We start from the raw sequence: 57,671 nt of genomic DNA on the forward strand, positions 1-57,671 counted from the left end.
AAACGGAGTCTGTCCAGTAGCCTGAACCCCTGGGTTGAGACTAAAAACACGACCGATATCAAAAACAGAACCGGTAATCTGTACGAATCCATTGCCATTATTGCCAAAAGGGCAAACCAGATCAATATTACCGTGAAGGAAGAGCTCCACTCCAAACTGGAAGAGTTCGCCTCCCACACGGATAACCTGGAAGAAGTGCACGAGAACAAAGAGCAGATCGAAATCTCCCGTTTCTACGAAAGAATGGCGAATTCCGCTATTCAGGCTACCCAGGAATTCCTGGACAATAAGATCTATTTCCGCAAAAACGACGACGATCTGTATTCCTGATCCTTTCGTTGTATTTGTGAAAAATACTAATTTCATAGCGGCAGAATATCGTTGTTCTGCCGCTTTTATTTTGCCAGATGTTACAAGGTAAGAAGATCCTACTGGGCGTTTCCGGCAGCATCGCCGCCTACAAGGCCGCCCTGCTCGTGCGCCTCCTCGTCAAGGAAGGCGCCCAGGTGAAGGTGCTCATGACCCCCTCCGCCTGCGATTTCATCACGCCCCTCACGCTCGCCACCCTGTCGAAACAGGAAGTCGGCGTCCACATCTCCGAACACGGCAGCTGGAGCAACCACGTGATGCTCGGCCGCTGGGCAGACGTCATGCTCATCGCCCCCGCATCCGCCAACACCATCGCCAAAATGGCAAACGGCATTTGCGATAACCTCCTCCTCGCCGTATACCTTTCCGCCACCTGCCCCGTCCTTTTCGCACCCGCCATGGACGAAGACATGTGGCTCCATCCCGCCACGAAGGCCAATGTCGGCAAACTGCTCGCCTACGGCCACCGCCAGCTCCCCGTTCACCGCGGCGAACTGGCCAGCGGCCTCTTCGGCGAAGGCCGCATGGCAGAGCCCGAAGCCATCGTTTCCTACCTCTACAACTTCTTTTCCGGCAGGTCGGACGGCCAGCCCCTCAAAGGCAAAACCGCCCTCGTATCCGCCGGGCCCACCCAGGAGCCCATAGACCCGGTACGCTTCATCAGCAACCATTCCAGCGGTAAAATGGGCATCGCCATCGCCGAAGCCCTCGCCGAAGCCGGCGCTTCCGTCCACCTCGTGCTCGGCCCCACCCCCCGCGAAACCCACCACGCCGGCGTCACCACCGAAAAAGTGACGACCGCCGCACAGATGTTCGACGCCTGCACCGCCTTCGCACCGAAGGCCGACATCCTCGTCATGGCCGCCGCCGTGGCAGATTATCGCCCGCGCGACGTCGCCGATAAAAAAATCAAAAAGAAAGACGACGAAATGAACCTCGGGCTCGAGAAAACCGCAGACATCGCCCGGGCACTCGGCGCTTCGAAAAAAGAGGGTCAAACCCTCGTCGGATTTTCCCTCGAAACCAATAACGAACGCGAATACGCGTTGAAGAAACTGAACGACAAGCGCCTGGACATGGTGGTCCTCAATTCCCTGAACGACCCCGGCGCCGGGTTCAACTTCGATACCAATAAAATCACCCTCCTCCGCGCCGACGGCCAGGAGCGCCAGCTTCCCCTGCAATCCAAGCAGGACGCTGCCAGGGAAATCGTTTCGGCTATAATCGACATGCAACATGGGTAAACAACTTCTCGCTTTCTGCCTTTGTTTGATGGCATCCCTTGCCGCCGGCGCCCAGGAATTCCGCGCCAACGTTTCCGTTCAGGCCGCCCAGTTGGGCACCAACGTGGAAAAACGCATCTTCACCACCCTCCAGACCGCCCTCAACGAATTCATCAACGGCCGGCGGTGGACAGACGACGCGTTCACCACTGCCGAGCGCATCGAATGCAATTTCCTCCTCAACGTTACGCAGGACCTCGGCAACAATACCTACCGCGCGAGCCTCACCGTGCAGGCGGGCCGGCCCGTCTTCAACACGAGCTACACCTCCAGCATTTTCAATACGCAGGATAACAACCTGGTATTCCGGTATGTAGAATTCCAGCCCATGGAATTCAATGAACAGCGCATTTCCGGGAACGACCCCCTGGCATCCAACCTCACCGCTGTTGTCGCCTATTATTGCTACATCATTTTAGGGCTGGATTACGACTCGTTTTCCCCCCGCGGCGGCGACAATTATTTTAAAAAAGCCCTTAATATTGTGAATAACGCTCCCGACGGGAAAGACGTTTCCGGATGGAAAGCCTTCGAAGGCAACCGCAACCGTTACTGGCTGCAGGACAACCTGCTGAACGTCAAGTTCGCGCGGTTCCACGACGTGATGTATACTTACCACCGCATGGGGCTCGACCAGATGTACGAAGACGTGAACAAGGGCCGCGCCGCCATCATGAATTGCCTGAACATGTTGATGAGCATCCAGGAAGACCAGCCCAACTCGATGGTGGTGCAAAGTTTTTTTGCCGCCAAGAACGAAGAGCTGATGAAACTCTTCTCCAAAGCGCCGCCGCAGGAAAAAATGCGGGCCATCCAGATGCTGTCTGTCCTCGACGTGCCGAATGCCAACAAGTACCAGCAAATGAAGTAATATAAGACTATGAAGAATTGGAGAAAGATAGCGGGTGCCCTCTTCATCGCCGCCCTCATGGCTGCCTGCGGCGAAGCGGACCGTACACCGAAAGGCGTATTGGGGAAAAACGAGATGCGCGATATTTTGCTGGACATGAACTATGCAGACGTGTTTGCGCGCGAGCAGATGATGGAAGGCCGCAGTTCGGTAGACATCACGGAAGCCATGCGCGATTCGGCGAGTAAAACCCTGTATGCACAGATATTGCTGCTTCACAAAACCGACCGCGAAACGTTCATGAAAAGCTGGCAATTTTACGAATCGCATCCGGACAGGCTGGAGGCGATCTATAAAGATATGGCCGACGTTGTGCGCAGCAAGCGCGAAGCCATCGATTCCACAGAGCGGGCGCGCAACGAAAGGGAACAGCGCAAATTGGGCCGCACCCGGATGGATTCCCTGTTCTGGCCCAGTCCGGACAGTTTGAAACTGAATATATTCTGACGTTATACACACCAAAACATGAAACGCCCATAGAGGCGTTCCATCTTTCGGTTACAAACAAAAACTGAGAAGATGAACAAGATCGTTGCAAACGCCGACGAGGCCATCGCCGATATCCCCAACGGCGCCACCCTCATGCTCGGAGGATTTGGCCTGTGCGGCATTCCGGAAAACTGTATCGCGGCCCTCGTGCGCAAGGGCGTCAACAACCTGACGTGTATTTCCAACAATGCGGGGGTAGATGATTTCGGGTTGGGATTGCTGCTGAAGACAAGACAGATCAAAAAGATGATGTCGAGCTACGTGGGCGAGAACGCCGAGTTCGAACGGCAACTGTTGTCGGGCGAGCTGGAGGTGGACCTCATTCCGCAGGGAACCCTGGCCACGCGCATCGCTATGGCGGGAATGGGCATTCCTGCCTTTTTCACGCCCGCAGGTTTCGGGACGGAAATTGCGGAAGGGAAGGAGACGCGGCGTTTCGGGGAAAAGGATTATCTCATGGAACTGGCGCTGCCGGCCGATTTCGCCATCGTAAAAGCCTGGAAGGGCGACCGGATGGGGAACCTCGTTTTCCGCAAAACCACCCGCAACTTCAGTACTTCCATGGCGCGGGCGGGCAATGTGACCATCGCGGAAGTGGAGGAACTGGTGGAGCCCGGTCAGCTCGACCCGGACGAAATCCACGTTCCCGGGATATACGTGCACCGCATCTTCCAGGGGAATGATTATGAAAAACGCATCGAAAGGAAAACCGTCAAAATCTGATTTTCGCTATGGCTCTTGATAAATACGGCATCGCCAAACGCATCGCGCAGGAATTGCGCGACGGGATGTATGTGAACCTGGGGATCGGGATCCCCACACTCGTGTCCAACTTCGTTCCGCAAGGCATTTCCATCATGCTGCAATCCGAAAACGGCATGCTGGGAATGGGGCCTTACCCGACCGAAGAGGGCATCGACCCCGATCTCATCAACGCCGGGAAGGAAACGGTGACCATCCTGCCGGGAGGCGCCTTCTTCGACTCCGCCGAAAGCTTCGGCATGATCCGCGCCGGCAAAGTTGACCTCACCGTGCTCGGCGCTATGGAAGTGTCCGACTCGGGCGATATCGCCAACTGGAAAATCCCCGGGAAAATGGTGAAAGGCATGGGCGGCGCGATGGACCTCGTGGCTTCGGCCAAAAACATCATCGTAGCCATGATGCACACCAATCCCAAAGGCGAAAGCAAATTACTGCACCAATGCACCCTGCCGCTCACCGGCGTGCGCTGCGTCCGGAAAATCGTCACCGAAATAGCCGTGCTCGACGTTACGCCCGAAGGCTTCCGGCTGCTGGAACGCGCACCGGGCGTGAGCGTAGACGAAATCAAAGCCAAAACGGCCGGCCGGCTGGTCGTTGACGGCGATGTTCCTGAAATGGTTTTATAATCGTAACTTACGGTATGCAATTGTGTTATAACGGAAGATTCATAGCGGCCGACAAACCGTTGCTCACCGTGGATAACCGCAGTTTCCGGTATGGCGACGGGTGCTTCGAAACCATGAAAGTGTACCAGGGGCAACTGTTATTGGCCGACCTGCATTTCGAACGGCTGGTCGCCAGTTTGCATATCCTGCATTTTCACATTCCGCCGCATTTTACGAAAGATTATTTCATCGACCTCATCCTTCAGCTTTGCCGTACCAACGGCGTGAGCGATCTCGCGCGTGTGCGCCTCACCGTATGGCGCGCGGGAACGGGGCTGTACGACCCGGTCGACCATACGCCGCATTTCCTCATCCAGTCCTGGGAACTGCCGGAACATATTTTCGAACTGAACAGTTCGGGGCTTTCGCTGGACGTGTTCCCCGATGCCGTGAAAACCGGGGACAAGCTGAGCAACGTCAAATCCAACAACTGCCTGCCTTACGTGCTGGCCGCCATGTACGCCCGCCAGCACCAGGTGGCCGAAGCCGTTTTGCTCAATCAATACGGCCGCGTGGCGGATACAACCGTTGCGAACGTGTTCATCGTGAAAGACGGCGATGTTTTCACGCCGCCGCTGACGGAAGGGTGCGTGTGCGGGGTGATGCGCAAGCACATCCTCACCACCGAATTCCCGTTCCGCATCCAGGAACGGGTGCTGACCGTGCGCGATCTGCAAACGGCCGACGAGATTTTTCTCACCAACGCCATCTACGGCATCCGCTGGGTAGGCGAATTCGGCGACACCAGTTACGGGAACGCCACGTCCGCCATCCTGCACGACCTGCTGTACGAATCCATGTTGTAAGTTCGCCGTATCTTCGATTTTCCATCTGACATTGAACTTTTCCGCCCGGGGAGCCGCATCGCCTGTTAAAACCTGCGCATGAAAATTGTTATCTGCTGGCTCCGCCGCGACCTTCGCCTGCACGACCAGGCTGCACTATACCACGCCCTTCGCAGCGGTTGCCCCGTTGTGCCCGTGTTCATTTTCGACACCGAAATCCTCGACGACCTGGAAGACCGGGCCGATCGCAGGCTGCAATTCATCCACGATGCGCTGGCCGGCCTGCAACAGCAACTGTTGAAGCTGGGGAGCACTTTGCATGTGTATCACGGCACTCCTGCCGCCGCGTTCCGTCATTTTACTGAGGTGTACGATGTAGCCGGGGTTTTCGCCAATCACGATTACGAGCCCTACGCCCGCGGGCGCGACGAAGCCATCGGCAAGCTTCTCCGGGAGAGGAACGTGCCGTTCAAAACCTTCAAAGACCAGGTGATTTTCGAAAAGGGGGAAGTGCTGAAGGATAACGGAGAACCCTATACGGTATTCACGCCTTACAGCCGTAAATGGCTGGCCGCGGTGGAACCGTTTTTCGTCAAATCCTATCCAACGGAAAAATATTTCAACAACTTCCATCTGCAGGACGAGCGCCCCATCCCTTCGTTGCGCGACATCGGCTTTGCGCCCACGCGCCGCGATTTCCCGGCGCCGGGCCCGGAAGACGCTATAATTAAACATTACGACCAAACCCGCGACTATCCCGCCATTCCGGGCACGAGCCGTCTGAGCGTGCACCTGCGCTTCGGGACGGTGAGCATCCGCGAACTGGTGCGCCGCGCCACGAAATTGAACGATATATTCCTGAAGGAGCTGATCTGGCGCGAGTTTTACCAGATGATTTTGTGGCATTTCCCGGATGTGGTGCATGCGGCTTTCAAAAAGGAATACGATAACATCGCCTGGCGGAACAATGAGCGGGAATTCCGCGCCTGGTGCGAGGGACAGACCGGTTACCCTATCGTGGACGCGGGGATGCGCGAGCTGAACGCAACTGGCTATATGCACAACCGCGTGCGGATGGTGACGGCGAGTTTTCTCACGAAGCACCTGCTGATCGACTGGCGCTGGGGCGAAGCGTATTTCGCGAAAAAGCTCCTGGATTACGACCTGGCGGCCAACAACGGCGGCTGGCAATGGGCGGCGGGCTCCGGCTGCGACGCGGCGCCGTATTTCCGGGTGTTCAATCCTACGCTGCAGGCGCAGAAATTCGATAAGGAAGGAAAATATATCCGGAAATGGGTGCCGGAGTTCGACGGGCTGCAATATGTTCAACCCATCGTGAACCATGAAATGGCGCGGAAACGGGCGCTGGAAGTGTACGGCAGGGCGTTGAAGCCAGGCGGTACGTTATAGCGCGCCGGCCCTTTCCTTCAGCACTTCGATCGCTTTATGCCCCTGTTCGCCCAAATCCAGGCTGAAATCGTTGACATACAATTCGATATGCTGCCGCATCACTTGTTCGTCCATCTCCTGCGCGTGTTCCTTGACGTAAGGCGCGAGGGTGGGGTAGTTGGCGAAGGAAAACTGCAGGCTTTTCGCGATGAGGGCATCTACCTGCCGGGCCGTGGCTTCGGGAACGTCTTTCCGGATGAAAATACCGCCCAGGGGAATGGGGTGCCCCGTTTTTTCTTCCCAGAAAGCGCCGAGATCGGTGATTTTCACGAGGCCTTTTTGCTGGTAGGTGAAACGGTTTTCGTGGATGATGACGCCGGCGTCTGCCCGGCCGGAAATCACTGCCTGTTCGATGTCGGAAAAGACCATGATCTCCTTGTTTTTCGCGTCGGGGTAAGCGATGGAAAAGAGGAGGTTGGCGGTGGTATTTTCTCCGGGGATGGCGATTTTCAGCGATGAGACCTGTTCGGGGGAGAGGGGCTCCCGGGCAATGAGGAGCGGGCCGCAACCCCGGCCCAGCGCGCTTCCGCTGTTGAGGAGGCGGTATTTGTCAGCCACGCGGAGACCGGCGGCGAAACTCAGTTTCGTGATGTCCAGTTTACCCTGGAGTGCCCATTTGTTGAGGGTTTCCACATCCTCCAGCCGGGTGTCGAACTGCAAACCCTCCGTATCTATCTTTCCATTCACCAGTGCGTCGAAAATGAAAGTATCGTTCGGGCAGGGCGAAAATCCTAAGCTCAGTTGCATATATCGTTCTTTTTATCGTTCGTTATTCCATTCGTTGATCGTATCGCGGAGCAGGCCGTTGAGGCGGATCACCGCCGATTTGATGTCCCACTTCGATTTATCGCGCTGTTCCACATAATTGGATACGGCGCGCAGCTGGAGAAAGGGGACGTTTTCCATGAGGCAGGCATAGTGCAGCGCCGCGCCTTCCATGCTTTCGAGCGTGGGGGCGTACAGTTGTTCCAGTTGCGCGATGGTGGCGGCTTCGCCGGATACTTTATTGACGGAAACCGCGGAGGCCCGGGGCAGCGGCGCCAGGGAAGGCGGCATCCTGTCAAACGGATTTAATAAATAATTATTCGTAAACGGGTGCTGATCATGTTTCCAGAGCCCTATGCCGAAGAGGTCCCGGAAAACGCCGTTGTCTTCCGCCCCCAGGTCGCCGAAATATTCCTTCTCCACCAGCAGCGCATCGCCCAGCTTTACGTTCCGGTCAAAAGTTCCTGCGATGCCGGCCTGGAGCACCAATGCGGGCTGATCCCCCGCCGCGAGGCGCTTTCCCAGCGCAAAAGCCGCGCTGAACAGGCCGATGCCCGTGATGACCGTTTCTACGTCCGTTCTTCCGGATTCCTTCAGCCAGGCGATCGTGGGTTGGATTTCCGCCTCCGTGGCGGCGGCAACGAGCAGTTTCATCCCATAAAGGTACGTTTTCGACGAATTGCTTTAACTTTGCAGAAATTTATCAAGGAACAAATGATCTATTTGACGCGCGTCGAGCATTTTAATGCCGCGCACAAGTTGTACAATCCGCAGTGGAGCAAGGAGCAAAACCACGAAGTTTTCGGCAAATGCGCCAACGACAACTGGCATGGGCACAACTATGAACTGCACGTGACCATCAAAGGCAATCCCGATCCTGAAACCGGTTTTGTATTCAACGCCAAAACGTTAGGCGTCCTGATCAACGATGTGGTGGTAGAAAAGCTCGACCATAAAAACCTGAACCTCGACGTGGATTTCATGAAAGACAAATTCACTTCCGCGGAAAACGTGGCCATCGCCATTTGGGAACAACTCGAAAAACACCTGCCGGGGACCGTTCAGCTCCATTGCATCAAGCTGCACGAAACTTCCAAGATCTACGTGGAATACTACGGCGGTAAATAACCAGTAAAAACACAGCAGCACATGGCTTACCATAAAGAAGAGCAGTACGACGAATCAGTGACGAACGGGTTGAAGGAGTTTTACCGCAATAGCATTGCCCTGCTGGGCGAAGACCCCGAGCGCGAAGGACTGGTAAAAACCCCGGAACGGATGGCCAAAGCCATGCAGTTCCTCACGCAGGGCTACCAGCAGGATGCGAAGGAAGTGCTGAACGGCGCCAAATTCACGGAAGCGTACAGTGAAATGGTGATTGTCAAAGACATCGAACTGTATTCCATGTGCGAGCACCATATGCTGCCCTTCTTCGGAAAGGCGCACGTGGCCTACATTCCCAATGGTTTTATCACCGGGCTCAGCAAGATCGCCCGGGTGGTGGACATTTTCAGCCGCCGCCTCCAGGTGCAGGAGCGCCTCACCCACCAGATCCTGGACGCCATCCAGGATACGCTGCAGCCCCAGGGCGTGGCCGTGGTGATCGAAGCGCAACACCTCTGCATGATGATGCGCGGCGTGCAGAAACAAAATTCCGTAACCACCACATCCGCCTTCAGCGGCCAGTTCGAAGACGGGACCACCCGCGCCGAATTCATGAAACTCATCAGTTCCGACCTCATGGGCCGACGCTAATCAGCCGTTATCATATTGGTCCAAAACACATATGGTTTGACCCGGACACTTTCCGTGCTGGATTAAACCATAATTTTTTATATATATTTGCCATCTGATAATTAATCATATCAATGAAGCACGCATTCGTTTTTCCCGGTCAGGGAGCACAATTTACCGGTATGGGCAAGGCTTTTTACGAACAAAGCCCCAAAGCCCGCGATCTCTTCGAGCAAGCCAACGAACTGCTCGGATTCCGGATCTCCGATGTGATGTTTGAAGGCTCGGAAGCGGACCTCAAGCAAACCAAAGTAACCCAGCCGGCGGTATTCCTCCATTCGGTGATCGGGTTCCTCTGCCTGGAAAACGCCCGTCCCGACATGACGGCCGGCCACTCCCTCGGCGAATTCTCCGCCCTGGTGGCCAACGGCGCCCTCGGCTTCGCCGACGCGCTCAAACTCGTCTCTATCCGCGCCAACGCCATGCAGAAAGCCTGCGAGATCACCCCGTCCACCATGGCGGTAGTGCTCGGGCTCGACGATGCCAAAGTGGAAGAAATCTGCGCCACCATCACAGACGACACCGTGGTGCCCGCCAACTATAACTGTCCCGGTCAGCTCGTGATCTCCGGCACCAAAACCGGTATCGCCAAAGCGATGGAACTGCTCAAGGCTGCCGGCGCCAAACGCGTGATGGAGCTCGCGGTAGGAGGGGCCTTCCACTCGCCGCTCATGGCGCCCGCCCAGGCAGAGCTGCAGGCCGCCATCGAGTCTATCGCGTTCAACACGCCGAACTGCCCCGTATACCAGAACGTGGTAGCCAAAGCCGTGACCAACCCGGCAGCAATCAAACAGAACCTCATCACCCAGCTCACCGGCGCCGTGAAATGGACACAGTGCGTACAGGCCATGGTAGCCGATGGCGCCACCCGCTTCACCGAAGTAGGGCCCGGTAAGGTGCTGCAGGGGCTCATCGCGAAAATCGATAAGAACGTAGCGGCCGACGGCGTGAGCGATACGCTCGTGCTGGCGTAACCCTTCGCCGAACGATATAAAAAAGCGTCCCGGTTCTTCAGAGCCGGGACGCTTCGTTTTTTATGCCGTCCAAATCACAGATCGATGCTGACGTTCAGCCATTCCGGATCGAATCTGGCGTTGTATTTTTTGTAGAAATGAATGGCCGGCGCGTTCCATTCCAGCACCTGCCACATCATGCCGCTGAAACCTTTTGCCCGCGCTTCTTCGAGCAGGCGGTCGAACAGCAGTTTGCCGAGCCCTTTGCCACGGTAGCTTTCAGACACTACAATGTCTTCCAGCCACATGCGCGTGCCTTTCCAGGTGGAATAGCGGATGTAATACAGGGCCATCCCGGCGATAACGCCGTCTTCCTCCGCTACGAACGCCCACCATACCGGGTTGGGGCCGAATCCGGATTCCTCGAAATGTTCCAGGGTCACCGTCACCTGTTCGGGTGCCTTTTCGTATAATGCCAGTTCCCGCACCAGTTCCATCATGCGGGCGCAATCTTTTCTTTCAGCGCTGCGGATCGTAATCATGCTGCAAATATAGTCGTTTAGGCGAGGGCCTGGTCGAGATCCGTGAGGATGTCCGTCACGGATTCGATGCCGGTGCTCATGCGGATGAGCCCGTCGGTGATATCGTATTTCTCGCGCAATTCTTTCGGTACGCTGTAATGGGTCATGGAAGCCGGGTGGCAGATGAGCGTATCTGTGGTGCCGAGGCTCACGGCGCGGAGGCACATTTTCAGCTTGTCGATAAACCGTTTGCCCGCGTCCAGCCCGCCTTTCAGCTCAAAGCTCAACATGGCGCCGGCGTGTTTCATCTGTCGGGATGCGATCATGAAATCGGGGTGATCGGCGAGGCCGAGATAATTCACGGTGGCGATGGCGGGGTGCCCGTCGAGGAAGCCCGCCACTTCCATCGCGTTGTGGCAATGCCGTTCCATGCGCACTTCCAGCGTTTTGATGCCCTGTGTGAGCATGTATGCGTCGAACGGGTTGGAGTTGGCGCCGAGGAGGCGGTGCACCTTTTCCACCGGGCCGTTCATGAGCTCCACGTCGCGCCCGATCAGCACGCCGCCGATCGCGGTGCCATGACCGTTGAGGAATTTGGTGGTAGAATGGAAAACGTAATCGACGCCGTAGGCGAACGGCTGCTGGAGGTACGGCGTGGCGAAGGTATTATCCACCGCCGTGATGACGTTTTTCGCTTTCGCCAGACCAGTCAAAGCTTCGAGGTCTACGCAGCGAAGTGTGGGATTGGCGGGCGTTTCGAGGTACATCATTTTGATGGAAGGGTCCTTTTTCAGGATGTCTTCCGCGGCGTTCAGGTCGCGGAGGTCCATGATGATGGCTTCGATGCCCAGCGGCGGGAGGATCTTGCGGAACAGCTCGTCGGTGCCGCCGTAGAGCGAATAATGCGACAATATTTTATCGCCCGATTTGAGATGGGCGAGGAAAAGCGTGGAAAGGGCGCCCATGCCGGAGGCGTGCAGTTTCGCCTTGAGGACCAGCGGGTTGCCGTCTGGCCCCGTGAGCCCGAAAGCTTCCAGCGCGGCGATCTTGGCTTCGGCTTCGCGGAAGTTGGGGGAATCCCAGCGGGAGTAGATGAATCCGTCTTCCTGTCCACTGAAGCGGCGCATGCCCTGTTCGGCGGAATCATACACGTAGGTGGAGGAGGCGTAGATGGGCGTGAGGTGGGCATATCTCGGGTCTTGTTCATGGCCGGCGTGGATGCAGACGGAACTGAAGCCCGTTAGTGGTGAAGGGTTCATATCGTTTGAATTATTTTTTGGTAATGATTATCTTGTTAAGGTAAACAACGGAACGTAAAAATAAGATATTAATGAAGGATCTCCTGGTACAACTGGCCGGGCATAACGCCTGGGCCAACGGCCGGCTGATGAAGGTGATGGCGGCATTGCCCGACGAGCAGCTGGACCGCGACATGGGCAGCAGTTTCCCGACTTTGCGGAAAACGGTGTTGCATGTCTGGAATGCGGAAAGCGTCTGGTACCAGCGGCTGCTGCTGGCGAGCCCGGTAGTGCCTCCGGCGGCGGGTTTCAGCGGCGGGATGGAAGAGCTGGCCGGGTTGTTCGTAAGGCAGAGCGAGGCGTTGAGCGCGTTCGTGGCGGGCGCATCCGACGCGAAGCTGGCGCATACGGTGGAGTTCAATAGTCCGGCGAAAGGCGTTTGCAAGACGCCGGTGACGCGGATATTGATGCAGGCGTTCACGCACAGCGCGTTCCATCGCGGGCAGCTGGTAACGATGTTGCGCCAGCAGGGGGTACCGCGGATACCGTCCACCGATTTCATCGAATATACAGGATGGAAAAAATAATTCCCTTTATTTTACAGCCATAATCGGAGCCAATGAGCCTTGCATCGTTTTACGCCAATGCGCCGCGCCACCTGGTGGCGGTGGATTGTATCATTTTCGGGTTTGAAGACGGGAAACTGAAACTGTTGATCATCCAGCGGAAGGTGGACCCGCTCGCCGGCGCGTTTTCGCTGGTGGGAGGATTCGTCCAGGAAAATGAAAGTACCGACCATGCGGCCATTCGCGTATTGCGGCAAACGACCGGTATCCGCGACATCTTCATGGACCAGCTCCGCGCCTACGGCGATGCCGGCCGCGATACCGGCGCCCGCGTGATCTCGCTCGCCTATTACGCCCTCATCCGCATCAGCGAGCACGATAAGCTCCTGGCGCAGCAGCATGGGGCGCATTGGCTCAGCCTCCATCAAATCCCCGAGCTCATTTTCGACCATAACGAAATGCTTCGCGACGCCCTGGAGCGCCTGCGCGACCGGGCCAAATTCCACCCCCTCGGCTTCGAGCTGCTTCCGGAGAAATTTTCCCTGCCCCAATTGAGAAATTTGTATGAAGAAATTTATCAACGGCCGTTAGATAAACGTAACTTTAGGAAGAAAATCCTGGCAATGGACATTCTTGAGAAACTGGACGAAAAAGACAAAAGCACTTCCAAGAAAGGGGCGCATCTGTACCGGTTCGACAGGAAAAAGTACGATGCGTTGACCCAGCATGGATTCGTGTTCGAGATTTAGCTTTTGTTCCGGCCCTGGCATTTACCGATTTAGTTACATCCTTATTCCAAAACCCAAGCAAATGTGTTTGTTTATCCGCATCTTCCCTTGCGCTATGGCGCCTGTTTTTGATGGACATGATGAAATGAAGCATGCCCCATAATCTGTCGCAATCTACCCTTCAAATCCATTTTTTACACCTGACTATGAAAACAGCGCCTATGTATCATCAATATTGTTGTGCCAGATTTGGCATTAGACATGAGGTATCGCGCGAGGACGGGATGAATTTGCGCGTGGTGAAGCGGCATCCCGACGAGCGGCCAGACGGCCGGCATGTTTACCGTTTTTACGTAACGCCCGGTTACAGTGTGGGGCAGGAGGTGAAGCGGTTGAACATCCGGTATTGTCCGTTTTGTGGTACTGATTTATATGCTTTTTACCGGTCTGACCGGTTCGTGAACGAGGAACCGGGAAATTTGTAACATAAAAAAGGCATCCGGATGGGATGCCTTTTTCAATATAATATGCTGGTTATTAAGCTTTTTTGCCATCGTACGCCCATTTCACGTAGCTGGCGCCCCAGGTGAACCCGCCGCCGAAAGCTGCGAGGATGAGGTTGTCGCCTTTTTTGAGTTGGGATTCCCATTCCCAGAGGCAGAGGGGGATGGTGCCGGCGGTGGTGTTGCCGAAGCGGTGGATGTTGATCATGGTTTTCTCCTTGGGGAGGCCCATATGGTCTGCCGTTGCGGAGATGATGCGCAGGTTGGCCTGGTGGGGAACGAGCCATGCCACATCATCTGCCGTGAGGTGGTTACGGTCCATGACGGTGCGGGCGGCGTCTGCCATGTTGGCCACGGCGTATTTGAAGACGGTTTTGCCTTCCTGGAATACGTAGTGCTGGCGGTTGGCCACGGTTTCGGCGGAGGCGGGGTAATTGGAGCCGCCGGCCTTCATATTGAGGAATTCGCGGCCATGCCCGTCTGATTTGAGGACGGAATCGACCAGCCCGAAACCTTCGGTGTTGGGCTCGAGGAGCACGCCACCGGCGCCGTCTCCGAAGATGATGCAGGTGGTGCGGTCGGTATAATCGATGATGGAGGACATTTTATCTGCCCCGATGACCATTACTTTCTTGTATTTACCGCTTTCGATGAATTTGGCGCCGGTGTCGAGCGCATAAAGGAAGCCCGAGCAGGCGGCGCTGATGTCGAAACCGAAAGCGTTTTTGGCGCCGATCTTATCCGTAACAACGTTGGCGGTGGCGGGGAACACCATGTCCGGCGTAACGGTGGCTACGATGAGCAGGTCGATGTCTTCCGGGGTGATGCCTCTTTTCTTGCAGATTTCGAGCGCAACAGGCACGCAGAGTTCCGAGGTGCCTTTCCCTTCCCCCTTCAGTATCCTCCGTTCCTTAATGCCGGTACGGGTCATGATCCATTCGTCTGTCGTTTCAACGAGTTTTTCCAACTCCTGGTTAGTCAGTACATAGTCGGGAACATACCCACCCACCGCCGTGATGGCGGCTGTTATTTTACTCATATTGTTAGGATAAGTTATAAAATGGGCGTAAAAATACGACTTAAACGAATAATCTTATTAATGAATTAAATTCGCCGGAAGATAAAATCCTATATGATAGCATACCTGAACGGCAAACTTGCCTTCAAATCCCCCGCCATGGTGCATTTGGACGTAAATGGAGTAGGTTACGAGGTCCAGATCAGCCTCCATACCTGGACCCAGATTACGGGAATGGAATCCTGTAAACTCCTTACTTACGTACATATTAAGGAGGATGCCCACACGATGTACGGATTTTTTTCCGACGTGGAAAGGACGGTTTTCCTCCAACTTATCAGTGTTTCCGGCGTGGGAGCCGGTACGGCGAGGATGATGTTGAGTTCGTTGACCCCGGAAGACGTGCAGCGGGCCATTGTAATGGAAAACGAGAAGATGCTGGAGGGCGTGAAAGGCATCGGGAACAAGACCGCTAAGCGCATTATCCTGGAACTCAAAGACAAAATGAAAAAACACAGGGAGGAAACCGTATATTTATCTGCCCAAACCCACAATACGATTGAGGATGACGCGTTAAATGCTCTGGTAACCCTGGGAATTGCCAGAAACATGGCCGAGCAGGCAGTGCGGAAAGTACTGAAAGCCGAGCCACAATTGCATGAATTGGAGGTACTTATAAAGAAATCCCTCAAAAATTTATAAATTTATAATCCTTGACCTCTATAAAACCTAAGATCGCTTGGCAAGAAAGAATTACCTTGGAGTACTTGCAGTAATCGGTGTTGTATCTTTAGTCATTGTTGAATCAGCCGCCAGAAACACGAACAGTTCGGGATATACTTTCAAAAAAAATATTGAGCACGCGGGGATTTGGAACTTAATAGATGTGACACGCCCTGATACGGTAGCGAAACCGGATACGCTGAAATATCCTATCCGGGACCGGAGGGGTACGGCCGTGACGGATCCCGTCCGCAATGCCATCGACCTGAAAGACCCCGCGAACATCCAGAAGAATGTAGAATACGACCCCGTTTCCAAGGAATACATCGTTACAGAAAAAGTAGGCAGCCGCAATTACCGGCAGCCCACCGTCATGACTTTTGGCGAATTCTACCGCATGCAGGCCGCTCAAAGCGAACAGGCATACTGGCAAAAGCGCGCCGGCACCATCGGCAACCTCAACCAGCGCAGTGGCGCCCCCCAGCTGTATTACGGCGATAAACTCTTCGACCGCGTGTTCGGCGGCACCAAGGTAGACATCAAGCCGCAGGGGAGCCTGGGGCTTACTTTCGGTTACCAGGGCCAGAACGTGAAAAATCCCGTGCTCGTGGAAAGGGCCCGCAAGAACGGGGGCTTCGATTTCGATATCGATATCAATATGAACGTAACCGGCAAGATCGGGGAGAAGCTCAAGCTCATCACCAACTATAACACCCAGAGCACCTTCGACTTCGAAAACCAGGTCAAACTCGAATATACCGGCTACCAGGACGAGATCATCAAAAAGATCGAAGCGGGCAACGTGAGCTTCCCGCTCAGCAGCTCCCTCATCCCTGGCGTGCAAAGCCTCTTCGGGGTTAAGACCCAACTCCAGTTCGGCCGCCTCACCGTCACCAGCGTACTCTCCAACCAGAAATCCCAGAAGCAGAACATGGTGCTTCGTGGGGGCAACAGCGTGAGCGACTTCGTGCGCCGGGCAGACGAATATGAAGATAACCGCCACTTCCTGCTGGCGCAATTCTTCCGCGACACCTTCAATTACGCCATGAGCAACCTGCCCGTAGTTCGGTCGCAGGTATATATCAACCGCATCGAGGTATGGGTCACCAACAAATCGGGCGCCACCACCGAAACGCGAGATATCGTGGCACTGGCCGACCTGGCGGAGCAAAAGCCCTCCAACCCAGCCATCCAGCCGCTGACGTCGAATAAACTGCCCGACCGGAATACGAACGATCTGTACCGCAGCCTCGTCAGCGACCCGGCCGCCCGGTTTACCGGGACGGTCGTTTCCCGTTTGCTGGGCCTGCAACTGGAGCCCGTGCAGGACTTCGAGAAAACCTTCGCCCGGAAGCTCGATTCCACCGAATTCACCCTCAACCGCCAGATCGGCTTCATCTCGCTGCAACAACAATTGCAGCCAGACGAAGTGCTGGCCGTAGCTTACCAATACACCTACAACGGCCGCGTATACCAGGTGGGTGAATTTTCGCAGGACGTGCCCCCCGATCCGAAAAACTCGGCCAACCAGCAGATCCTTTTCCTCAAGATGCTGAAAGCCACCTCGGCCAGGCCCGCCCTGCCGATCTGGGACCTCATGATGAAAAACATCTACTCCACCGATGCCTACCAGGTGAACCGCGCCGACTTCAAGCTCGACGTTTTGTACAAGGACCCCGGCACCGAAACCCGCGCTCCGAGCGAAAAACGCTACCTGCCCGACGCTTCGGGCCAATGGCAGGGAGCCCCCATCATCACCATCCTGAACCTCGACCGCCTCAATAACCAGAACGATCCCCAGCCCGACGGCGTGTTCGACTATGTGGAAGGGTACACGATCTTCCCCATGAACGGGAAAATCATGTTCCCCGTCCTGGAGCCCTTCGGCGAGGGAGTTAAAAAAGCCTTCAACGGAGACGCGACGCTCGAGAAACAATACATGTACACCATGCTGTACGATTCCATCAAGGTGATCGCGCAGCAGTTCCCCAACCTCAACCGCTATATCATGCGCGGGTCGTACAAATCGGCCAACGCTTCCGAGATATCCCTCAACGCCTACAACATTCCCCGGGGCTCCGTGACCGTTACCGCCGGCGGGCAAATGCTCCGCGAAGACATCGATTACCTCATCGATTACAACATGGGGCGGATCAAGATCATCAACGGCGGGGTACTGAGCGCCGGCGTGCCCATCAACGTGCAGTTCGAGAACAACGCGCTGTTCGGGCAGCAGGTCCGCAACTATATGGGCACACGGCTGGATTATTACGTGAACGACAAGCTGAACCTCGGTGGTACCGTGGTGCGGATGAGCGAGCGGCCCTATTACCAGAAAGTGAATTACGGCGACGATCCCATCAAGAACACCGTGGTGGGGCTCGACGGTAACTATATTTCAGAGTGGCGTGGCCTTACCCGCCTGCTCGACCGCCTGCCCAACTTCCAGACCTCGCGCCCGGCGGGCATCAACTTCACGGGCGAGGTGGCGCGGCTCTTCCCCGGCCACAGCAAGCTGGTGAACGCGCCGGGCTCCAAATCCGGGCAGGTGATGATCGACGATTTTGAAGGAACGCGCAGCGGGTACGACCTCAAGTTCCCGTCTACCGCCTGGAGCCTCGCTTCCACGCCGCGGGACGCCACCAATGCCGCAGGCGCCATCCTTTTCCCCGAAGCCGAACTGAACGACACGCTGGCTTATGGCAAGAACAGGGCGCTGCTGGCCTGGTACATCATCGAGCCGACGTTGCAGATACCCCGGTCCAGCAACCTGCCGCCGGGTGTGAACGAGGCTTCGCAGACCGATCCGCGCACGCGGCTCATTTATCAGAAAGACGTATTCCCGAACCGTTCCACCGACTTCGGCCAGAGCCAGCTGAGCACCCTCGACCTGGCGTATTACCCGGAAGAGAAAGGGCCTTATAATATGGAGTCATCGACCCTCGAGCTCCAGGCCAACGGGCGCCTCCGCAATCCGAAACAGCGTTGGGGCGGTATCATGCGCGCCATCGACAACTCCGATTTCGAAACTTCCAACATCGAGTTCATCGAATTCTGGATCCCCGATCCCTTCTTCGACAAACCCGCATCCGCCGGCGGCTCGCTGTACTTCAACCTCGGGAACGTGTCGGAAGACGTGCTGAAAGATTCCCGCAAATCTTTCGAAAACGGATTGCCGGACCCGAACCGCGACCGCAATAAACTCGATTCCACCCATTGGGGCCGCATCCCCAAATTCCAGCAGCAGATCACGCAGGCGTTCGACAACGACCCCGCCATCCGCCGCTACCAGGACGTGGGCTTCGACGGTCTCGAAAACGGCGATGAGAAAAACTTCCATGCGCCCTACCTCCAGCAACTGGCTGCCAACTTCGGCACCGGCTCCGACGCTTTCAGGAACGTAGCGAACGACCCCTCGAACGACGATTATAAATGGTATCGCGATAAAGCGTATGACGATGCGAAAACCGACATCCTCGGCCGTTATAAAAAAATCAACGGCCCGGACGGCAACTCGCCCGTTTCCAACGACAACTCGCAGTTCTCCAACGCGGCCACCAACTATCCCGAGTCGGAAGACCTCAACCGCGACAATACCATGAACGAAACGGAGGAATATTTCCAGTACCGTGTAGACCTGCGGCCCAACATGCAAGTGGGTAGCAACTACGTGGTAGACCGTTTCGAAACAAAAGTGCAGTTGCCCAACGGACAGATGGCCGACCAGGTTTGGTACCAGTTCAAGGTGCCGGTGAACCAGTACGACCGGAAGGTGGGCAATATCCCCGATTTTAAATCCATCCGGTTCATGCGTATGTTCATGACAGGGTTCGAGGATTCGGTAGTGCTGCGCTTCGCGAAGCTCGACCTCGTGCGCAACCAGTGGCGCAGGTATTTATATGAACTGAAGCCCGGGGACCCCATCCCGGTAGACCAGCAGACGACCTTCAACGTGTCTGCCGTGAACATCGAGGAAAACGCCAAGCGCCGTCCTGTTCCGTATGTTTTGCCTCCGGGCATTTTGCGCCAGAATACGCTGAGCACCAATAATACCAACATCCTGTTGAACGAACAGGCCATTTCCGCGCAGATCTGCAATTTGAAAGACGGGGAAACGCGGGCGATGTATAAAAATATCCAGCTCGACCTCAGGCAGTACAACCGCCTGCAGATGTTCATCCACGCGGAAGCCGTGAGCGATCCCAACTCGTTGAAAGACGACCAGTTGCAGGCAATTGTGCGGGTGGGCAGCGACTTCACCGAAAACTATTACGAATACCGCATTCCCATGAAGCTGACGCCCTGGGGCTCGGCGCGGGATACGGAAATCTGGCCGGATGCCAATAACCTCGACCTCGATCTCGACCGCTTCGCGAAGTTGAAGATGGCACGCAATAATAATGGAGCGTCGCCCCTGATCCCGTATGAAGAGCGCGACGGCAACGCCATCGTGGCGGTGGTGGGTAACCCCAGCCTGGGCGATGTGCGGAACGTGATGATCGGGGTGACCAACCCGAAAGACGACGGTTTGCCGAAATGTACCGAAGTATGGTTCAACGAAATGCGTTTGACGGGGTTGGACGAGAAAGGCGGTTATGCGGCGCTGGCGCGGATGGACATCGACCTGGCCGACCTGGGTACCGTGACGTTCAGCGGTAACATGCACACGGCGGGCTTCGGCGGGATCGACCAGCGCGTGAACGACCGTTTCCGCGATAACTTCCTCCAGTACGACATCGCTACCAACCTCGATTTCGGGAAACTGCTCCCGAAGCGCGCGGGCATCACCATTCCCGTGTACGCCGGATATTCCAAAACGACCAGCAACCCGGAATACGATCCCTACGACCTCGACATCAAGCTGAAAGATAAACTCGCCATGGCCCGGAACCGCGAGCACCGCGATTCCATCCGCCGCAACGCGCAGGATTTCACCTCCATCAAGAGCCTGAACCTCACCAACGTCCGCAAGCTGTCTGCTGGCCGTACCAAAAACCGCCTGTGGGATATCGAGAACTTCGACATCAGTTATTCCTTCAGCCAGATCACCCGCCACAACCCCGTGATCCAGAGCGATGTGCTCTCCCGTCACCGCGGCGGCCTCGGTTATACTTTCAACGGTACCCAGAAATTCCTGGAGCCGTTCAAGTTCATCAAGAACAAATCTCCCTGGCTGGCGCTCCTCCGCGACTTCAACGTCAATTACGTGCCCACGCTCATGAGCTTCCGGGCCGACATCACCCGCCAGTTCGGCGCTACCCGCATGCGCAACATCGGCGGCGGACAGTTCCAGCTGCCGGAAACTTACGACAAGTTCTTCCGCTTCGACCGGTATTATTCCCTGAAATGGGATTTCTCCCGCAACCTTTCGCTCGACTTCAACGCCGTGAACAACGCGCGCATCGACGAGCCGGACGGGCGCATCAATACCAGCATCAAGAAAGATTCCGTGAGAGGCAACTTCTTCAAGGGCGGCCGTACCACCAACTATTTCCACAACGCCAACCTGACCTATACTTTGCCCACCGCCAAATTCCCGGCCCTGAGCTGGACGAGCGTGGCGCTGAGCTATGGAACGGAATACCGGTGGATCGGCGCATCGCGGCTGGCGATGTACCTGGGCAACGCCATCGAGAACTCCAACCAGAAAACCGTGGCGGCGGAATTCAAGTTCAACGATCTGTACAACAAGAGCAAATGGCTGCGGAAGATGAACATCTCCAGCGCCGGCGGCTCCGATTACGTTCCGCCTTTAATGAACAACGCGCCGCAGAAAGACGGGCAGGAAACCAAGAAGGCCGACGACGGGCAACCTTCCGGCGTGGCGAAGACCCTCATGCGGATCGTGATGGCGCTCAAACGCGTGAACGTGAACTACAGCGAAAACTCCGGGACCCGCATGCCGGGGTACCTCGACAGCACCAAGCTGCTGGGGATGAACTGGCAGTCGATGTCGCCCGGGATCGGGTTCGTGCTCGGTAAACAGCCCGACAAGGCCTGGATGGACAATTTCGCGAAGAAAGGACTCCTCAGCCCGGATACCCTGTTCAACATCCAGTTCCAGCAGCAGTTTACCCAGCGGCTCGACATCCAGGCGCAACTGGAGCCCGTCCGCGACCTGCGTATCGACCTGAACCTTACCCGTTCCTTCTCCAAAACGCACACCGAGCTGTTCAAGGATACCATCGGCAACGGGGTGTTCAATCACCTGAACCCCTACGACGCGGGCGGCTTCGAGATCACCTTCATCGCCATCAAGACGATGTGGGGCAAGATCAATACCGAAGACGGCGTGTCTACCACCTTCCGCGATTTCGAAAATTACCGCGCGGCCATTTCAGAGCGCCTCGGCAAACTGAACCCGTACAACAACAGCGGTTCCGTTCCGAAATACGATCCGAAAGACCCGCAATACCGTTATGGTTACGGCCGGTATGCGCAAGACGTGCTGGTGCCGGCATTCCTCGCCGCGTACACCGGAACGAGCCCGGAAAACGCGCCGCTGCTGAAGCACACCAATGCCAATGTGCGGTCCAATCCGTTCAAAAACATCCTGCCGCGGCCGAACTGGCGGATCACTTATAACGGGCTGAGCCGCATCAAACCGTTTACCGACTTCCTGACCAATTTCACCCTCACGCACGCTTACACCGGCCTGCTGAGCATGAACTCCTATAATACGGCGCTCATGTATTACGACCCGCTGATCCTCGGTTACCCGGCCTTCCGCGACACCGTTTCGGGCAACTACGTGCCGTATTTCCTCGTGCCGAACCTCACCATCACCGAACAGTTCGTACCGCTGCTGGAGGCCGACCTCACGTTCACCAACTCACTGAACATCCGCGTGGGCTTCCGGAAAAGCCGGACCCTCAGCCTCAGCCTCATCGATTACCAGCTGAGCGAAATGCGCTCGAGCGAGATCACTATCGGCGGCGGGTATCGCGTGAGAGGATTGCCACTGCCCATCCGCATCGGGAAAGACGGCGGGAAACGGCTCGAGAACGATCTCAACTTCCGGATGGACCTCAGCTTCCGCGACGATAAAACGGTCAACAACCGGCTGGATGCCGATATCGTCATCCCCACCAGCGGTCAGAAAGTGGTGAGCATCGCGCCATCTATCGACTATGTGGTCAATAATAGATTGAATATCAAATTCTTCTACGATCGCAGGCAAACCATTCCCGTGATTTCGACGGCTTACCCGATCACGAACACACGTGGGGGCGTAACCTTGCGGTTCATGCTGGCGCAATAGCGGCCGGCAGGCGAAAAAGAAACCTGGCGACGGGGAGACCGGTGACAACGGTCTCCCCGTTTTTATTGCGGGATTGACATAAATCATTCCACCGTATCCGTTCTGCCCGTATTTTTGTGGCGTTCATGAAACAGATTTTCGTCATAGTCATTCTCGGTGGACTGTTGCTGCAGACGTTCAGCAAGGGTCTCGTGCTGGCGGAATTTTCGCTGAACAAGGAGTATATCTCCCGGGTGCTTTGCATCAACAGGTCGAAACCGAAATTGCATTGCGACGGTCATTGCGTGCTCATGAAAAAGATGCAGGAGCAGCAGAAGAAAGACCATAGCGGTAATTCGGTCACCGAGAAGTTCGAAATCCTCATTGCCCAAACCGCCTCGCAACTGCTGTTGCGTCCCGAAAAGGTGGTGCGCATCCGCCCGGCATATTTGACGGATGTGCCAACCAGACCCCTCCACGCCGTGTTCCACCCCCCACGGGCGTAAACGCTTCCCATTTATCTTTTTTCTGACGAATTGCATTACCGTCCTCCTGAAGGACCGGTTTCCATTTACCCGTATACGATCTCCGTTGCCGGACATTCCGCGCGCATTTTTGCGTGCGCCTGGCAACAGGTGTGCGCCCGCATACGTATACGTCAATAGCTATCCAACATGCACCGCATTTTATACATATTGCTTTGCCTCGTGCTGGCCGGGATTTCGGCCAACGCGCAGGAAAAGGTAAAGGGTAGGGTGATAGACGCCCTTACCCGGCAAGCCCTTCCCAACGTTACGGTCCAGGCCGGCGGAACGGGCTGTCAGACAGACGCTTCGGGCCGTTTTACCCTGCATTGCCCGCCCGGGGCCGATTCCATGAAAGCTTCCTGCATCGGTTATGCCGCCTGCTGTGTGAAAGTTTCGGGGGGAGACGAGCACGTTTTCGTCATGGAGCCCCTCGCCGGCAAGCTCGGCGAAATCATCGTGTCTGCCGGCCGGCAGCGCCAGTACCGTTCCGATGCGCCCATCGCCATCAGCACGCTCAACGCCCAAACCCTCCGCGAAACAAAAGCTACATCGCTGGAACAGGTGCTGAACAAAGTGAGCGGCGTGTATATGGTAGACCTGGGGAACGAACAGCACACCATGGCCATCCGCCAGCCGATCGGGTATAAAAGCCTGTTTTTATATATGGAAGACGGATTGCCCATCCGCACCGTCGGCGATTTCAACCACAACGCCCTCATCGAGATCAACATGGCGGCGCTGCAAAGGATCGAAGTGATCAGGGGGCCGGCTTCGTCGCTGTACGGCAGCGAAGCCGTGGGCGGGGCCGTCAATTTTCTCACCGCGCAACCCACGCCCGTTACTACCGGAAAGATCCAGGCGGAAATGAGCGACGGCGGGTACAAGCGCACCGATTTCAATTTGTCGGGCACGAAAGGCAAACTGGGCGCGTGGGTTGGCGGATATTACGCCGATCAGCGCAATGGCCGCATCGAGCACAGCGATTTCCACAAGCTGGCGCTCACCCTCAAAACGCAGTACAAATTCGACGAGCGCACCACCTGGACGAACGCCGCTACTTTCGTGGATTACAAGACCGACCAGACCGGCGGTGTTGACAGCGCCAATTTCTACTCGCGTAATTATAAAAGTATGCACACGTTCTCGTACCGGCTGGTGAAGGCTTTCCGGTTCCGGAGCACGCTGGAGAAACAGTGGAGCGATGCCGATCAGACGAGTATTTCCGTTTTCTATCGCCATAACGAGATCGGCCAGAACCCTTTTTACGCCATCAAAACCACCAGTAATCCCCTCAAAGCCAGGGGCGAAATCAACAGCGACGCGTTCCAGAGCGGGGGCCTGCTCGTGCAGCACCGGAAACGTTTCGGTTGGAAGGGCGCTTCCCTGACCGGGGGCTTCAGCGCGGATTACAGCCCGGCTACGTATTACGCTCAGTTCATCGACGTGGACCGGGATGGCAGGGGTTACTTCACCGGCTATACGAAAACGGATTCCGTGCTCACCGATTACAAGGCAGACCTCGTGAATACGGCGCTGTATGTGCAGGGTGAAATGAACCCGTTCGCCAATATGAAACTGATCGCGGCGCTGCGGTACGACCGGATGGATTACCGGTTCGATAACCACCTGCCGCCGTCCGCCTTTACCGGTTCCCCCGACGAGCGGAACCATTACGAAGCCTGGACGCCCAAGCTGGGCCTTACGTACGACTTTGGCCACAACCGCGGCCTGTACGCCAATTACAGCGTGGGTTTTGCGCCGCCGAACATTTCGGAGCTCTATCGTGGCGTGAAAGTGCCCACGCTACGGCCCGCCAGTTACCGCAACTTCGAGATCGGCGGCTGGATGGGTTTTGCGAAAGGGAAGGGACATGCGGAAGTGAGCCTGTACCGGATGGATGGCGAGAACGAGATCATCAGCGTACGCCTGGCCGACAATTCCACCGAAAACCGCAACGCCGGCAAAACGAAGCACGCAGGTGTGGAATGGAGCGCACGCTATGCGTTGCTGGCTTCGCTGGAAATCCGTACCAGCGGCACTTTTGCGCGGCATGACTTTGTGACGTTCGAGGATAAGGGAAAAAAATACGACGGCAACCGGATGAACACCGCACCGGAATGGATCAACAATTCCGAAGTAACCTGGAAGCCCGTCCGGCGCCTCCGCCTGGGCGTGGAGTGGCAGCATGTGGGCAGCTACTTCATGGACCCCGCCAACACGGCGCGCTATAGCGGTTACGATCTCTTCAACGCCCGTGCCGGATACCAGTTTGGGCCGGTGGAGTGTTGGGTGAACTGCCGTAACCTGTTCGATGCAACTTACGCCACCACGGCCGAAAGGAGCGCATTCGGCGACAGCTATCGCCCGGGGCCGGTACGCACGTTCAACTTCGGTGTCGCTTATACATTTACCGCCAAACAGAAATCCTGATGCAACGATTCTTTATATGCTTATTCATCTCTGCTATAGTAGCTGGTTGCGGGCAGCAGCAGGGATTCCGGGCGGGAGGGGAGCGCATCCTTTCCGACACGAACAGACTCGCTTCCTGCACGCATATTTCGCACGACGCGGCCGGCCGGCTCATCGTGAGCTGGGTGGAGCAGGAACCCGGTAGCGACGAAGGTGCGCTATGGTACGCGGTTTCGGAGGACGGGGGCGAACATTTTGGTCAAGCCGTTCCTGTAACTACCGCTACCGGCATTTCGCCGCAACCTGAAAATATGCCGAAGATCGTTTTCCGGAAAAACGGGGAAGCGATCGCGATGTTCGGCACCCGGAACCCCGATCCGCGCAACAAATACGCCGGCAAAGTGTGGTACACCCGTTCTTCCGACGGTGGAAAAAACTGGCAGCCGGCCGTGCCTTTGGTGACGGATACGGCGGGATACGATCAGCGGTATTTCGACATGTCGCCGTTACCAGACGGGAGTGTGGCGTGCGTTTGGCTGGATAACCGGAAAGACCATCCACTCGAAGGTTCCACACTGTTCATCGCGACTTCCGGGCAAGAGGGGTTCGAGCGGCCGCACCCCCTCGTGCAAACGGTTTGCCAATGCTGCCGCACATCCCTTTACACCGATCCGCAGGGCGGCCTCCACGTCGCGTTCCGCGACATCATCCACGACACCATCCGCGATATGGTGCATATGTATTCCAAAGACGGCGGAGAAACATTTACCCAACCGGTACGGATCAGTGCAGACAACTGGGCGGTGAACGGTTGTCCGCACACCGGTCCTACAATGACCAGCAACCGCAGCGGACTGCATTTCGCGTGGTTTACGATGGGCGGCGGACAGGGCGTTTTCTACGGAAAATCCATCAACAACGGGATCAGTTTTTCCAGCCGTGAAAGCATCAGCGCCAAACCGACGGCCAAACATCCGCAACTCGTATCCTCGTCCAACGGCGATCTGCTATTGGCCTGGGACGAGCCTTCCGATACCATCACGAACCGTATCGGCTTCGTGCATAAATCCCCCGAAGGTAAAACCCTGTCAACGGGCTATCTCACCGGCGAAGGCGAGCAATCCGTATTCCCCGTCATGAAACCGTTGGCGGAAAAAACGGTGGCGGTGGCGTACCGGAAAAGGATAAGGGGTAAGGAAATGATTTGTGTGAGGAGGGTGGATTGGGAATGACGATCAGTATATAACGGGAATAAAACAAAAAAGAGGGCGCTTTGCGGCGTCCTCTTTTTTAATACGGTAGTTTGAGAGTCAGTTGTAGCCCCACGACCATTGCTTCTCGGCTTTCCAGCTTTGACGCATGGCCCAGCGGCCGTAATTGTTTCTTCGGGAACTATCAAAATACGCTCCCAGAAACTCCTTACATCTCGGATAGTACAACCTGATGATGTACATAGTAACAAATGTTAGCATAGGGATATGGTTATAGGATTATCAATAGGCTCATCGTTGGGCATCTCACCCTTTTGGTGGGATGGTACTTTCTGTGTCGCTCGTCTGTAAGTGGTATTTATAAGGCAAACCCGTGCTGGGGTGCTTTTCAATCCCTACGGCTCTCCCAGTTTATAGGGATTTCAAATATAATAGATAATTATAAAATGTATAATAACACTAATGTGTAGTTTTTTATTTGAAGGTATAATAAGCGTTCGCCTGCGCCGTTGCGGTCACCACCAGGTCGTTGATGCAGACATGTGCCGGCAGGGAAGCGCAGTACCAAACCACATCCGCCACGTCTTCCGCATTAAGCGGTTGAAAACCAGTGTAAACGTCTTTCGCACGGCTTTCATCGCCCTTGAAGCGCACCAGCGAGAACTCGGTTTCCGCGGCGCCGGGGTGCACCGCCGTCACCTTGATCCCGTGAGGCAGCAGATCGATCCGCATGCCCTGGGATAGCGCGTCAACGGCCGCTTTGGTGGCGCAATACACATTCCCTTTGGCATACACGATCTTGGCGGCGGTAGAGCCGATGTTGATGACGTGCCCGCTTTTCCGTGCTTTCATCCAGGGGATCACGGTGCGGCTCACGTATAAAAGGCCCTTCACGTTCGTGTCGATCATCGTCTCCCAATCGTCCACATTCCCTTCGTCGATGGTGGAAAGGTCGAGCGCAAGGCCGGCATTGTTCACCAGCACGTCGATCTGCCGCCAGTTGTCCGGCAGGCTTTCCAGCGCGGCGGTAACGGCATCCCGGGAACGGACGTCGAATTCCAGCGGCATTACTTCCGTCCCGAAACCTTCTTCCAGCTTCTGTTTCAGGGCGGCCAGCCTTTCCTGCCTTCTGCCGGTCACGATCAGGCGATATCCTTCCCGCGCGAACCTTTCTGCGCAGGCTTCTCCGAACCCGGCGGTGGCGCCGGTAATGAGTGCGGTTTTTCCAGTCTTCATGTTATGAACGTTTAGCGAAGCAAAGTTACGGTCCCTTTTTTGGAAATCTTGACCCCGTTCAGGTCCAGGCCTTCCAAAATCCAGAGATACGTGTCGATCGCGGCCGGCTTGCCTTTATAGGTACCGTCCCATCCCTTCCGGAATTCGAGCGAGTTGTAAACGAGCTCGCCCCACCGGTTAAAGATGCGGAAATAATAATATTCCTTGATCCCCACGGGAATGAACCGGAAAAAATCGTTGTTGCCATCGCCGTTCGGCGAAAAAGCATTGGGGATGTAAAATTCCGGGCCGGTGTAGTATTTGACGTTGATATCGTCGAACCCGACGCAGCCCTGCGGATTACTGACGCGCAGCCGGAACGTGATTTCCTCGTTCCAGTTCAGCATCGGATCGGCCACGTCCGGATTGTCGAGCCCCGTAGCGGGAGACCACCGGTAAATTTCCCCGCCCTGTCCGTTAAGCCGCAAAGGCTGTCCCCTGGCCAGTATGGTGTCGTTCCCCGCAAAAGGCCTCACTTCATACAACCGGAAGTTTTTCGTGACGGTAGCGTCGCATCCGCGGTTGGTCTGGATGTGCAGTCTTATCGTATATACATCACCGTTAGCATACCGGTACAGCGGTGCCGTGAGGTTCGACGTGTCGCTGTCCGTTCCGGGCACCCCGAAATCCCACTGCCGGTGGGTGATCACGCCATTGCGGTAAGACGAAGTGTCCGTAAAGTAGACCGGGTTTTCGCGGCAAACGCCCTGCACGGTGAATCCCGTACGCAGCCCCGGGTAATTGAAGATGCGGCCGGTAGTGCTGTCGGTGCACGGGAGCCCGGGGTTCACGACCAATTTAACGGTATATACACCGGTGTCGGCGAAGGTTTTGAAAAAGATGTTCCGCGAATCGGTAATGGTGTCTGTTCCGTCACTGAAATACCAGAGGAAGCGCGAAGTATATCCCGCCACGCTGTTGTTGGTGATGGGGACGCGCATGCCCAGGGAGTCGTTGCAATGGTACAGCGACGATGGGGTGGATGCGGTGATGCGGGTGGCGCAGTTATAAACGGTGATGAGAATATCTTTTTGATGCGTCCCCAGCAATCGTTTCGTGCGCCGGTCCCATTCCGAAACGCAAACGGAGACCACGAATTTGCCCGACCGGTTGGGTGTGCCGGTGATGAGGCCGTTGTTGTCGATACTGAGCTGCGGATTGCCGCCCATGGGGTTGGCGCCGGTATATGGCGGTATGTAGCTGACGTAAGTATTATAGGGCGGCGGCGAGGCGGCTGTTTCGTTGGCGCGGGTACTGCCGCCGGAGAGGGCGTTGCAGAGGGAATAGGTGAGGCTGTCGCCGTCGGGGTCGGTAGCGCGGTAGTTGTATCGCAGGGGAAGGCCGGCGCAGATGACGGGCGCTTCTTCGATGTCGAAATAGGCGCTGTTGTTTTCCGGTCGGCTCCCCAGGCCGGGGATCCAGGTGTAGAAATTGGAGCCTTCGCGTTCGGAGTTATAGATGTTGGTGAGTGCTTCGCCCCGGCAACACCGCTGGTACGTCACGTAATATCCGCCGTCGATTTCCGGGAGCTCGATGACCTCGCTTTCGTAAAAGGCGACTTCGAGGTAAATCGTTTGCGGGGCAAGACAGGGGTTTTTAAGGGTGTCGCGGATGGAAGCGGTGCGGGCGATGGTGAGCAGCCGCGGAACGCCTAACCGCCTGCCGGTGGCTGTAAAGATGGAAAAGGGTACCGGGTTCTCGAAATAATCCAGGCAGCCTTGCCGGGTGCCGCACACGAAATCCCCGTCCCGGTACAGTTTCATGATGATCCGGTAGCGGTGCGCCCCGTTGTTGGGGTTGATGCCGAGATGACGATAAAATATTTCCCCACCGATAATGTGGTACGCGTTCACAGTGCAGCTCAGAAAACAGGCCAGTAAGATGAGGAGCGATACAAATTTGCCCATGGGGAGAGGCTTTACTTGTAACCATAATTTACGGAAAATCGCGGGGTTGCTGAAATTTAAGTGGCAGGCGGCTACATAAAATTCGCTGTCAAGTGTAAGGCGCTGTAGGATAGGGGGAATGAATTTCTGCGGGTTTTCGTTTATCCGAAAAGTTTATGCCGGCGGTAGGGAGAGCGGGGAAAAGTGGGATTTCCGGCCCGGCGTTTTTCATCGCCGGGCCGGAATTTTTTTATTGGCCGTGTTGGCAAAAAGTAATGAATTGATGCAGCAGCAAACTGCTTTCTTCGAACACTTCCAGCATACCCATATGCCCGACGTGGTCGAAGATATGGATGCTGGCGGTGGATGGAAGTACCACCTGGCTCATGCTGTTTTCTAGCGGAACGGCCTGGTCTTCCTTCCCGACGAAGAAAAAGACCGGTTTCCGGATGGACGACAATACGGCGGTCCTGTCTGGCCGGGCGATCATGGCTTCATAATACCCGATCATGGTGGCCAAGGGTATTTTGACGGCCTGTTCCATGTAATTTTCCACCCTGGCGGCCTGGGTGTTCCGGAAGCCCGCGGCGAACATATTGGGAAGCAATTGTTTCACGAAAGATTCGACGCCGTATTGTTGCATGATCCGGATAGATTTGCGGCGGCCTTCCCGTTTCTCTTCGGTATCCGGCCGGGCGGTGGAGCTGAAGAGCCCGAGGCCTTCCACCGCATCGGGGTAGGCTTCGGCGAATGCGAGGGCTACGTATCCGCCCATGGAATGCCCGATCACGACGGCGCTGGCGAGCCCTTCGGCCTGCAATACCCGCCACGCGAAGGTGGCCATGCTTTCCATGCTGAGCGGCGATGTAATGTTGGAGCGCCCCGTGCCGGGGAGGTCCGGGACGATCACCCGGTAATGCGCGCGGAGATAGGCGGTCTGGTGCTCCCAAACGGAATGGTCTTCCGCGAAACCATGCAACAAAAGCACCGCATCGCCCTGGCCTTCCGTCCAATACGCGCCTTCCTGTCCTCCGTTATCGAATGTTTTCCACATTTTTCTTCCTGGTTACCCGTAAAACAATCTTGTATAACAATAGCAAGATACAAAAGATCACCGGTGCGAATGCGATGTAACCGCAATATTTCACGTAGAACGTCTGTTCAGCTGAGCAGCTCACCATCCCTGCGATCACGCCCGGTTCCCAGTACGGCAGCGATTCCGTGATCTGCCCATGTGGTGAGATCAGTGCGGAAATGCCCGTATTGGCGCTGCGGGCCACCCATCTCCGCGTTTCGATAGCGCGAAGGCGGGCATAATGCAGGTGCTGCCGGTGCCCGGCGGTATTGCCCCACCATCCGTCGTTCGTCACAACAACTAGCAACTGCGCGCCTTCCCGCACTTTTTCCGCCACAAAGCTGCCGTAGACGGATTCGTAGCAAATGGCGGTGTACACGTTGCAGTCGGGATTCGTGAACAGCGGCACCCCGGGCGTCAGTCCATAACTACCTGAAATGCCACCCATATCGAGCGCGAGCTTTTTCATGAAAGGGAGATACCGCATGTAGGGCGTCAGTTCCACACCGGGCACCAGCCGGGCTTTATGATATACCTGTACCTTGGCCGAGGTATCGATCTGGATGCTGGAATTGAACGCGTCGTACCAATAGTTGCCTTCCGAAGCGTGACGCGCGGTGGAAGGAATTTCGTCCGTCACCGTGTATTGCCGGTAAGTAGCCGCGCCGGAAATGACGCTGGCTTTGGGGAAACGCCGGAGAAAATCGCGGATGGCCAACACTTCCGGCTGCACGTTCAGGTCATGTTCCCAGGCGCCGGACGGGAAAAGGGCCGTTTCCGGCCAGATGATGAAGCGGGTCGACGAATCGGTTTTTTGCGCGGTGAGGCCGATCAGTTTGCGGAGCTGTTCTTCCGCCGCGCCACGCGCGAATTTCTCGTCGTACGGGTCGATGTTCGGTTGCACGACAACGATCTTCGTATCGGCGGGCACGTTTTTATCCCCCGAAAGAAGGAAAGAAGCGAGGGTGGGTAGGAGGATGGCGAGCGCCGGGGCGAGGATCGCGCTGAATTTGAAGGTGCTGCGGTATTGCAGGATGGCGCGGTACGCCAGGATGTTGACGATGAGTATCCACCACGATCCGCCTTCCGTTCCCAGGTATTCGTACCATTCCACCCATTGCGGGTACATGGCGAATGCGTTGCCGAGCGTGAGCCAGGGCCAGCTCAGCTCCCAGTGCTGGTGAATGTATTCGAACGTCATCCAGTAGACCGCCAGCGCGAAATACCCTGTGGCACGGCCTGCGCGGAGGCGGGTGGTGCGGTAGCACATCCAGGGGATGGTCATGAGCAGGGCGTTGAAAGCGTTGGCGAAGATGCCGCTGGCGGGAACGGTGGTGTTGCCGACCCACCAGGTGGTGGCGGTGTTCCAGATCCAGAACGCGAGGAAAAGTAGACCGAAGTAAGCGGCGGGGCGCTCGGTCATACGGTCGCTCATGGCCAGCAGGGGAACGAACGCGATGAAGATCAGGAAGGTAAGGGAGGAAGTAGGCCAGGCCGCCCACAGCAGGAGGCCGGAAAGGATACTAAGCAGCAGGGCACTGCGTTTTTGCAGGATTGCATTCATTTTTCAAATATAAACAGGGAACGCAAGAAAAAGGGCCTGCGCGTGCAGGCCCTTCGAAATATCACGGGAAAATGATGTTAGCGGCTGTAGTTGGGCGCTTCTTTGGTGATCACCACGTCGTGGGGGTGGTTTTCCTTCACGGTAGCGGAAGTGATCTTCACGAACTGCGCGTCTTGCAGGGCCTTGATGTCTTTGGCGCCTACGTAGCCCATACCTGCGCGGAGGCCGCCTACGAATTGCTGCACCACTTCGGAAAGGGTGCCTTTGTAGGGAACGCGGCCAACGATGCCTTCGGGAACGAGTTTCTTGATATCGGCTTCCACATCCTGGAAGTAGCGGTCTTTGGAGCCTTCCGCCATGGCCTCGATGGAGCCCATACCGCGGTAGGATTTGAATTTACGGCCTTCGTAGATGATGGTTTCTCCGGGGCTTTCTTCCACACCGGCGAAGATGGAGCCGGCCATGATGGTGGAAGCGCCTGCGGCGAGGGCTTTCACCATGTCGCCGGTGTAACGGATACCGCCGTCTGCGATCACCGGGATGCCGGCTTTCTTGAGGGCCTGTGCGGCGTTCATCACTGCGGAAAGCTGTGGGAAGCCGGCGCCGGTCACTACGCGGGTGGTGCAAATGGAACCGGGGCCAACGCCTACTTTCACGGCGTCTGCACCGGCAGCAGCCAGGGCGAGGGCGCCCTCAGCGGTAGCTACGTTGCCGCCGATCACCTGCAGTTTCGGGAATGCCTTTTTCAGTTTCTTCAGGGCTTCGAGCACGTAAATGGAATGGCCATGGGCGCTGTCGAGCGTAACCACGTCCACGCCTTCATGGAGCAATGCGGCTGCACGGTCTTGCAGGTCTTGCGTGATGCCGAGGGCGGCACCAACGAGCAGGCGGCCGTAATTGTCTTTGGCCGAAGCGGGGAAGCTTTGCAGCTGGAGGATGTCGCGGTAAGTGATGAGCCCTACCAGTTTACCCTGTTTATTGACTACGGGAAGTTTTTCGATGCGGTGCTGCTGGAGGATCTTTTCGGCTTTCTTCATGTCCGTGCCTTCGGGAGCGGTCACAAGGTTGTCTTTCGTCATCACTTCGCTGATCAGGCGCTTGGTATTTTGCTTTTCGAAGCGGAGATCGCGGTTGGTGAGGATGCCGATGAGTTTTTTATCGCCGTCTACGATGGGGATGCCGCTGATGCCGTTATCCCGCATGAGGCGCAATGCCTGGCCGATGGTGGAATCTGCGCTGAGGGTAACCGGGTCGAGGATGAGGCCGCTCTCACTGCGTTTCACTTTTCTTACCAGTTCCGCCTGTTTCTCGACGCTCATGTTCTTGTGCAGGATGCCGATACCGCCTTCCCGGGCCAAAGCGATGGCGAGGGTGGCTTCCGTTACGGTATCCATGGCGGCAGAGACCATGGGGATGTTGATACGAAGGTTCTTGGTGAGTTGAGTGGAGATGTTCACTTCTCTGGGCAGCACTTCTGAGTAGGCAGGCACCAGTAAAACATCATCGAAGGTGAGACCGTCAGCTACAAATTTCTCTTTGGATTTTCCCGCAGGCATATTGCAATTATTTTGGTAAGGTTTCTAAATAATTGCACGCAAATGTACGACTATTTTATGGAATCCGCGCAAACCGTTTTTCATGTACCGATTTAATAACATGTGTGATCAGCGGGCCATCTGCTGGAATGTGTAGCCCGGCAAGGCCCGTACCACGCCCATCATTTCCAGCGCCAGCATGCCTTCCGTAACCTGCGACCGCGGAATGCCGCTCCTGTACTGGATTTCGTCGAGACTGAGGCGTGTTGCGCCCAGGGTTTCGAGGATCAGTCGCTGTTCGGCCGTGAGGTCGTGGAAAAGGGCGGATTGGATGGCCGGCGGGACGGATATGGCGGGATCCCGCCAGTTCAATGCCTCCGCGATGTCTGCTGCGGAAGTGACCAGGGCCGCCCGGTTCTGGCGGATGAGGGCCAGGCAGCCTTCGGAAGCGGTGTCGCCGATGCGGCCGGGAACGGCCAGTACATCGCGGTTGTAATCGTTGGCGAGGCCGGCCGTGATGAGCGAGCCGCCGGAGATGCCGCTTTCCGCCACCAGGATGCCGTCGCAACAACCTGCCACGATGCGGTTGCGGCGGGGGAAATGCATCCGGTTGAGGGCTGTTCCGCTGGGGAAATCGGTGAGTAAGCCGCCCAGTTCCTCCATCTGCCGTGCGATGCGGGCGTGGGAGGATGGATAGATACGGTCGAGCCCGTGGGCCAGCACGCCGATGGTGGGCAAACCGGCTTCGATGGCGGCCTGGTGGGCGGTCACGTCTATCCCGTAAGCGAGGCCGCTGACGATGGTGACGTTGAGGGCAGCGAGGCCTGCGATGAGCGACCGGCAGCATTCGATGCCGTAAGGCGTGGGCCGGCGGGTGCCTACTACGCCCAGTATGCGGGGAGCTTGGAGGTCGGGCCGGCCGCGGACGTATAGGAGAACGGGCGCGTCCCAGCAATGGCGGAGGCGGGCGGGGTAACCGGAATCTGTCCAGAATATGGGGTGGACGCCCTGGCGCTCGAGGAAGCGGATTTCCTGGTCGGTGCGGGAGAAGTCTTTAAATTGACGGATGGCGTCTGCGCGGGACGGCCCTACGGTGGCGATGCGTTCGAGCTCGCGGCGGGGCGCGGCGAAGATGGAGGCGGCATCGCCGAAATGTTCGACGAGATGGCGGGCCACTACGTCGCCGACCTGTGGAATGAAGCTCAGCGCGATGCGGCATTGGGTTTCGGTTGGCATGGATGAAAGAATTTGGGCACCGAAGCTAGGGGAATTCTGCGGAATCCAGCACTGAGAATTTCTCCGATTTCCGGAGATATTCTCGCCCTTTTTTTCATGCACCGACTATATTTTTCCCGATTTTTGCCCCGTTAACTTCCTGCTTCACATCAAAACATTTCGTGTATGCGATACCTTGGTATTTTACTGTTGATATTTTTTGCGGCGTGCAAAACGGCGGGCCCGGTTGCGTCAGGTGCGCAGGGGCAGGCGGCGCCATGGGTTTCGGGCCCGGCCTGGGCGGCTTTGTGGCAGCAGCGGGCAGGAGAATACCGGGCCTTGTGCCTGCAGGCGTACCGGGCGGCGGGCGACAGGGTGGAGGTGATGCGCCATCAGCAAACGCTTCGTCCGCGTGCGATCGTGACGGATATCGATGAAACGGTGCTGGACAACAGTCCGTATTCCGCGGCGGTGGCGTTGGCGGGCAGGAGTTGGTCGCAGGCTTCGTGGGAGGAGTGGACGAAGAAAGCGGCGGCAGAGCCGGTGCCGGGATCGGTGGAATTTTTCAGGTTCGCGGCGGAGAGCGGATTTACGATCTATTATATTACGAACCGGCTGGAAAGTGAGCGTGCGGCGACGTTGAAGAATTTGCAGCGTTGCGGGTTCCCGCAGGCGGATGACGAACATTTGCTCATGTCTTCGGGGAATTCGGACAAGGAGCCGCGGCGGCAGGAAGTGGCGCGCAAGTATGAAATTGCGATGCTGGTGGGGGATAACCTGAATGATTTCTCAGCTGTTTTTTACCGCCAGCCTTCGGATGCCCGAAACGCGAAAGTGGATGAGGTGCGCCAGGAATTGGGGAGTCGTTACATTATGATCCCGAACGCGATGTACGGCGATTGGCTGAGTGCTTTGGTGCCGAAAGGTGCGCGGGCAGACAGTGTACTGCGCAGTGCATTGCGGGTAGAATAAACATGAGGGTTTAAAATTTTACAGGTGATACGTACCGTTGATTGTTAACCCGGTTTGTTGACCTGGGGTACGTATTCGAATTGAACTGATATCCAGCGAGAGGGTTGATAATTGATAGCGCATGCACACGATGGTTTCGAATAATGGTGGATCGCGGAAAAGCGGCATCATTGGAGGCCCATGGGCAGGTACTGTCTTTCAGCCGTCTCAATCTTTCAAAAGGACATAGTCTTGAACTTGCTTGTATGTGGTTTCGCTTGATGGTGGATCGCGGTTTAGCGTCATCATCTGAGGCTCATTGCAGTTCGCCATTGAATGCTTCATCTATTTTGGGTGCTGGTCAGCTGTAAACCTGTGTGTTTGGCGCTGGATGGACATCTAGCTGGGATGTATTGCGTCAGGGAATTGTTGTATGTGTTTGTTGTTGATAGTGGATCGCGGTTTAACGTCATCTTCTGAGGCTCATTGCAGTTCGCTATTGAATGCTTCATCTATTTTGGGTGCTGGTCAGTTGTAAACCTGTGTGTTTGGCGCTGGATGGACATCTAGCCGGGATGTATTGAGTCAAGGAATTATTGTATGTGGGTGGTGTTGATGGTGGATGGCAGTTTAGTGTCATCATCTGAGGTTCATTGCAGTTTGCTATTGAATGATTCATCTATTTTGGGTGCTGGTCAGTTGTAAACCTGTGGTTTTGGCGCTGGATGGACATCTAGCCGGGATGTATTGAGCCAGGGAATTGTTGTATGTGGGTGGTGTTGATGGTGAATCGCGGTTTAGCGTCATCATCGGAGGCTCATTGCAATTTGCTATGAATGCTTCATCTATTTTGGGTGCTGGTCAGCTGTAAATCTGTGTGTTTGGCGCTGGATGGACATCTAGCTGGGACGTATTGCGACAGGGAATTGCTGTATGTGGTTGTTGTTGATGGTGAATCGCGGTTTAGCGTCATCATCGGAGGCTCATTGCAATTTGGTTGCGAATGTAGCATCAAGTTTCGGTGGTATGTTTGTTGTATGCCAATGTGTTTCGAGCTAAATGGAAATCTTCAGGAAAAGGTATGCATCAAACTGGTCATATCTGCGCAGGCCTGCTCATTCGATGTCTCTGGTGAATGCGGGTGCTGGAAAGATCCGTCTTTGGAATCGGATGTGGGCCACAGTTGCAAATAAGTGATGCTCACAACGATCCCATGATTAGAATGTCATGCCATTTCAGCTGCAGCCAAACAAAAAAAGCGGCTCCGTGGGAGCCGCTGATTAAAAGTATCATTCGTCCAGCAATCCGAATTGGGTGAAGTGGTGCCGGAAGTGTTTCTGATGGAAACGCTGCCAATCCTCATACCCGATCGGTCCGAAGACAACATGGATCGCCTGGTGATCAGGGTTTTCTGAATAATGCCGGAAAAATTCCTGCAATGATGCGAGCAGATGGTTTGTCGCGGTTGGTAAATCCGGGTGCAACAATGGCCCTTCGTTAGCTACAGGGCTGCTTATTCCGCGCGACAGTGGCTTATCTGTCCGCAGCCATTGCAGTAAATGCGGCAGCTTTTCTTCGGGTGTAATGACGGGGGCGGGTTTATCGCTGACGGAAAACCGTAAGATTCCATCGAGGTGTTCGATCATTCGCTGGGCGTTCATGCTTCCCCAGCGCGGTTGCGTATCGGGAGTAAGTCGTTCCAGCAAGGGGAGGAGCACATCGGCTTGTGCGAGCGGGAAAAGTTTTTCCATGAAATAATTACTGTAAGCTGATGATTTTGAGTTCTGTTCTTCTGTTTTGCGCGCGTCCGGCATCGGAATCGTTGCTTTCCAGTGGCTTCGTTTCGCCATAGCCTTTCGCTTTCAGCCTGGTGGCGGCTATGCCATGTTGCGCCAGGTAGTCGACCACCGATTTCGCGCGGTTCTGGGAAAGCAGCAGGTTGGCGGCATCGCTGCCCACATTATCGGTATGCCCGCTGATTTCGACCTGCAAGGTCGCATTTTCGCGGAGGAAATCGACGAGTTTATCCAGTTCGGCGGCAGAGGCGGGTTCCAGTACGAACTGGTTGGTGGGGAAAAAGATGTTTCTCAGCACGAGCGTAGCATTCGCTTCGATCGGCGTGAGGGGAATATTTTTTTCGAAAGGCTTACCGTCCTGGTTGCCCGTCAGTGAGAAATTATCGGAGTAGAAGAGGTATCCTTTCCGGTTGACGTTAAAGGCGTAATCTTTTCCGGTTGGCAGGGGAACGAGGTAATCGCCGTTTTGATTGCTTTGGATGGTGGCTACGGGTTGGCGGTTCGATAGATCGATAAGGTCCAGTTCTGCCGGGAGGCGTGCCTGGGTCTTGGCATCGTACACGTATCCGCGGATATAAAGCGTCGGCAGCGGACGCGCCTCGGGATACAGCTCAAAGCTATAGATGTCGAGCGCCCCGCGGGAGTCGCTACGGTCGGAAGCAAAGTAAGCGGTGCGGCCGTCGGCGGCTACGGTCAGGCTTCCTTCTTCTTCGATCGTGTTGATGGGATAGCCCAGGTTAACGGGTGTTCCCCAGGATCCGTCCGCCTGTTTCCGGCAATAGAAAAGGTCGAGCCCTCCGAATCCGGGATGCCCGTCAGACGCGAAGAAGAGCGTTTGGCCGTCGGCATGCAGGTAAGGCGTGGTTTCGCGGCCTTTGGTATTGATGTGAGGCCCCAGGCGCTCGGCGGGCGCCCAGCGTCCGTCGGGATTGCGGGTGCTGACGAAGATATCGGAACCTGCGTCCGGTGTGGCACGGACGAAATAGAGCGATTGCTTGTCAGGCGAAAGGCAGGGCTGTGATTCCCAGGCTTCGGTGTTGATGGCGGGGCCGATGTTTTTGGGCTGCGTCCAGCCTCCGTTTTCCGTGCGGACGGAGAAGTAGATATCGCAGGAACCGCGGCCGGTGGGGAAGTCGCAGCCGGTATACACGAGCATTTCGCCGTCTTGTGAAATGTTTTGTGCGCCTTCGTTGAATGCGGTGTTGACGGGTTCTCCCATGTCGCGTGCGTGCGTCCATTGGAGGCTGTCGTGCCCTGCGATGAAGAAATCCTCGTTCCTCCCGCCAACGCGGCGGGTGAAAACGAGCGTTTTCCCATCGATCGTGGGCGAGGGGAAGTATTCCGGATCGGCGGTGTTCACGGATTCACCGAGATTTTGCGGTTTGAAAGGGACGGGTTTCGTTGTAACGGCGAATTCCATGTCCTTTTTCAGTTGCCGGGTGCGGGGAGATATGTTTTTGGCGGTGGTTTCGTACCGGTTGAGAAGGGCCAGCGCTTCGGTGAATTTTCCATTTCCGGCCATGGCCTTGGCGTAGGAAGGTGAAACGGAGCGCAGGCCGGAGGAATCCAGCTCACCCAGTTTCAGAAACGCCTGTTCCGCATCGGAATATTGTTTCATAGCAAGGTAGGTGAGCGCCATTTGCCCGTAGGCGTCAGGGAATGTAGGTTTGGCCCGTATAGCTTCCTGCAGGTAGCGGATGGCTTCCGGGTATTGGTAAGACCGCATGGCAGTCATGGAAGATTCGAGCAATTCCATGGCTTTCCTGGTGGCCTTGTCCGTTTGTTGTGCGAACGCTTGCATGCTCACAAGGCAGCAGCAGAACAGGAGTTTTTTCATAGTCGACCACTAAATAACGAAAAAAATGAAGGTTTATGATGGATAGGGCAGCAATACATACAGATTAGGCCCTTGATCTGTGAATTATATGTATGGGTGTGAATTTAAATATGACAGCGTAGCGGCGTCACGATGCCGTTTGGTAGCATGCAATTTCTGAACGGCGTACTGCAAGTTGATGAATGGAAAGACGCGTATCTTGGAACCGCAATGCAGGATGGAATGGACTGGCAAGTGTTTGACATGGAACTGCTGTTATCCTTTTGGAGATTTTGTCCTGTCGTTACATCGACAGGAGTTTATTTCAAATCAACTGCAGTTGTAATATCAATATAGGCGATCTGAGGGTCGATGCTGTTGTATAAAATTGTGTATGTCAATCCATTTCCATGGAAATCCTTTGCGCAAAGGAGTTGGTGGCTACGATGGTAAACGACACCGGAAACGCGATAAGAAAAGGCAATCAATTCGCTGCCTTTCTCAAGTTTTTCGTGGCAGGGAAGTGAAACTGTTGATCGAAAGCTGGCGTATTAATAACCGGATGCAACAAATCGATCATGGATCGATGTGGCTTGCTGCTATCATAATAGACGATGTATTTTTCCCCGGGATGGAGGTAGCGGTGGCCTCGGATGCCCATCGGTCCGATATGGTGCCAGCCGTTTACTTTGTATTTCCAGCGAAAAGTGTCGCCGTGGGTCGACAGGGTGCCGACGGTAGTTTTTCCGACGTCGAAAGTTCCGGCATTATTCCAACATAGAAAACCGATGTACGACATAAAGGCAACAAACAGTCCTGCGGCGATTATGTTTTTCCGTTTTTATGACATTTCCTTGGAAGATGGGAATTGGTAGGGCCGGGATATGTTTATGGGATGTACAATGGTAATTATGAAGGCAGAATGTAAAGTTGTCCTTATGGAACATTAAGATATTTGTGGATCTGCAGCGAAATCTGCCACTGCGGGTTGGCCTTCACATAATCGATGATCAACGGCGTCATCTGGCTGGCTTTGCTCCATTCCGGTTGCAGGTAAAGTTTGCAGTCGGGCCCTGCCAGAGCGGCGTATTGTTCGGCCCAGGCGAAGTCGGATTTATTGTAGATCACGATTTTCAGCTCGTGGGCTACGGTGCAGATTTCGGGAAGGGGGGCTTTGAATTTCTTGGGCGAAAGGGTGATCCAGTCCCATTGCCCGCTTAAGGGCGAAGAGCCGGAAGTTTCCATATGTGTGCGGAACCCCTCGGCCTTCAACGCACTGGTTAAAGCCTGGAGATCATGCATCAGGGGCTCGCCGCCGGTAATCACGGCGATCCGGCCGGGATGGGCGGCGGCTTCGGCTACGAGCTCTTCGATGGGGCGCTTCGGGTGCTTGTCGGCATCCCAGCTTTCCTTGACATCGCACCAAACGCAACCCACGTCACATCCGCCGAGCCGGATAAAGTAGGCCGCTTTTCCCTGGTGAAATCCTTCCCCCTGGATGGTGTAGAAAGATTCCATCACGGGCAATACGGTTGTTGTATGGAGCGTCGCTGTTGTCATGGTGCAAAGGTACGTCAATCTGCGTTGCCGCGGCCCTCTCCGGCCCGGATGGCCACTTGGCGCCGCATTTGCGGATCGGTTGTTAAAGATTCAGCCCATGGACCCGCTGATCGCAGGGCATGGGCTGATAGTATGGTTGCATCCCGCCTGTGAAGGCGGGATGGCAGGATCAGTTCTGGTTGCCTTTCTGGCCGATGGCTGCCTGGTAGGTGTTTTTCAGCAGGGCAGCGATCGTCATGGGGCCTACACCACCGGGGACCGGGGTGATAAAGCTCGCTTTGGGCGCCACTTCGTCGAATTTCACGTCGCCAACGAGCCGGAAACCGCTTTTCTTGGTTTCGTCCGGGAGGCGGTGGATACCCACGTCCACTACTACAGCGCCTTCTTTCACCATGTCGCCCGTCACGAAATGGGGGCGGCCTACCGCTGCAACGATAATATCTGCCTGCAGGCAGATTTCGCGGAGGTTTTTAGTGTGGGAGTGGCAAAGCGTAACGGTGCAGTTGCCGGGATTGCTGTTGCGGCTGAGCAGGATGCTCACCGGCGTACCCACGATGTGGCTGCGGCCGATCACTACGGCGTGCTTGCCTTTGGTCTCGATGTTATAATGTTCCAGCATCAGCATGATCCCATAGGGGGTAGCGGGCAGGAAAGCGGGAAGGCCGCTCACCATTTTGCCCACGTTCATGGGATGGAACCCGTCCACATCCTTGCTGGGATCGATGGTGTTGATCACCAGTTCTTCATTGATGTGCTTGGGAAGGGGGAGCTGTACGAGGATCCCGTCGATATCGGGGTTTTCGTTCAGCATGATAATATGATCGAGCAGGTGCTTTTCGGAGATGGTGTCTTCAAAGCGGAGGAGGGTGGAGTTGTACCCGATTTCCGCGCAGGATTTCACTTTGGAGGCCACGTAGGTTTCGCTGGCGCCGTCGTTGCCGACGAGGATGGCCGCGAGGTGAGGCGCTTTTTTGCCAAGGGCCTTCAAGGCGGTCGTTTGTTCGGCCAGCTGGTCCTTAATTGCCTGGGAGGTGAGTTTACCGTCTAAAATTTGCATGCGCAAAGGTACGGAAAATGGCGGATAAACGAAAGGGGCTGCCTGGCCTGGCAGCCCCTCAACCAAATTGATAAATGAACGTAGGAATCTATAATTATAAAGGCAAAACGGTGGATCAGCGGGTTGTCGGCGCGGCGGCGAGGATCTCGGGATCGGCCTTCGCGGCGTATTTTTCAAAGTTTTTCACAAATTGGGCGGCCAGGTCGGCGGCCTTGGCGTCATACGCAGCGGGGTCGGCCCAGGTGTTGCGCGGTTCGAGCAGCTCGTCCGGAACGCCGGGAACGGATTCTGGTATCGCCAGCTTGAACGCGCCGTAGGTCTTGTAAGCGGCCTTGTCGAGCGTTCCGTTCAGGGCGGCGGTGATCATGGCGCGGGTGTACGACAGCTTGATGCGGTTCCCCGTGCCATAAGGCCCGCCGGTCCAGCCGGTGTTGATCATCCAGACGTTCACGTCGTGCTCGCGCATCTTTTCGCCCAGCATCTGCGCGTAACGGGCAGGGTGGAGAGGGAGGAAGGGTGCGCCGAAACATGCGCTGAAAGTGGATTTAGGTTCCGTGATGCCTGCTTCCGTGCCTGCAACCTTGGCGGTGTACCCGGAAATGAACTGGTACATGGCCTGCCCGGGCGTCAGCCGCGATATGGGCGGCAATACGCCGTAAGCGTCGCAGGTGAGGAAGAAAATATTTTTCGGAATGCCCCCGATGGAGGGTTCCTTCGCATTGGCAATATAAGAGAGGGGATAGCTCACACGGGTGTTTTCCGTGATATGACCGTCAGCATAATTCACCTCGTTGGTGCCGGGGAAGAACGAAATGTTTTCTAACAGGGCGCCTTCGCGGATCGCATGGAAGATGGCCGGCTCTTTTTCCGCACTCAGGTCAATGGTTTTGGCATAACATCCCCCTTCGAAGTTGAAAACGCCACTATCCGTCCAGCCATGTTCATCGTCGCCGATGAGCTTGCGTTGCGGGTCTGCGCTGAGGGTGGTTTTGCCGGTACCGCTGAGCCCGAAGAAAACAGCCGTATCGCCGCCGTTGCCCTGGTTGGCGGAGCAGTGCATGCTCAGTACTTTACGGGCATGGGGGAGCAGGTAGTTCAGGATGGTGAACACGCCTTTCTTGATTTCGCCGGTATAAGCCGAACCGCCGATGAGGATCATTTTGCGGCTGAAGCTCACCACCGAGAAGTTATGCTGCCGCGTACCGTCCGTAGCCGGATCGGCATGCAGCCCCGGGGCCTGGATAACCGTCCAGTCCGGTTCGATGTGTTCCAGCTCCTCTTCCGAAGGGCGCAGGAACATATTGTAAGCGAAAAGACTGCTCCACGGCGATTCCGTGATGACGCGGATGTTCAGGCGGTACGCCGGGTCGGCGCAGGCCATGCAATCGCGCACCCAAACGGGTTTGCCAGTGAAATAGCGGGTGATCTTCCGGTACAGTTTCTCAAAGTTGTCAGCAGAAAATGGCTGGTTAAAGTCGTTCCAGTTGACGGTGTCGGCAGTTAACTCGTCTTTCACGATGAACTTGTCCTTCGGAGAACGGCCTGTGAACTCGCCTGTGTTGACGACTAACGCCCCGGTACTGCTCAGGCAGCCTTCGGAACGCTGCAACGTCTGCGACGTGAGCTCCTCCGGGGAGAGTTGGTAATGTACATCGGCGACGTTCTCTATGCCCAGTTCCCGCAATTCTCTGAGTGTATCCCTTACACTGCTGATTTGCATAAAGAAAGATTGTTTTGGTGTAATGGCAAAACTATGGATTTTTTGATAACGTTAAATTTGATGGGTATTGCAACGAATATTTTTATTAAAAAATCTACTTTTTGGGGTCTGTTTTTAGAAAATATTCATTTCTACCGATTTCAATTTGCCCGAAAATCAAATTAGCCGCATAATAAATTCAAGGTGAATAATCTACCAGTTTAGGGGAATACCGTACCGGTCTGTTTCTGGTTGTTTTGCGGGTAACTGATTTTCCGGTAAGTTTGGCGTCCAAAGCAAGCTAAGCAGTAAAAAGACTCATCAAATGAAATATTTGCCACTGGATCCTCAGATCTTCATCAAGAACCGCAACCGTTTTACGGCAAAAATGCAACCCGGCTCCATTGCCATTTTTAATTCGAACGACGAACTGCCTTCCAACGGCGACGCCCTTCATCCCTTCAAGCAAAACGCAGACCTGTACTGGCTTACAGGGATTGACCAGGAAGACACCATGCTGGTGCTTTTCCCTGACAACCCGGACCCCAAGTACCGCGAAGTGCTCGTGCTGGTGCGCCCCAACGAGCTGAAGGAGAAATGGGACGGCCATCGCCTCCGCCGCGAAGAAGCCACCGCCATTTCGGGTATCAAAACCATCGTCTGGCTCGACGCCCTCGACGGCCTCCTCCAGCCCTGGATCCACGATGCTATCAATATTTACCTCAATTCCAACGAAAACAACCGTAAAGCCAACCTGGTGCCCGTCCGCGATTACCGCTACGCCCAGGAGCTCCGTACCCGCTATCCCCTTCATAACTTCCTCCGCGCTGCGCCCCTGTTGAAAGAGCTGCGTTCGGTAAAAACGGAGGAAGAGATCGGGGTGATCCAGACGGCGATCGATATCACGGAAAAGACGTTCCGCCGCCTGCTCGGGTTCATCCGGCCGGGTGTGTCCGAACATGAAATACATGCTGAAATCTGGCACGAATTCCTGCGCAACCGCGCCACGGGAGAGGCTTACGGGTCTATCATCGCTTCGGGCGACCGTGCCCGCACGCTGCACTACGTTTCCAACAACCAGGAATGTAAGGACGGCGAGCTGATCCTGATGGACTTCGGCGCGGCTTACGGTGGATACAATGCCGACCTGACGCGTACCGTGCCGGTGAACGGCAAATTCACCCAGCGCCAGCGCGAGGTGTACGACGCCTGTCTGCACCTGCACAATTTCGCGAAAGGCCTGCTCAAACCGGGTATTACCATCGCAGATTACCATCAGCAGGTGGGTGTGGAAGCAGGCAAACAGTTCGTGAAACTGGGGCTGCTGACGGAATCCGACATTAAAAACGAGGACCCCGAAACGCCGGCGTACCGCAAATACCTGTACCATGGCATTTCGCACCACCTGGGCGTGGACGTGCACGACCTCGGGCCTTCCTTCCACCAGCCGATCCCCGACGGGTCGGTGCTGACGGTGGAACCGGGCATTTACATCGAAGAAGAAAAGATGGGCGTCCGTATCGAGAATAACATCTGGGTGAAATCTTCCGGGAATGTGGACCTGATGAAAAATATCCCCATCACGGCCGACGAGATCGAGGCGCTGATGAAAAAATAACGGTGATCTTTACCATGAAGCCCGTTCCGCTGAAACCGGGACGGGCTTTTCTTTTGCTGTTCATTTTGTTCATTCAGACCACAGCAGGTGTTAATACCATTTGCCGCAATGAATAAAATGCTTTTGGTTTATATTCTTCAATTTTTAATATTTTTCCACCGGGAAACCGGGCACTTGTCCGAAAACCTTCCCGCTCACGGGCGCAACCGCCCACAACCGGTAACATGAAACAGATTCCCAACATCCTGACGCTTTCCAATTTATTCTGCGGCGCCCTGGCCATAATTTTCATCCTGCATGCGCCGGAGTACATCGCCGAGTTCAACGGTACGGAGTATACGATCACCAACCCGGAGCCGATCTACTGGGCGAGCGGACTGGTGGTACTGGCCGGTATCATCGATTTTTTCGACGGGTTCGTGGCGCGGCTGCTGAAAGTGTCCAGCGCAATGGGGAAGGAGCTGGATTCGCTGGCCGACGTGGTGTCTTTCGGGGTGGTGCCGGGCATGATGCTGTTCCGCCTCCTGCAAAGTGCCTATATGCAAATGCCCGATGTGTACGACGTTTCGGTCTTCAACCTGGCCCCGGCCTTGCTGGTGCCCTGTTTCGCGGCGTATCGCCTGGCGGTTTTCAACCTCGATACGCGGCAGACGGAACATTTCATCGGGGTGCCTACGCCGGCCGTGGGGTTCCTGGTGGCTTCATTCCCCATGATCATGCTGTACAATCCGTTCGGGCTGGCGCAGTGGCTGGGGAGTATCTGGGTGCTGTACGCGATCATCGCGGTATTGTGTTACCTGATGGTGAGCTCCCATCCCATGATCAGCCTGAAATTCAAAAACCTGTCGGTAAAGGACAACTGGCCGCGGTTTTTGCTGGTATTGCTCACGTTGGCGAGCATCCCGGTGCTGGGGTATGCAACGGTACCTTTCGTGTTCGCGGCGTACGTGGTGCTGTCGCTCATCGTACCTCCAAAGGGCCAGCAAGGCTGATTTCACAATTCCTTCCGGGGAATTTGATAACTAATTGCTAGTTTTGCGTCTAAATTTTTCGAACAAATGACATTTACTGCGCATATCAACGTGATGCCGTTGAAAGAACTGCTGGACCCCCAAGGCAAGGCTGTACTGGGCGGATTGAAGAACCTGGGCCTGGGAAATGTACACGACGTACGGGTAGGCAAACATATTACGCTCCAGATCGACGCGGCTTCCAAAGTAGAAGCGCAACAGATCGCCGAGAACGCCTGCCAGAAACTGCTGGCTAACCAGGTAATGGAATTCTACGAAGTAAACATTCAATAAGCATTGGCCAGGCTCTACCTCATTCCTTCGCCTATCGGCAACCTGGGCGACATTACGTACCGGGCCGTAAAGGTTTTGGAGACGGTAGAGTTGGTACTTGCCGAAGATACCCGGACTTCCGGGGTACTTCTCAAACATTACGGTATCAGCAAGCCTGTAACACCTTATCATCAGCATAATGAACATAAGGTGTTACAGCACCTGGTACAACAGTTGCGCGAAGGGCGCTCCATGGCACTGGTGACCGATGCCGGCACACCGGGCGTCAGCGACCCGGGGTTCCTGCTCGTGCGCGAATGTATCCGCGAAGGGATCGATGTGGAATGCCTCCCCGGCGCCACGGCTTTCGTTCCCGCCCTCGTCAATAGCGGCATTCCCATGAACCGCTTCGCTTTCGAAGGCTTCCTCCCTCCCAAAAAAGGCCGCCACACCCTGCTCACGCAGCTCGCCACCGAGCCCCGCACCATGGTGTTCTACGAATCTCCCCACCGCCTCGTCAAAACACTGGAAGATTTTATGCAGTATTTCGGTGAAACCCGCCAATGCTGCGTGTCCCGCGAGCTCACCAAGATGTTCGAAGAAAACAAACGGGGCTCCCTCGTTGAAGTGCGCGACCATTTCCAGGCCAAAGGCGTGAAAGGCGAGATCGTTATTATCGTGGAAGGGGCGCCGGAAAAACAAAACACACGCGAAAGGAAGGAAACGCGGGACGAAGAGGAAGAGTAGCTTACCGGCTACATCAAAGCGCAATCTTCCTTTTGCTGCCATAAGGCATTTCCATTTCCATCAGCATACCTTCCAACACTAACAAATCCAACGCTTTGGATACGTTCGTCAGATTGTTTCCGAGATAGTCGTTTAGCGGCTTATATATTTCCGTGGTTGACATAAATAAGTGGAAGAAATAATCACCGAGATAACCGAATTCGGGGAACGTGATGATTATTACCTCCAGTATTTGTCCGGTAATGATATTTTCAAACCTGCATTCAGAACCATGAAGATGGAATGTCCATTCGTCATTAGCCTTTCTGGGTATTACGCGAACCCCGTCGATAAATCTTAAATGATACAATCCATCTAGCGTCTGTAAATCTACGCCGAAGGTATCGCGCATCATGGCCATCAGGTCGTTGGCCGTCGACCGGAACAATCGGGCGCAGGCGAGAATTTCTGTTTTCCGGTTTAATATTTTTTCCGACGAAATGGATGGGCAAATACTGATCGTTTGTGCGTATTCGTCTAGAGAAACGGCGTGATGGGGTAGCGAATCAACCAGCTGCGCATAGTAATTTTGCGGTAGGGTGATGATATAAATTCCGCCAGATATCATTCACATCCCGCCAGTTATCGTCTTTTTTTTGCTGTATGAATTTTATTACCTAATATTACATCAATAGAAAAACCTTGGAATAGTAGCACAGCCCCAAACTCAATACAGCACTATAAGAGAAGAGAAGTTACACCCCGGTTTTCAGTAATTGTATAGCGCAAACCCCGAAATCCTTCATCGATGATCGATCAGGTTTTGAGCGCGATCGTTAGTAAGTTGAACACATATATCGGTACGTTAGACCCGGAAGTCATCCTCGGCAACATTTCGTTCGCGGACGCTTTCCAGGAAACGCCTTCGCAGAATCTGAGCGACAAGATCGTTGTATCCGTCGTCAATATTCAGCAGGAGGAAACTTTGCGCAACCTGCCTTTCCGGCGCACCGTGTATAACAACGGTATCCCGGAAGTCGTAGAGCGCCAACCCGAGATCCATCTCAATGTGTTCATCCTGGTCAGCGCAAACAAGAACACCTACAGCACGGCCCTGCAGCGCATTTCGCAGGTGATCGCGTTTTTTCAGCGGCAGTTCGTTTTCACGCCGGCAGACACGCCCATACTGGGAACGCTGCAATTGAACCGCGTCATCTTCGATTTATATTCTACCCGGTTCGAGGAATTGAACCAGTTGTGGAGCGTGATGGGAGGGAAGTACATCCCGTCCGTCATCTATAAAATGCGCATGGCCGTGATCCAGGACGCTCCACAATCCGGCTCCGGCATCATTTCAGAGATCAACCTGCAGACGCAGGTGCTGGGCGCCCAGCAATAAAAAAGCGCGATCGAAAAACCCGTTACTGATAAACCCCATTGATACAAGCCATGGAAAAACTGGTTTGGCGTTACATCCCGGAATTCAGGATACGCATCCGTATCAACAACGCAGACCCCGGCGAGGGCGTCCGCCTGGAAATGGCGCCGCTCAGTGCCGCCACTGCGGCCAGTTTCGGGCTGCTCATCCGATCCTCCCCAGGAGGGCTCACCGCCTTCTGCAAACAATATTTCAACGGCGTGGCCTGGGCTCCCGCCACCGCGCTCACGCAGCCGGTGCAGTTCACATTTTGGCTCATCATCGACAAATCCCGGGCGGCATTGCCCGATTTTTTCGAGCAGGGTTCCCAGCAACTGGGGCGCCGCATCTTCTACGCCTGCAATCTTACCCCTGCCGGCGTCATCGATGCGAATCTCGCCGGAAACGTGGTTGCCCTCACCGCCGCCGCCAATGCCGGCAACACCGAAAACGGCGCCCTCAGCGGCTACCTCCTGTCGCACAAAGTAACCCCCGGCGCCTTCAACCAGATCCGCGCCGGAAAAATCTCCGCCGGAGCCCCCGTTTCCTTCACGCTCAACGAAACCGTGACACCCCTGCAAGACCGTACGGGCCTGGATTTGCGTCCACACCCGCGCGGAGCTTATGTGGTAAGGCTCGAAGGCGGCGCACCCCTGCAGGAAAAAGTAGTGTTCGACCAATCTGCCGCCACGGCCGACGTCTGCGGTGTGATCGACATATTCAAACAAGCCTGGCACCTGGCTCCTCAGCCACGGGAATACAGCATAAATTTTCAAAGAACCTGATTAAAATGACCGATCATGTTAAACTTAGCAAACCTTAAAACACCCGGCGTTTACATAGACGAGGTACCCAAGTTCCCGCCGTCTGTAGCCCAGGTGGAAACCGCCATCCCGGCCTTCATCGGCTACACCCGGCTCACCACGCTCAATGGCAACACGCTGGTCAACAAGCCGGTACGGATTACTTCGCTCGTCGAGTACGAATCCATCTTCGGCGCCAGGCTCGAAACTTTCACCGCGGCCGTCAACACCGTCAACGGGACGCACGTCGTAGCCACGCCTCCTGCCGCTCCGGCAGCGCTTTTCAGAATGTACTATGCCATGCAGATGTACTTCTCCAACGGCGGCGGCCCCTGCTACATCGTGTCTATCGGGCCGGATACGGCCACCCCTCCGGCCGCCACCATCGGCAACTACACCGCCGGCCTCGCCGCCATCGCCAAGGAAGACGAGCCCACGCTGCTGGTATTTCCGGACGCGCAAATCCTCCCCCAGGGCGATTTCTACAATCTCAACAGTCTCGCTCTCGCCCAGTGCGCGGATTTGAAAGACCGGTTCGTGATCATGGACGTGTTCAACGGTCATCTCGATTACACCAATCCCGCCAATACCAACGTGATCGACGATAACGCCAATGGCTTCCGGATGCTCATCGGCAACAACAACCTCCTCTACGGCGCGGCTTACTATCCGCACCTGGAAACCTCGCTCACATTGAATTACAACGAAGAAGCCGTGACCATCACCGGTTCGCTGAACGGCAATCCCGTGCCGGGCGCCATGGTGCTGCGGATCTTCAATCCCACCCCGGCCACCGAACCGAATTCACTGTACCACGTCGCCAATAAACTGTACCACCAGATCAAAAATACGATCGCGGAAATGCCGGTCGTAATGCCGCCGAGCAGCACCATAGCCGGTGTGTATTGCACGGTAGACGCAACCCGCGGCGTGTGGAAAGCCCCCGCCAATACGAGCCTGCGCTTCGTCCGCAAACCCATGGTGACGCTCAGCGACGATTCGCAGGAAAACCTGAACGTTCACACCACCGGCAAAAGCGTGAACGCCATCCGGTCTTTCAGCGGAAAGGGCATCCTCGTATGGGGCGCGCGCACGCTGGCGGGCAACGATAACGAATGGCGCTATGTGAGCGTTCGCCGGTTTTTCAATATGGTGGAAGAATTGACCAAAAAAGCTTCGGAGCCCTTCGTATTCGAACCGAATGACGCCAATACCTGGGTGAAGGTGCGCGCCATGATCGAGAACTTCCTCATCCTTCAGTGGCGCGCAGGCGCGCTGGCAGGCGCCAAACCGGAACACGCGTTTTATGTGAAAGTGGGACTGGGACAGACGATGACCGCGCAAGACATCCTCGAAGGCCGCATGATCGTTGAGATCGGAATGGCCGTGGTGAGGCCGGCGGAATTCATCGTGTTGCGGTACAGCCACAAAATGCAGGAATCCTGATACTTTCATCTGTTAATCTGAACGGATATGGATTATAAAACCCCGGGCGTATTCGTCGAAGAGCTTTCGCTGATACCGCCCTCCGTAGCGGCGGTGGCAACAGCCATCCCCGCATTCATCGGCCACACCGCCCTGACGGCCGATGCCGCGGGTAAAACCCTCATCAACCGGCCCATACGCCTTACATCGATGCTGGATTTTACCTCGCTTTTCGGCGGCGCTTACACGCCCGCCACCTACACCGTAAAGCTGGACGCACAGAATAATATCGCGACGGTAACGCCGGTAAACGGACGGAAGTTTTTCCTGTTCGACGCCATGCAGCATTTCTTCGATAACGGTGGCGGCCCCTGCTACGTGGTTTCCGTCGGGAATTTCACGACAGACGTGACGCTCGGCAACGCCACTACCGGCCTGCTCGGCGGTTTGGCCGCCATTGCGCGGGAAGACGAGCCCACGCTCATTTGTGCGCCAGACACCGGTGCGCTGAAAGAAGGGGACGGCACACCCGATTTCACGGCCGCCGGCAACTTCCACCAGGCCGCCATCCAGCAATGCTCGAAATTGCAGGACCGCTTCGCGATCCTTGACATTCCCGGCGGACAGCTTCCCCTTAACCACGCCGAAAACCCGGTAGGGAATTTCCGGGACCGCGCCGGCAACCAGGAGCTGAAATATGCCGCGGCGTATTATCCCTGGCTGCAATCGTCGTACCCGAAATCACTGCTTTTTACCCAGCTGGCATTCACCGACAATGCGAACGTGGCCATTCCTCCTGCTACGATCAATAACATCATTCCCGCGCTGGGCACGATGGTGCAAACGCTGCGCGACCGGCTGGTAGAGGAAGGAAGGGTATTCTCCAAGATCCCGGCGCCAGTGCTCAATCGCAGCAACTACAATCCCATCAGCGCACATCTCGAAACCCTCCGCCTGGGCGTCATGACGGCAAATACCGTGGCAAATGCCCGCACGGCCTTCGTTCCGCTGATAACTTTTGTCCGTAATGTGGCGCTGGCCATGCGGCGGTTGGAAATTGAAGGCGGGAACACGCCCGACATGACGATGGTGCTGAACAAACTGAAAGCCAACACCGATCTCCGTTTGCAGCTCGTCAATCTCGTTTCTTTCGAGAAGAACGCCGCTGTGCTCGGATCGTTTCCCGCACCGCCGCGCACCGAAGCCATGGTGCATACCGATTATACCGATATCAACACCACCGACTGGATTGCCGGCGCCAACGTTACCACCATCCAGCCGGAAATGAATCCGTACTCGGGGCCTACGCCACTGGCAACCGTTCAGAACGTGGCCAACTCCGTAACCCTCCATAAAGCTTTCGAAAAAATAGCCGATGCTTACATGGCCGTTTTGCAGGATGCGATCAACCGAACAGACAATGCCGAAACGCTCCTGTTCACCCAACACCCGTTTTTTAAAGCGGTGAACGACCGGGTGAAACTGGAGATGAGCTACCTGCCGCCTTCGGGTGCCGTGGCCGGCGTGTATGCCACTACAGACCGTACCCGCGGCGTGTGGAAAGCCCCCGCCAATATGAGCCTCCGCAGCGTGGTAGCGCCTGCCGTCAAACTGAACGACCTGGAGCAAAGCGGCCTGAACGTGAACGAAAACGGGAAGAGCGTAAATGCCATCAGGGCGTTCACAGGCAAGGGGATCCTCGTTTGGGGCGCACGGACCATGGCGGGCAATGATAACGAATGGCGATATGTGAACGTCCGCCGGTTCTTCAATTATGTGGAAGAATCGACCAAAAAAGCATCAGAGCCCTTCGTGTTCGAAAACAACGACGCCAACACCTGGGTGCGCATCCGCGCCATGATCGAAAACTTCCTGACGCTGCAATGGCGCCAGGGCGCATTGGCCGGCGCCACCACCAAACAGGCGTTTTACGTGAAAGTGGGCCTCGGTGAAACGATGACCGCGCAAGATATCCTCGAAGGCCGGCTGATCGTGGAGATCGGAATGGCCGCCGTTCGTCCTGCCGAATTCATCGTGCTCCGGTTCAGCCACAAAATGCAGGAATCCTGATTCAATCATCCATTCAATAAAAAAAATGAGTTATGGCGAATTATCCGCTTCCCAAATTCCACTTCCAGGTTGAATGGGGTGGGGCAAACATCGGGTTCACAGAAGTATCCGGCCTCGACGTCCAGATAGACCCGATCGAGTACCGCGACGGTGCCAGCCCGGAATATGTCAAAACAAAAATGCCGGGCATGGTCAAATACAGCAACATCACCATGAAACGCGGCACTTTTAAAGGCGATAACCAATTCTACGACTGGTGGAACTCCGTGGCGCTCAACACCATCGAAAGGCGCAACGTCACCATCAGCCTGCTGAACGAAAACCACGAGCCCGTGGTAGTATGGAAAGTCAAAAATGCATGGCCGATCAAGGTGCAAAGCTCAGACCTCAAATCTGACGGCAACGAAGTAGCCATCGAATCCATCGAACTGGCACATGAAGGCCTGGTGATCCAAAACGAATAGCATATGTCTGCCTTTGACACCCCACAGGTCGGTTTTCATTTCCTCGTCCTTTTCGAGATCATTCCGCAATTCCCGCAAGACGTGCGCTTCCAGGAAGTGTCTGGTCTTTCGGTGGACCTGGAGATGGAAACCGTAGCCGAAGGCGGCGAGCACCGCTTCGTGCACAACCTCCCCGTTCGCTCCAAATTTGGCGACGTAACGCTGAAACGCGGAAAAATGCTCGGCTCCGGCGTGCTCCACTGGGCACGGCAAGGCCTGGAAGAATTCCGGTTCAAACCCAGCAACGTCCTCATTTCCCTGATGAACGCCGACCATGTGCCGCTGTATAACTGGTACCTCATCAACGCCATCCCCAAAAAACTCGAAGTCAGCTCCTTCAACGCGGGCAACAACGAGATCGTCGTGGAAACGTTGACGCTTTCCTACCAGTATTTCAAGTACTACGACCCCATCAGCGTCGGGCTGGACCTGGCCGCAGGGCTCACCGCCTCGCTCGACGTCAATATCGGCATCTAAAAATCACCGCGTATGCCCATCGAAATCCGCGAACTCGTGATCCGCGCCAGGGTCGAAGAACCCCAACCAGGACCATCCGGCCCTGCGGGAACATCGTCTGGCGGAAGCACCACATCATCGTCGCAGCCCGATATCCAGCAGATCATAGCGGCATGCACCGAAGAGGTCATGCGATTATTGAAGAAACAAAAAGAACGTTAACATGCTCGAATCCGTATTTGGCGGCGGAAAGCTGGAGAAAATGATCATCCGCGCTTTCAAGCCCACCACGAAAGCCAAGGACACACCCGTTCTCAGCGATGCCGACGGCGACAAGTACATGGTGCAGGTAAACCCGGACAATTACGCGATCAATTACCGCGTCAATTACAACCGCCGCCCCGCACCCGGCAACTCCGGATCGGTAGCCCGGTACACGCACACCTCGCCGCCCGGGCTGGAATTCACGTTCCTGTTCGACGGCACGGGCGTGGTGCCGAAACCGGCCGGTCCGCTGGACAATGTGCCCATCGCCGGTGCCATCGCAGACCTCATCGCCGGCGGCGATGAATACGACGTGATGACCGAGCTGCAGAAGTTTGCCAAAGTGGTGTATCTCTTCGAAGGAAAGGAGCACCGGCCGCGGCGCGTACAGCTGAATTGGGGAAAGCTCGTGTTCACGGGTGTTTTGAGCACGCTGTCCATCACCTACAAACTCTTCAAGCCCGACGGTACGCCGTTGCGCGCCGAAGCCCGCGCTGGTTTTGAAGGATCGATCGAGGATATGTTGCGGGAGAAGAAGGAAGTGAAAAGCTCGCCAGACCTCACGCACGTTCGCCAGGTGATCGCCGGTGACAATATCCAGCTGCTGTGCCAGGACATTTACGGAACGCCGGATACTTACATCGAAGTGGCGCGGGCGAATAAAATGTACAATTTCCGCAGGTTGAAGGAAGGTTCCGAGATATTCTTTCCTCCTGTTAAAAAAGATGGAAAATGAGTGACGAGACGTTACTGCCGATCGAACAGGAAACAAGCCTGGTAACGTTTACCGTAACGGTGAACGGCGAACTGGTGACGGGGGATATCCCTATCCTTTCCATCACGGTTTGGAACGAGGCGAACCGCATCGCCGGCGCAACATTGGTTGTGTCTGACGGCGACGCGGCGTTGGCAGACTGGCCCGTCAGCGCCGGGGAACTCTTCCTTCCCGGCAACGAAATAGAAATTACGGCCGGCTACCACGGCCTGGAAGAGATCATTTTCACCGGCCTCGTGGCTTCGCATTCCCTGCGCCTGCGCCAGCACTCGTCCGAATTGCAGGTGGAGTGCCGGCACAAAAGCTCGCTGCTCGCCATCGGCCGGAAATCGGCACTGTTCAAAGACCAGAAAGACAGCGAGATCGCCGCCACCATCCTCGACGCGCAGGAACTGACCGGCCAGATCGAAGACACGCCCGTCACGCACGCCGAAATGGTGCAATACAACGCCACCGACTGGGATTTCCTCATCACCCGGCTCGATGCGCTGGGGTTCGTTGCGGTGGCCAACCTCGACAAGATCGACATTATAAAGCCCGCCGTGGAAGCGGAAGGCGTCGCCACCTTACGTTTCGGCACCAACCTCCTGGAATTCGACGGCGAAATAGACGGTTACCTGCAATACGGCAGCGTGAAGGCCCAAAGCTGGGACCCCGCGCAGCAGGCCTTGCTGGAAGCCGAATCGACCGAACCGGAATGGACGACGCCCGGCGACCTGGCAGCTGCCGACATGGGCCTGCCGCTCGTGACGCTGCGCCAGCCGGCAGGACTGAAGGAAGAAGAAGTACAGCAATGGGCCGATGCCGCCGCGCTTCGCAGCCGGATGGCCTTCCTCTGCGGAAGGGCCCAGGTGCAGGGGTTTTCTTCCGCCGTGCCCGGCATCACCGTGGCCCTCGAAGGAATGGGCACGCGGATGAACGGAATGGCCTGGGTGAGCGGCGTCCGGCACGAAATCGCCGCAGGGAACTGGACCGTGGAGCTGCAATTGGGCATGCAACCCGAAAAGCACGCGGAGAAATTCCCTGTGCAGGCAAAGCCCGCGGGTGCGCTGCTGCCCGGGATCAATGGCCTGCACACCGCCATCGTCAAAGCCCTGGAAGGCGACCCGGACGGCGAAGGACGCATCCTGCTGCAAATACCCTCCGTAGACACGGGCGACGACGGCGTCTGGGCCCGCGTTTGCACACTCGACGCCGGCAGCGACCGCGGCACCTGCTTCCTCCCCGAACTGGAAGACGAAGTGCTGGTGGGCTTCCTGGACGACGATCCCCGTTATCCCGTAGTGCTCGGCGGCCTGCACAGCAGCGCCAAAGCAGCACCGCTGGAACCCAAAGACGACAACCACGAAAAAGGATTGTTTACCCGCAGCGGTATGCGCATCCTTTTCAACGACGATAAAAAGACCCTCGTCATCGATACGCCCGGCGGGCACCTGGTGTCGCTCGACGAAGACGCTGGCGAGGTCACGATAAAGGATAAAAACGATAACAAAATCGTACTGTCCCAGGACGGGATCACGATCGAAAGCGCGAAAGACCTGGTGATGAAAGCTTCCGGCAGCATCAAGCTGGAAAGCTCCACGGGGTTTGAAGCCAAGGCCGGCACGCAGTTCAAGGCGGAAGGCTCGGCAGGGATGGAGATCAGCTCCAGCGCCAATACCGTGATCAAAGGGACGATGGTACAAATAAACTGACCGATTATGGCAATGGCAGCAAGAGTGGGCGATATGCACATTTGCCCCATGGTAACAGGAACGGTGCCGCATGTGGGCGGCCCCGCGCTGCCCCCCGGCGGCGCTACCGTGATGATCGGCGGGATGCCTGCCCTGCGCGTGGGCGATATGTGCACGTGTACCGGTCCGCCGGATTCCGTGGTGAAAGGCTCCGCCACCGTCATGATCGGCGGAATGCCCGCGGCGCGGATGGGAGACAGCACGGCGCACGGCGGTTCCATCGCCATCGGATGCCCTACCGTCATGATCGGCGGTTAACGA

Annotated in this window: 52 protein-coding genes (2 of these 52 cut by a window edge); 35 read left to right on the forward strand and 17 right to left on the reverse strand. The window is 55.8% G+C overall.

Annotated features, from left to right (window positions below; translation table 11 throughout):
- On the forward strand, positions 1–20 hold the end of the coding sequence (locus tag ACQKLP_RS25510; RefSeq protein WP_427325953.1) for an outer membrane protein assembly factor BamD. Its footprint begins 814 nt before the window's first position; 20 of the gene's 834 nt are visible here — the last part of the coding sequence; its start codon lies beyond the left edge, outside the window; the stop codon is at positions 18–20.
- A protein-coding gene (locus ACQKLP_RS25515; protein WP_126247713.1) for a DNA-directed RNA polymerase subunit omega crosses the window boundary here: on the forward strand, positions 1–330 show its 3' portion. It extends 12 nt beyond the left edge of the window; 330 of the gene's 342 nt are visible here — the last part of the coding sequence; its start codon lies beyond the left edge, outside the window; it ends in the stop codon at positions 328–330. The genes ACQKLP_RS25510 and ACQKLP_RS25515 overlap by 32 nt, the downstream gene beginning before the upstream one ends.
- Positions 331–407: 77 nt before the next feature.
- A complete protein-coding gene (coaBC, locus tag ACQKLP_RS25520) occupies positions 408–1,613 on the forward strand; it encodes a bifunctional phosphopantothenoylcysteine decarboxylase/phosphopantothenate--cysteine ligase CoaBC (protein WP_427325955.1) in 1,206 nt (401 codons plus the stop codon).
- Entirely contained in the window at positions 1,606–2,523 is a 918-nt protein-coding gene (locus tag ACQKLP_RS25525; protein ID WP_427325957.1) for a DUF4835 family protein, read from the forward strand. The genes coaBC and ACQKLP_RS25525 overlap by 8 nt, the downstream gene beginning before the upstream one ends.
- Before the next feature lie 9 nt (positions 2,524–2,532).
- On the forward strand, positions 2,533–3,009 hold the full coding sequence (locus ACQKLP_RS25530) for a DUF4296 domain-containing protein (RefSeq protein ID WP_427325959.1): 477 nt from the start codon (positions 2,533–2,535) through the stop codon (positions 3,007–3,009).
- 72 nt (positions 3,010–3,081) lie between these two features.
- Positions 3,082–3,774 (forward strand): CoA transferase subunit A, encoded by a 693-nt coding sequence (locus ACQKLP_RS25535; protein ID WP_427325961.1) that lies wholly within the window; start codon positions 3,082–3,084, stop codon positions 3,772–3,774.
- Between the two features lie 8 nt (positions 3,775–3,782).
- Positions 3,783–4,439, forward strand: coding sequence for a 3-oxoacid CoA-transferase subunit B (locus tag ACQKLP_RS25540; protein WP_427325963.1), 657 nt, complete (start codon positions 3,783–3,785; stop codon positions 4,437–4,439).
- Positions 4,440–4,453: 14 nt separating this feature from the next.
- Positions 4,454–5,284: an aminotransferase class IV gene (locus tag ACQKLP_RS25545; protein WP_427325965.1), complete on the forward strand. Its 831-nt coding sequence runs from the start codon at positions 4,454–4,456 to the stop codon at positions 5,282–5,284.
- Positions 5,285–5,362: 78 nt separating this feature from the next.
- Positions 5,363–6,673, forward strand: a complete 1,311-nt coding sequence (locus tag ACQKLP_RS25550; RefSeq protein ID WP_427325967.1) for a cryptochrome/photolyase family protein — start codon at positions 5,363–5,365, stop codon at positions 6,671–6,673.
- Here ACQKLP_RS25550 and ACQKLP_RS25555 read toward each other — a convergent pair.
- Both ACQKLP_RS25555 and mqnB read right to left on the reverse strand, forming a co-directional pair.
- Positions 6,668–7,459 carry a 1,4-dihydroxy-6-naphthoate synthase gene (locus ACQKLP_RS25555; RefSeq protein WP_427325969.1) on the reverse strand — a complete coding sequence of 264 codons (792 nt, stop codon included), beginning with the start codon at positions 7,457–7,459 and terminating at the stop codon, positions 6,668–6,670. The two genes, ACQKLP_RS25550 and ACQKLP_RS25555, sit on opposite strands and share 6 nt — an antisense overlap.
- A gap of 12 nt (positions 7,460–7,471) precedes the next feature.
- Complete coding sequence (gene mqnB, locus ACQKLP_RS25560; protein WP_427325971.1) at positions 7,472–8,131, reverse strand: futalosine hydrolase; 660 nt, start codon at positions 8,129–8,131, stop codon at positions 7,472–7,474.
- Between the two features lie 36 nt (positions 8,132–8,167).
- On the opposite strand from mqnB, the gene ACQKLP_RS25565 reads away from it, so the two are divergent.
- The 3 genes from ACQKLP_RS25565 (at position 8,168) to fabD (ending at position 10,245) form a co-directional block, all read left to right on the forward strand.
- Positions 8,168–8,605: a 6-pyruvoyl trahydropterin synthase family protein gene (locus ACQKLP_RS25565; protein WP_427325973.1), complete on the forward strand. Its 438-nt coding sequence runs from the start codon at positions 8,168–8,170 to the stop codon at positions 8,603–8,605.
- Between the two features lie 21 nt (positions 8,606–8,626).
- Entirely contained in the window at positions 8,627–9,232 is a 606-nt protein-coding gene (gene folE, locus ACQKLP_RS25570) for a GTP cyclohydrolase I FolE (protein WP_427325975.1), read from the forward strand.
- A 113-nt stretch (positions 9,233–9,345) separates the two neighbouring features.
- Complete coding sequence (gene fabD, locus ACQKLP_RS25575) at positions 9,346–10,245, forward strand: ACP S-malonyltransferase (RefSeq protein WP_427325977.1); 900 nt, start codon at positions 9,346–9,348, stop codon at positions 10,243–10,245.
- 74 nt (positions 10,246–10,319) lie between these two features.
- Here fabD and ACQKLP_RS25580 read toward each other — a convergent pair whose 3' ends face one another.
- Entirely contained in the window at positions 10,320–10,766 is a 447-nt protein-coding gene (locus ACQKLP_RS25580; protein WP_427325979.1) for an N-acetyltransferase family protein, read from the reverse strand.
- A gap of 17 nt (positions 10,767–10,783) precedes the next feature.
- Positions 10,784–12,004: a trans-sulfuration enzyme family protein gene (locus ACQKLP_RS25585; RefSeq protein WP_427325980.1), complete on the reverse strand. Its 1,221-nt coding sequence runs from the start codon at positions 12,002–12,004 to the stop codon at positions 10,784–10,786.
- A gap of 71 nt (positions 12,005–12,075) precedes the next feature.
- Here ACQKLP_RS25585 and ACQKLP_RS25590 point away from each other — a divergent pair, with 71 nt between their 5' ends.
- Both ACQKLP_RS25590 and ACQKLP_RS25595 read left to right on the forward strand, forming a co-directional pair.
- On the forward strand, positions 12,076–12,570 hold the full coding sequence (locus tag ACQKLP_RS25590) for a DinB family protein (RefSeq protein ID WP_427325981.1): 495 nt from the start codon (positions 12,076–12,078) through the stop codon (positions 12,568–12,570).
- A gap of 32 nt (positions 12,571–12,602) precedes the next feature.
- Positions 12,603–13,298, forward strand: a complete 696-nt coding sequence (locus ACQKLP_RS25595; RefSeq protein WP_427325982.1) for an NUDIX hydrolase — start codon at positions 12,603–12,605, stop codon at positions 13,296–13,298.
- A gap of 516 nt (positions 13,299–13,814) precedes the next feature.
- Here ACQKLP_RS25595 and ACQKLP_RS25600 read toward each other — a convergent pair.
- Positions 13,815–14,819, reverse strand: a complete 1,005-nt coding sequence (locus ACQKLP_RS25600) for a beta-ketoacyl-ACP synthase III (RefSeq protein WP_427325983.1) — start codon at positions 14,817–14,819, stop codon at positions 13,815–13,817.
- Between the two features lie 93 nt (positions 14,820–14,912).
- Here ACQKLP_RS25600 and ruvA point away from each other — a divergent pair, with 93 nt between their 5' ends.
- The 5 genes from ruvA to ACQKLP_RS25625 all read left to right on the forward strand — a co-directional run bounded on the left by ruvA (position 14,913) and on the right by ACQKLP_RS25625 (position 26,929).
- Positions 14,913–15,500, forward strand: a complete 588-nt coding sequence (gene ruvA, locus ACQKLP_RS25605; protein ID WP_341841330.1) for a Holliday junction branch migration protein RuvA — start codon at positions 14,913–14,915, stop codon at positions 15,498–15,500.
- A gap of 184 nt (positions 15,501–15,684) precedes the next feature.
- A complete protein-coding gene (gene sprA, locus ACQKLP_RS25610; protein ID WP_427325985.1) occupies positions 15,685–22,782 on the forward strand; it encodes a cell surface protein SprA in 7,098 nt (2,365 codons plus the stop codon).
- Positions 22,783–22,907: 125 nt separating this feature from the next.
- A complete protein-coding gene (locus ACQKLP_RS25615; protein WP_427325986.1) occupies positions 22,908–23,267 on the forward strand; it encodes a hypothetical protein in 360 nt (119 codons plus the stop codon).
- A 168-nt stretch (positions 23,268–23,435) separates the two neighbouring features.
- Complete coding sequence (locus tag ACQKLP_RS25620) at positions 23,436–25,718, forward strand: TonB-dependent receptor (protein ID WP_427325987.1); 2,283 nt, start codon at positions 23,436–23,438, stop codon at positions 25,716–25,718.
- On the forward strand, positions 25,718–26,929 hold the full coding sequence (locus ACQKLP_RS25625) for a sialidase family protein (protein WP_427325988.1): 1,212 nt from the start codon (positions 25,718–25,720) through the stop codon (positions 26,927–26,929). The genes ACQKLP_RS25620 and ACQKLP_RS25625 overlap by 1 nt, the downstream gene beginning before the upstream one ends.
- Before the next feature lie 453 nt (positions 26,930–27,382).
- On the opposite strand, the gene ACQKLP_RS25630 is transcribed toward ACQKLP_RS25625, so the two are convergent.
- From ACQKLP_RS25630 to dprA, 6 genes are all read right to left on the reverse strand, one after another.
- On the reverse strand, positions 27,383–28,144 hold the full coding sequence (locus ACQKLP_RS25630) for an SDR family NAD(P)-dependent oxidoreductase (protein WP_427325989.1): 762 nt from the start codon (positions 28,142–28,144) through the stop codon (positions 27,383–27,385).
- A gap of 11 nt (positions 28,145–28,155) precedes the next feature.
- Positions 28,156–30,090 carry a gliding motility-associated C-terminal domain-containing protein gene (locus tag ACQKLP_RS25635; RefSeq protein WP_427325990.1) on the reverse strand — a complete coding sequence of 645 codons (1,935 nt, stop codon included), beginning with the start codon at positions 30,088–30,090 and terminating at the stop codon, positions 28,156–28,158.
- Between the two features lie 229 nt (positions 30,091–30,319).
- On the reverse strand, positions 30,320–31,123 hold the full coding sequence (locus tag ACQKLP_RS25640) for an alpha/beta fold hydrolase (RefSeq protein ID WP_427325991.1): 804 nt from the start codon (positions 31,121–31,123) through the stop codon (positions 30,320–30,322).
- Complete coding sequence (gene lnt, locus ACQKLP_RS25645) at positions 31,104–32,708, reverse strand: apolipoprotein N-acyltransferase (RefSeq protein ID WP_427325992.1); 1,605 nt, start codon at positions 32,706–32,708, stop codon at positions 31,104–31,106. The genes ACQKLP_RS25640 and lnt overlap by 20 nt, the downstream gene beginning before the upstream one ends.
- Positions 32,709–32,785: 77 nt before the next feature.
- On the reverse strand, positions 32,786–34,264 hold the full coding sequence (guaB, locus tag ACQKLP_RS25650) for an IMP dehydrogenase (protein WP_427325993.1): 1,479 nt from the start codon (positions 34,262–34,264) through the stop codon (positions 32,786–32,788).
- 108 nt (positions 34,265–34,372) lie between these two features.
- Positions 34,373–35,479 (reverse strand): DNA-processing protein DprA, encoded by a 1,107-nt coding sequence (gene dprA / locus ACQKLP_RS25655; protein WP_427325994.1) that lies wholly within the window; start codon positions 35,477–35,479, stop codon positions 34,373–34,375.
- A gap of 165 nt (positions 35,480–35,644) precedes the next feature.
- Between dprA and ACQKLP_RS25660 the strand changes: the two genes are divergently transcribed.
- A complete protein-coding gene (locus tag ACQKLP_RS25660) occupies positions 35,645–36,430 on the forward strand; it encodes a 5'-nucleotidase, lipoprotein e(P4) family (RefSeq protein ID WP_427325995.1) in 786 nt (261 codons plus the stop codon).
- A gap of 1,268 nt (positions 36,431–37,698) precedes the next feature.
- Here the strand turns inward: ACQKLP_RS25660 and ACQKLP_RS25665 are convergent.
- Together ACQKLP_RS25665 and ACQKLP_RS25670 are read right to left on the reverse strand one after the other, a co-directional pair.
- Positions 37,699–38,259, reverse strand: coding sequence for a DUF1569 domain-containing protein (locus ACQKLP_RS25665; protein WP_427325996.1), 561 nt, complete (start codon positions 38,257–38,259; stop codon positions 37,699–37,701).
- Positions 38,168–40,042, reverse strand: a complete 1,875-nt coding sequence (locus ACQKLP_RS25670; protein WP_427325997.1) for an OmpA family protein — start codon at positions 40,040–40,042, stop codon at positions 38,168–38,170. Before ACQKLP_RS25670 ends, ACQKLP_RS25665 begins: the two co-directional genes overlap by 92 nt.
- Positions 40,043–40,415: 373 nt before the next feature.
- Here ACQKLP_RS25670 and ACQKLP_RS25675 point away from each other — a divergent pair, with 373 nt between their 5' ends.
- Positions 40,416–40,802, forward strand: coding sequence for a hypothetical protein (locus tag ACQKLP_RS25675; RefSeq protein WP_427325998.1), 387 nt, complete (start codon positions 40,416–40,418; stop codon positions 40,800–40,802).
- A gap of 155 nt (positions 40,803–40,957) precedes the next feature.
- Here the strand turns inward: ACQKLP_RS25675 and ACQKLP_RS25680 are convergent, their stop codons facing one another.
- From ACQKLP_RS25680 to pckA, 3 genes are all read right to left on the reverse strand, one after another.
- Positions 40,958–41,581, reverse strand: a complete 624-nt coding sequence (locus ACQKLP_RS25680) for a 7-carboxy-7-deazaguanine synthase QueE (RefSeq protein ID WP_427325999.1) — start codon at positions 41,579–41,581, stop codon at positions 40,958–40,960.
- A 169-nt stretch (positions 41,582–41,750) separates the two neighbouring features.
- On the reverse strand, positions 41,751–42,638 hold the full coding sequence (folD, locus tag ACQKLP_RS25685) for a bifunctional methylenetetrahydrofolate dehydrogenase/methenyltetrahydrofolate cyclohydrolase FolD (RefSeq protein WP_427326001.1): 888 nt from the start codon (positions 42,636–42,638) through the stop codon (positions 41,751–41,753).
- A gap of 115 nt (positions 42,639–42,753) precedes the next feature.
- On the reverse strand, positions 42,754–44,358 hold the full coding sequence (pckA, locus tag ACQKLP_RS25690; RefSeq protein ID WP_427326002.1) for a phosphoenolpyruvate carboxykinase (ATP): 1,605 nt from the start codon (positions 44,356–44,358) through the stop codon (positions 42,754–42,756).
- A gap of 304 nt (positions 44,359–44,662) precedes the next feature.
- Here pckA and ACQKLP_RS25695 point away from each other — a divergent pair, with 304 nt between their 5' ends.
- The 4 genes from ACQKLP_RS25695 (at position 44,663) to rsmI (ending at position 47,985) form a co-directional block, all read left to right on the forward strand.
- On the forward strand, positions 44,663–45,955 hold the full coding sequence (locus tag ACQKLP_RS25695; protein ID WP_427326004.1) for an aminopeptidase P N-terminal domain-containing protein: 1,293 nt from the start codon (positions 44,663–44,665) through the stop codon (positions 45,953–45,955).
- Positions 45,956–46,179: 224 nt separating this feature from the next.
- On the forward strand, positions 46,180–46,947 hold the full coding sequence (locus tag ACQKLP_RS25700) for a CDP-alcohol phosphatidyltransferase family protein (RefSeq protein WP_427326006.1): 768 nt from the start codon (positions 46,180–46,182) through the stop codon (positions 46,945–46,947).
- A 66-nt stretch (positions 46,948–47,013) separates the two neighbouring features.
- Positions 47,014–47,259 (forward strand): phosphoribosylformylglycinamidine synthase subunit PurS, encoded by a 246-nt coding sequence (purS, locus tag ACQKLP_RS25705; protein ID WP_427326007.1) that lies wholly within the window; start codon positions 47,014–47,016, stop codon positions 47,257–47,259.
- A 3-nt stretch (positions 47,260–47,262) separates the two neighbouring features.
- A complete protein-coding gene (rsmI, locus tag ACQKLP_RS25710; protein ID WP_427326008.1) occupies positions 47,263–47,985 on the forward strand; it encodes a 16S rRNA (cytidine(1402)-2'-O)-methyltransferase in 723 nt (240 codons plus the stop codon).
- Positions 47,986–47,998: 13 nt separating this feature from the next.
- Here rsmI and ACQKLP_RS25715 read toward each other — a convergent pair whose 3' ends face one another.
- A complete protein-coding gene (locus tag ACQKLP_RS25715) occupies positions 47,999–48,592 on the reverse strand; it encodes a DUF6896 domain-containing protein (RefSeq protein WP_427326009.1) in 594 nt (197 codons plus the stop codon).
- A 180-nt stretch (positions 48,593–48,772) separates the two neighbouring features.
- On the opposite strand from ACQKLP_RS25715, the gene ACQKLP_RS25720 reads away from it, so the two are divergent.
- Genes ACQKLP_RS25720 through ACQKLP_RS25765 form a run of 10 tightly spaced genes read left to right on the forward strand, consistent with a single transcriptional unit; the run spans position 48,773 to position 57,668 of the window.
- Complete coding sequence (locus tag ACQKLP_RS25720) at positions 48,773–49,363, forward strand: DUF4255 domain-containing protein (RefSeq protein WP_427326010.1); 591 nt, start codon at positions 48,773–48,775, stop codon at positions 49,361–49,363.
- Positions 49,364–49,413: 50 nt separating this feature from the next.
- On the forward strand, positions 49,414–50,166 hold the full coding sequence (locus tag ACQKLP_RS25725; protein WP_427326012.1) for a hypothetical protein: 753 nt from the start codon (positions 49,414–49,416) through the stop codon (positions 50,164–50,166).
- Between the two features lie 15 nt (positions 50,167–50,181).
- On the forward strand, positions 50,182–51,630 hold the full coding sequence (locus ACQKLP_RS25730; RefSeq protein WP_427326014.1) for a phage tail sheath family protein: 1,449 nt from the start codon (positions 50,182–50,184) through the stop codon (positions 51,628–51,630).
- Between the two features lie 27 nt (positions 51,631–51,657).
- Complete coding sequence (locus ACQKLP_RS25735; RefSeq protein ID WP_427326016.1) at positions 51,658–53,679, forward strand: phage tail sheath C-terminal domain-containing protein; 2,022 nt, start codon at positions 51,658–51,660, stop codon at positions 53,677–53,679.
- A 32-nt stretch (positions 53,680–53,711) separates the two neighbouring features.
- Entirely contained in the window at positions 53,712–54,143 is a 432-nt protein-coding gene (locus ACQKLP_RS25740; protein WP_427326018.1) for a phage tail protein, read from the forward strand.
- Positions 54,144–54,146: 3 nt separating this feature from the next.
- The gene (locus ACQKLP_RS25745; protein WP_341841303.1) at positions 54,147–54,659 is read left to right on the forward strand and encodes a phage tail protein; all 513 of its coding nucleotides are present in this window, start codon (positions 54,147–54,149) and stop codon (positions 54,657–54,659) included.
- A gap of 12 nt (positions 54,660–54,671) precedes the next feature.
- The gene (locus ACQKLP_RS25750; protein ID WP_427326020.1) at positions 54,672–54,860 is read left to right on the forward strand and encodes a DUF5908 family protein; all 189 of its coding nucleotides are present in this window, start codon (positions 54,672–54,674) and stop codon (positions 54,858–54,860) included.
- Between the two features lies 1 nt (position 54,861).
- On the forward strand, positions 54,862–55,638 hold the full coding sequence (locus ACQKLP_RS25755; protein ID WP_341841301.1) for a hypothetical protein: 777 nt from the start codon (positions 54,862–54,864) through the stop codon (positions 55,636–55,638).
- A complete protein-coding gene (gene vgrG, locus ACQKLP_RS25760) occupies positions 55,635–57,371 on the forward strand; it encodes a type VI secretion system tip protein VgrG (protein ID WP_427326023.1) in 1,737 nt (578 codons plus the stop codon). The genes ACQKLP_RS25755 and vgrG overlap by 4 nt, the downstream gene beginning before the upstream one ends.
- A 6-nt stretch (positions 57,372–57,377) precedes the next feature.
- The gene (locus ACQKLP_RS25765) at positions 57,378–57,668 is read left to right on the forward strand and encodes a PAAR domain-containing protein (protein ID WP_427326025.1); all 291 of its coding nucleotides are present in this window, start codon (positions 57,378–57,380) and stop codon (positions 57,666–57,668) included.
- Positions 57,669–57,671 lie beyond the last annotated feature (3 nt).

Origin of the sequence: Chitinophaga sp. NPDC101104, from assembly GCF_050277495.1 — a bacterium.
GTDB lineage: Bacteria > Bacteroidota > Bacteroidia > Chitinophagales > Chitinophagaceae > Chitinophaga.

Bases quoted from the DNA above. Each gene is read 5' to 3' on its own strand.
- ACQKLP_RS25660 (WP_427325995.1), top strand. From the start codon at position 35,645: ATGCGATACCTTGGTATTTTACTGTTGATATTTTTTGCGGCGTGCAAA.
- ACQKLP_RS25755 (WP_341841301.1), top strand. From the start codon at position 54,862: ATGCTCGAATCCGTATTTGGCGGCGGAAAGCTGGAGAAAATGATCATC.
- ACQKLP_RS25735 (WP_427326016.1), top strand. From the start codon at position 51,658: ATGGATTATAAAACCCCGGGCGTATTCGTCGAAGAGCTTTCGCTGATA.
- ACQKLP_RS25720 (WP_427326010.1), top strand. From the start codon at position 48,773: ATGATCGATCAGGTTTTGAGCGCGATCGTTAGTAAGTTGAACACATAT.
- ruvA (WP_341841330.1), top strand. From the start codon at position 14,913: ATGATAGCATACCTGAACGGCAAACTTGCCTTCAAATCCCCCGCCATG.
- ACQKLP_RS25635 (WP_427325990.1), bottom strand. From the start codon at position 30,090: ATGGGCAAATTTGTATCGCTCCTCATCTTACTGGCCTGTTTTCTGAGC.
- ACQKLP_RS25680 (WP_427325999.1), bottom strand. From the start codon at position 41,581: ATGACAACAGCGACGCTCCATACAACAACCGTATTGCCCGTGATGGAA.
- ACQKLP_RS25675 (WP_427325998.1), top strand. From the start codon at position 40,416: ATGTCAATCCATTTCCATGGAAATCCTTTGCGCAAAGGAGTTGGTGGC.
- pckA (WP_427326002.1), bottom strand. From the start codon at position 44,358: ATGCAAATCAGCAGTGTAAGGGATACACTCAGAGAATTGCGGGAACTG.
- ACQKLP_RS25700 (WP_427326006.1), top strand. From the start codon at position 46,180: ATGAAACAGATTCCCAACATCCTGACGCTTTCCAATTTATTCTGCGGC.
- mqnB (WP_427325971.1), bottom strand. From the start codon at position 8,131: ATGAAACTGCTCGTTGCCGCCGCCACGGAGGCGGAAATCCAACCCACG.
- ACQKLP_RS25580 (WP_427325979.1), bottom strand. From the start codon at position 10,766: ATGATTACGATCCGCAGCGCTGAAAGAAAAGATTGCGCCCGCATGATG.
- ACQKLP_RS25765 (WP_427326025.1), top strand. From the start codon at position 57,378: ATGGCAATGGCAGCAAGAGTGGGCGATATGCACATTTGCCCCATGGTA.
- ACQKLP_RS25555 (WP_427325969.1), bottom strand. From the start codon at position 7,459: ATGCAACTGAGCTTAGGATTTTCGCCCTGCCCGAACGATACTTTCATT.
- ACQKLP_RS25745 (WP_341841303.1), top strand. From the start codon at position 54,147: ATGTCTGCCTTTGACACCCCACAGGTCGGTTTTCATTTCCTCGTCCTT.
- purS (WP_427326007.1), top strand. From the start codon at position 47,014: ATGACATTTACTGCGCATATCAACGTGATGCCGTTGAAAGAACTGCTG.
- ACQKLP_RS25620 (WP_427325987.1), top strand. From the start codon at position 23,436: ATGCACCGCATTTTATACATATTGCTTTGCCTCGTGCTGGCCGGGATT.
- ACQKLP_RS25615 (WP_427325986.1), top strand. From the start codon at position 22,908: ATGAAACAGATTTTCGTCATAGTCATTCTCGGTGGACTGTTGCTGCAG.
- ACQKLP_RS25595 (WP_427325982.1), top strand. From the start codon at position 12,603: ATGAGCCTTGCATCGTTTTACGCCAATGCGCCGCGCCACCTGGTGGCG.
- ACQKLP_RS25670 (WP_427325997.1), bottom strand. From the start codon at position 40,042: ATGAAAAAACTCCTGTTCTGCTGCTGCCTTGTGAGCATGCAAGCGTTC.
- dprA (WP_427325994.1), bottom strand. From the start codon at position 35,479: ATGCCAACCGAAACCCAATGCCGCATCGCGCTGAGCTTCATTCCACAG.
- ACQKLP_RS25525 (WP_427325957.1), top strand. From the start codon at position 1,606: ATGGGTAAACAACTTCTCGCTTTCTGCCTTTGTTTGATGGCATCCCTT.
- ACQKLP_RS25535 (WP_427325961.1), top strand. From the start codon at position 3,082: ATGAACAAGATCGTTGCAAACGCCGACGAGGCCATCGCCGATATCCCC.
- ACQKLP_RS25695 (WP_427326004.1), top strand. From the start codon at position 44,663: ATGAAATATTTGCCACTGGATCCTCAGATCTTCATCAAGAACCGCAAC.
- ACQKLP_RS25545 (WP_427325965.1), top strand. From the start codon at position 4,454: ATGCAATTGTGTTATAACGGAAGATTCATAGCGGCCGACAAACCGTTG.
- ACQKLP_RS25540 (WP_427325963.1), top strand. From the start codon at position 3,783: ATGGCTCTTGATAAATACGGCATCGCCAAACGCATCGCGCAGGAATTG.
- ACQKLP_RS25730 (WP_427326014.1), top strand. From the start codon at position 50,182: ATGTTAAACTTAGCAAACCTTAAAACACCCGGCGTTTACATAGACGAG.
- ACQKLP_RS25640 (WP_427325991.1), bottom strand. From the start codon at position 31,123: ATGTGGAAAACATTCGATAACGGAGGACAGGAAGGCGCGTATTGGACG.
- ACQKLP_RS25715 (WP_427326009.1), bottom strand. From the start codon at position 48,592: ATGATATCTGGCGGAATTTATATCATCACCCTACCGCAAAATTACTAT.
- ACQKLP_RS25585 (WP_427325980.1), bottom strand. From the start codon at position 12,004: ATGAACCCTTCACCACTAACGGGCTTCAGTTCCGTCTGCATCCACGCC.
- folD (WP_427326001.1), bottom strand. From the start codon at position 42,638: ATGCAAATTTTAGACGGTAAACTCACCTCCCAGGCAATTAAGGACCAG.
- ACQKLP_RS25600 (WP_427325983.1), bottom strand. From the start codon at position 14,819: ATGAGTAAAATAACAGCCGCCATCACGGCGGTGGGTGGGTATGTTCCC.
- ACQKLP_RS25750 (WP_427326020.1), top strand. From the start codon at position 54,672: ATGCCCATCGAAATCCGCGAACTCGTGATCCGCGCCAGGGTCGAAGAA.
- ACQKLP_RS25625 (WP_427325988.1), top strand. From the start codon at position 25,718: ATGCAACGATTCTTTATATGCTTATTCATCTCTGCTATAGTAGCTGGT.
- vgrG (WP_427326023.1), top strand. From the start codon at position 55,635: ATGAGTGACGAGACGTTACTGCCGATCGAACAGGAAACAAGCCTGGTA.
- fabD (WP_427325977.1), top strand. From the start codon at position 9,346: ATGAAGCACGCATTCGTTTTTCCCGGTCAGGGAGCACAATTTACCGGT.
- ACQKLP_RS25530 (WP_427325959.1), top strand. From the start codon at position 2,533: ATGAAGAATTGGAGAAAGATAGCGGGTGCCCTCTTCATCGCCGCCCTC.
- lnt (WP_427325992.1), bottom strand. From the start codon at position 32,708: ATGAATGCAATCCTGCAAAAACGCAGTGCCCTGCTGCTTAGTATCCTT.
- ACQKLP_RS25665 (WP_427325996.1), bottom strand. From the start codon at position 38,259: ATGGCGAAACGAAGCCACTGGAAAGCAACGATTCCGATGCCGGACGCG.
- coaBC (WP_427325955.1), top strand. From the start codon at position 408: ATGTTACAAGGTAAGAAGATCCTACTGGGCGTTTCCGGCAGCATCGCC.
- folE (WP_427325975.1), top strand. From the start codon at position 8,627: ATGGCTTACCATAAAGAAGAGCAGTACGACGAATCAGTGACGAACGGG.
- ACQKLP_RS25550 (WP_427325967.1), top strand. From the start codon at position 5,363: ATGAAAATTGTTATCTGCTGGCTCCGCCGCGACCTTCGCCTGCACGAC.
- guaB (WP_427325993.1), bottom strand. From the start codon at position 34,264: ATGCCTGCGGGAAAATCCAAAGAGAAATTTGTAGCTGACGGTCTCACC.
- ACQKLP_RS25630 (WP_427325989.1), bottom strand. From the start codon at position 28,144: ATGAAGACTGGAAAAACCGCACTCATTACCGGCGCCACCGCCGGGTTC.
- ACQKLP_RS25590 (WP_427325981.1), top strand. From the start codon at position 12,076: ATGAAGGATCTCCTGGTACAACTGGCCGGGCATAACGCCTGGGCCAAC.
- ACQKLP_RS25725 (WP_427326012.1), top strand. From the start codon at position 49,414: ATGGAAAAACTGGTTTGGCGTTACATCCCGGAATTCAGGATACGCATC.
- ACQKLP_RS25740 (WP_427326018.1), top strand. From the start codon at position 53,712: ATGGCGAATTATCCGCTTCCCAAATTCCACTTCCAGGTTGAATGGGGT.